Source organism: Saccharopolyspora sp. NPDC045839 (assembly GCF_056431645.1).
In genome coordinates this window covers 210,984-266,443 of the sequence record NZ_JBWKKH010000006.1, presented here as the reverse complement: position 1 = coordinate 266,443, position 55,460 = coordinate 210,984, and the positions used below count along the sequence as shown (strand labels likewise).

At 70.8% G+C, this 55,460-nt stretch carries 59 protein-coding genes (1 of these 59 only partly in view); 21 read left to right on the top strand and 38 right to left on the bottom strand.

Annotated elements, in window-relative coordinates; genetic code table 11:
• Positions 1-145: 145 nt before the first annotated feature.
• The 5 genes from AC07EQ_RS11760 to AC07EQ_RS11740 form a co-directional block, all read right to left on the bottom strand.
• Entirely contained in the window at positions 146-2,083 is a 1,938-nt protein-coding gene (locus tag AC07EQ_RS11760) for a DUF2339 domain-containing protein (RefSeq protein ID WP_478387964.1), read from the bottom strand.
• Positions 2,084-2,170: 87 nt separating this feature from the next.
• Positions 2,171-2,476: a hypothetical protein gene (locus AC07EQ_RS11755; protein ID WP_452617910.1), complete on the bottom strand. Its 306-nt coding sequence runs from the start codon at positions 2,474-2,476 to the stop codon at positions 2,171-2,173.
• On the bottom strand, positions 2,473-4,773 hold the full coding sequence (locus AC07EQ_RS11750) for a TNT domain-containing protein (RefSeq protein WP_478387963.1): 2,301 nt from the start codon (positions 4,771-4,773) through the stop codon (positions 2,473-2,475). The genes AC07EQ_RS11755 and AC07EQ_RS11750 overlap by 4 nt, the downstream gene beginning before the upstream one ends.
• A 7-nt stretch (positions 4,774-4,780) precedes the next feature.
• On the bottom strand, positions 4,781-5,101 hold the full coding sequence (locus AC07EQ_RS11745; RefSeq protein WP_478387962.1) for a WXG100 family type VII secretion target: 321 nt from the start codon (positions 5,099-5,101) through the stop codon (positions 4,781-4,783).
• 2 nt (positions 5,102-5,103) lie between these two features.
• A complete protein-coding gene (locus tag AC07EQ_RS11740; protein ID WP_478387961.1) occupies positions 5,104-5,565 on the bottom strand; it encodes a YbaB/EbfC family nucleoid-associated protein in 462 nt (153 codons plus the stop codon).
• 277 nt (positions 5,566-5,842) lie between these two features.
• On the opposite strand from AC07EQ_RS11740, the gene AC07EQ_RS11735 reads away from it, so the two are divergent.
• Entirely contained in the window at positions 5,843-6,292 is a 450-nt protein-coding gene (locus AC07EQ_RS11735; protein ID WP_478387960.1) for a MaoC family dehydratase, read from the top strand.
• Positions 6,293-6,421: 129 nt separating this feature from the next.
• Here the strand turns inward: AC07EQ_RS11735 and AC07EQ_RS11730 are convergent, their stop codons facing one another.
• From AC07EQ_RS11730 to AC07EQ_RS11715, 4 genes are all read right to left on the bottom strand, one after another.
• On the bottom strand, positions 6,422-7,078 hold the full coding sequence (locus tag AC07EQ_RS11730) for an adenosylcobinamide amidohydrolase (protein ID WP_478387959.1): 657 nt from the start codon (positions 7,076-7,078) through the stop codon (positions 6,422-6,424).
• A complete protein-coding gene (locus AC07EQ_RS11725; protein WP_478387958.1) occupies positions 7,075-8,043 on the bottom strand; it encodes a hydroxymethylglutaryl-CoA lyase in 969 nt (322 codons plus the stop codon). Before AC07EQ_RS11725 ends, AC07EQ_RS11730 begins: the two co-directional genes overlap by 4 nt.
• Positions 8,043-8,564, bottom strand: a complete 522-nt coding sequence (locus AC07EQ_RS11720; RefSeq protein ID WP_132485325.1) for a PH domain-containing protein — start codon at positions 8,562-8,564, stop codon at positions 8,043-8,045. The genes AC07EQ_RS11725 and AC07EQ_RS11720 overlap by 1 nt, the downstream gene beginning before the upstream one ends.
• 75 nt (positions 8,565-8,639) lie before the next feature.
• Entirely contained in the window at positions 8,640-9,470 is an 831-nt protein-coding gene (locus tag AC07EQ_RS11715; protein ID WP_478387957.1) for a biotin--[acetyl-CoA-carboxylase] ligase, read from the bottom strand.
• A 93-nt stretch (positions 9,471-9,563) separates the two neighbouring features.
• On the opposite strand from AC07EQ_RS11715, the gene AC07EQ_RS11710 reads away from it, so the two are divergent.
• From AC07EQ_RS11710 to AC07EQ_RS11660, 11 genes are all read left to right on the top strand, one after another.
• Complete coding sequence (locus tag AC07EQ_RS11710) at positions 9,564-9,884, top strand: nucleotidyltransferase family protein (RefSeq protein ID WP_478387956.1); 321 nt, start codon at positions 9,564-9,566, stop codon at positions 9,882-9,884.
• A gap of 29 nt (positions 9,885-9,913) precedes the next feature.
• Positions 9,914-10,225: a HepT-like ribonuclease domain-containing protein gene (locus AC07EQ_RS11705; protein WP_478387955.1), complete on the top strand. Its 312-nt coding sequence runs from the start codon at positions 9,914-9,916 to the stop codon at positions 10,223-10,225.
• 82 nt (positions 10,226-10,307) lie between these two features.
• Positions 10,308-12,206, top strand: a complete 1,899-nt coding sequence (locus tag AC07EQ_RS11700) for a Xaa-Pro dipeptidyl-peptidase (protein WP_478387954.1) — start codon at positions 10,308-10,310, stop codon at positions 12,204-12,206.
• Positions 12,207-12,410: 204 nt separating this feature from the next.
• Positions 12,411-13,046, top strand: a complete 636-nt coding sequence (locus AC07EQ_RS11695) for a Maf family protein (protein ID WP_478387953.1) — start codon at positions 12,411-12,413, stop codon at positions 13,044-13,046.
• Positions 13,047-13,125: 79 nt separating this feature from the next.
• Positions 13,126-13,215: a putative leader peptide gene (locus AC07EQ_RS11690; RefSeq protein ID WP_351134134.1), complete on the top strand. Its 90-nt coding sequence runs from the start codon at positions 13,126-13,128 to the stop codon at positions 13,213-13,215.
• 151 nt (positions 13,216-13,366) lie between these two features.
• Positions 13,367-14,698, top strand: a complete 1,332-nt coding sequence (locus AC07EQ_RS11685) for a dicarboxylate/amino acid:cation symporter (RefSeq protein WP_478387952.1) — start codon at positions 13,367-13,369, stop codon at positions 14,696-14,698.
• 133 nt (positions 14,699-14,831) lie between these two features.
• Positions 14,832-15,215, top strand: a complete 384-nt coding sequence (locus AC07EQ_RS11680) for a DUF1707 SHOCT-like domain-containing protein (protein ID WP_478387951.1) — start codon at positions 14,832-14,834, stop codon at positions 15,213-15,215.
• Positions 15,216-15,261: 46 nt separating this feature from the next.
• Positions 15,262-15,924 (top strand): DUF3558 domain-containing protein, encoded by a 663-nt coding sequence (locus AC07EQ_RS11675; RefSeq protein WP_478387950.1) that lies wholly within the window; start codon positions 15,262-15,264, stop codon positions 15,922-15,924.
• Positions 15,925-16,242: 318 nt separating this feature from the next.
• Positions 16,243-16,617, top strand: a complete 375-nt coding sequence (locus tag AC07EQ_RS11670; protein WP_093267047.1) for a hypothetical protein — start codon at positions 16,243-16,245, stop codon at positions 16,615-16,617.
• 5 nt (positions 16,618-16,622) lie between these two features.
• Entirely contained in the window at positions 16,623-17,483 is an 861-nt protein-coding gene (locus AC07EQ_RS11665) for a PPE domain-containing protein (RefSeq protein WP_478387949.1), read from the top strand.
• Positions 17,480-18,277, top strand: coding sequence for an ESX secretion-associated protein EspG (locus AC07EQ_RS11660; protein ID WP_478387948.1), 798 nt, complete (start codon positions 17,480-17,482; stop codon positions 18,275-18,277). Before AC07EQ_RS11665 ends, AC07EQ_RS11660 begins: the two co-directional genes overlap by 4 nt.
• A gap of 51 nt (positions 18,278-18,328) precedes the next feature.
• On the opposite strand, the gene glpD is transcribed toward AC07EQ_RS11660, so the two are convergent.
• Together glpD and AC07EQ_RS11650 are read right to left on the bottom strand one after the other, a co-directional pair.
• On the bottom strand, positions 18,329-20,071 hold the full coding sequence (gene glpD / locus AC07EQ_RS11655; protein WP_478387947.1) for a glycerol-3-phosphate dehydrogenase: 1,743 nt from the start codon (positions 20,069-20,071) through the stop codon (positions 18,329-18,331).
• 91 nt (positions 20,072-20,162) lie between these two features.
• Positions 20,163-20,990 carry a DeoR/GlpR family DNA-binding transcription regulator gene (locus tag AC07EQ_RS11650; RefSeq protein ID WP_478387946.1) on the bottom strand — a complete coding sequence of 276 codons (828 nt, stop codon included), beginning with the start codon at positions 20,988-20,990 and terminating at the stop codon, positions 20,163-20,165.
• 433 nt (positions 20,991-21,423) lie between these two features.
• Between AC07EQ_RS11650 and AC07EQ_RS11645 the strand changes: the two genes are divergently transcribed.
• From AC07EQ_RS11645 to AC07EQ_RS11635, 3 genes are all read left to right on the top strand, one after another.
• A complete protein-coding gene (locus tag AC07EQ_RS11645; protein WP_358579448.1) occupies positions 21,424-22,170 on the top strand; it encodes an MIP/aquaporin family protein in 747 nt (248 codons plus the stop codon).
• A gap of 31 nt (positions 22,171-22,201) precedes the next feature.
• Complete coding sequence (glpK, locus tag AC07EQ_RS11640; protein WP_478387945.1) at positions 22,202-23,707, top strand: glycerol kinase GlpK; 1,506 nt, start codon at positions 22,202-22,204, stop codon at positions 23,705-23,707.
• Between the two features lie 212 nt (positions 23,708-23,919).
• The gene (locus AC07EQ_RS11635; RefSeq protein WP_478387944.1) at positions 23,920-24,369 is read left to right on the top strand and encodes a WapI family immunity protein; all 450 of its coding nucleotides are present in this window, start codon (positions 23,920-23,922) and stop codon (positions 24,367-24,369) included.
• 55 nt (positions 24,370-24,424) lie between these two features.
• Here the strand turns inward: AC07EQ_RS11635 and AC07EQ_RS11630 are convergent, their stop codons facing one another.
• The 10 genes from AC07EQ_RS11630 to AC07EQ_RS11585 all read right to left on the bottom strand — a co-directional run bounded on the left by AC07EQ_RS11630 (position 24,425) and on the right by AC07EQ_RS11585 (position 34,388).
• Positions 24,425-25,162 (bottom strand): AAA family ATPase, encoded by a 738-nt coding sequence (locus AC07EQ_RS11630; RefSeq protein WP_478387943.1) that lies wholly within the window; start codon positions 25,160-25,162, stop codon positions 24,425-24,427.
• A 122-nt stretch (positions 25,163-25,284) separates the two neighbouring features.
• Positions 25,285-26,085: a GNAT family N-acetyltransferase gene (locus AC07EQ_RS11625; protein ID WP_478387942.1), complete on the bottom strand. Its 801-nt coding sequence runs from the start codon at positions 26,083-26,085 to the stop codon at positions 25,285-25,287.
• 691 nt (positions 26,086-26,776) lie between these two features.
• Complete coding sequence (locus AC07EQ_RS11620; protein ID WP_478387941.1) at positions 26,777-27,229, bottom strand: L,D-transpeptidase; 453 nt, start codon at positions 27,227-27,229, stop codon at positions 26,777-26,779.
• 475 nt (positions 27,230-27,704) lie between these two features.
• Positions 27,705-28,469, bottom strand: coding sequence for an arginase family protein (locus AC07EQ_RS11615; RefSeq protein WP_478387940.1), 765 nt, complete (start codon positions 28,467-28,469; stop codon positions 27,705-27,707).
• A gap of 54 nt (positions 28,470-28,523) precedes the next feature.
• On the bottom strand, positions 28,524-29,357 hold the full coding sequence (locus tag AC07EQ_RS11610; RefSeq protein ID WP_478387939.1) for an NAD(P)H-binding protein: 834 nt from the start codon (positions 29,355-29,357) through the stop codon (positions 28,524-28,526).
• An 89-nt stretch (positions 29,358-29,446) separates the two neighbouring features.
• Positions 29,447-30,436, bottom strand: a complete 990-nt coding sequence (locus AC07EQ_RS11605; RefSeq protein ID WP_478387938.1) for an aldo/keto reductase — start codon at positions 30,434-30,436, stop codon at positions 29,447-29,449.
• Positions 30,433-30,759: an L-rhamnose mutarotase gene (locus tag AC07EQ_RS11600; RefSeq protein ID WP_478387937.1), complete on the bottom strand. Its 327-nt coding sequence runs from the start codon at positions 30,757-30,759 to the stop codon at positions 30,433-30,435. Before AC07EQ_RS11600 ends, AC07EQ_RS11605 begins: the two co-directional genes overlap by 4 nt.
• 13 nt (positions 30,760-30,772) lie before the next feature.
• Entirely contained in the window at positions 30,773-31,522 is a 750-nt protein-coding gene (locus AC07EQ_RS11595) for an SDR family NAD(P)-dependent oxidoreductase (protein ID WP_478387936.1), read from the bottom strand.
• On the bottom strand, positions 31,515-32,840 hold the full coding sequence (locus AC07EQ_RS11590) for an L-fuconate dehydratase (RefSeq protein ID WP_478387935.1): 1,326 nt from the start codon (positions 32,838-32,840) through the stop codon (positions 31,515-31,517). The genes AC07EQ_RS11595 and AC07EQ_RS11590 overlap by 8 nt, the downstream gene beginning before the upstream one ends.
• Positions 32,841-33,203: 363 nt before the next feature.
• Complete coding sequence (locus AC07EQ_RS11585) at positions 33,204-34,388, bottom strand: macrolide family glycosyltransferase (protein WP_478387934.1); 1,185 nt, start codon at positions 34,386-34,388, stop codon at positions 33,204-33,206.
• Positions 34,389-34,794: 406 nt separating this feature from the next.
• Between AC07EQ_RS11585 and AC07EQ_RS11580 the strand changes: the two genes are divergently transcribed.
• Positions 34,795-35,481 carry an MBL fold metallo-hydrolase gene (locus AC07EQ_RS11580; RefSeq protein ID WP_478387933.1) on the top strand — a complete coding sequence of 229 codons (687 nt, stop codon included), beginning with the start codon at positions 34,795-34,797 and terminating at the stop codon, positions 35,479-35,481.
• Between the two features lie 51 nt (positions 35,482-35,532).
• Positions 35,533-36,210: a flavin reductase family protein gene (locus AC07EQ_RS11575; RefSeq protein ID WP_478387932.1), complete on the top strand. Its 678-nt coding sequence runs from the start codon at positions 35,533-35,535 to the stop codon at positions 36,208-36,210.
• Positions 36,211-36,257: 47 nt separating this feature from the next.
• Here AC07EQ_RS11575 and AC07EQ_RS11570 read toward each other — a convergent pair whose 3' ends face one another.
• The 3 genes from AC07EQ_RS11570 to AC07EQ_RS11560 form a co-directional block, all read right to left on the bottom strand.
• Positions 36,258-37,286 carry a tetratricopeptide repeat protein gene (locus tag AC07EQ_RS11570; RefSeq protein WP_478387931.1) on the bottom strand — a complete coding sequence of 343 codons (1,029 nt, stop codon included), beginning with the start codon at positions 37,284-37,286 and terminating at the stop codon, positions 36,258-36,260.
• 235 nt (positions 37,287-37,521) lie between these two features.
• Positions 37,522-37,920: a thiol-disulfide oxidoreductase DCC family protein gene (locus AC07EQ_RS11565; RefSeq protein WP_478387930.1), complete on the bottom strand. Its 399-nt coding sequence runs from the start codon at positions 37,918-37,920 to the stop codon at positions 37,522-37,524.
• A gap of 134 nt (positions 37,921-38,054) precedes the next feature.
• Positions 38,055-39,458: an NAD(P)H-quinone dehydrogenase gene (locus AC07EQ_RS11560; RefSeq protein WP_132485275.1), complete on the bottom strand. Its 1,404-nt coding sequence runs from the start codon at positions 39,456-39,458 to the stop codon at positions 38,055-38,057.
• A 224-nt stretch (positions 39,459-39,682) separates the two neighbouring features.
• Here AC07EQ_RS11560 and AC07EQ_RS11555 point away from each other — a divergent pair, with 224 nt between their 5' ends.
• Together AC07EQ_RS11555 and AC07EQ_RS11550 are read left to right on the top strand one after the other, a co-directional pair.
• A complete protein-coding gene (locus AC07EQ_RS11555; RefSeq protein WP_132485273.1) occupies positions 39,683-40,135 on the top strand; it encodes a gamma-glutamylcyclotransferase family protein in 453 nt (150 codons plus the stop codon).
• Positions 40,136-40,215: 80 nt separating this feature from the next.
• On the top strand, positions 40,216-41,001 hold the full coding sequence (locus AC07EQ_RS11550) for a DeoR/GlpR family DNA-binding transcription regulator (RefSeq protein WP_478387929.1): 786 nt from the start codon (positions 40,216-40,218) through the stop codon (positions 40,999-41,001).
• A 10-nt stretch (positions 41,002-41,011) separates the two neighbouring features.
• Here AC07EQ_RS11550 and AC07EQ_RS11545 read toward each other — a convergent pair whose 3' ends face one another.
• Positions 41,012-41,989 carry a helix-turn-helix transcriptional regulator gene (locus AC07EQ_RS11545; RefSeq protein ID WP_478387928.1) on the bottom strand — a complete coding sequence of 326 codons (978 nt, stop codon included), beginning with the start codon at positions 41,987-41,989 and terminating at the stop codon, positions 41,012-41,014.
• A 63-nt stretch (positions 41,990-42,052) separates the two neighbouring features.
• On the opposite strand from AC07EQ_RS11545, the gene AC07EQ_RS11540 reads away from it, so the two are divergent.
• The gene (locus tag AC07EQ_RS11540; RefSeq protein WP_478387927.1) at positions 42,053-42,835 is read left to right on the top strand and encodes a nuclear transport factor 2 family protein; all 783 of its coding nucleotides are present in this window, start codon (positions 42,053-42,055) and stop codon (positions 42,833-42,835) included.
• Here AC07EQ_RS11540 and AC07EQ_RS11535 read toward each other — a convergent pair whose 3' ends face one another.
• Both AC07EQ_RS11535 and AC07EQ_RS11530 read right to left on the bottom strand, forming a co-directional pair.
• On the bottom strand, positions 42,836-44,278 hold the full coding sequence (locus AC07EQ_RS11535) for an FGGY-family carbohydrate kinase (RefSeq protein ID WP_478387926.1): 1,443 nt from the start codon (positions 44,276-44,278) through the stop codon (positions 42,836-42,838). It lies immediately after the preceding gene.
• Positions 44,279-44,312: 34 nt separating this feature from the next.
• Positions 44,313-45,026: an HAD family hydrolase gene (locus AC07EQ_RS11530; protein WP_478387925.1), complete on the bottom strand. Its 714-nt coding sequence runs from the start codon at positions 45,024-45,026 to the stop codon at positions 44,313-44,315.
• A gap of 158 nt (positions 45,027-45,184) precedes the next feature.
• On the opposite strand from AC07EQ_RS11530, the gene AC07EQ_RS11525 reads away from it, so the two are divergent.
• Positions 45,185-46,660, top strand: coding sequence for an FGGY family carbohydrate kinase (locus tag AC07EQ_RS11525; protein WP_478387924.1), 1,476 nt, complete (start codon positions 45,185-45,187; stop codon positions 46,658-46,660).
• An 11-nt stretch (positions 46,661-46,671) separates the two neighbouring features.
• Here AC07EQ_RS11525 and AC07EQ_RS11520 read toward each other — a convergent pair whose 3' ends face one another.
• The 11 genes from AC07EQ_RS11520 to mbhE all read right to left on the bottom strand — a co-directional run.
• Positions 46,672-47,340, bottom strand: coding sequence for a hypothetical protein (locus AC07EQ_RS11520; protein ID WP_478387923.1), 669 nt, complete (start codon positions 47,338-47,340; stop codon positions 46,672-46,674).
• A gap of 141 nt (positions 47,341-47,481) precedes the next feature.
• On the bottom strand, positions 47,482-48,873 hold the full coding sequence (locus AC07EQ_RS11515; RefSeq protein WP_478387922.1) for an amidohydrolase: 1,392 nt from the start codon (positions 48,871-48,873) through the stop codon (positions 47,482-47,484).
• A complete protein-coding gene (locus tag AC07EQ_RS11510; RefSeq protein ID WP_478387921.1) occupies positions 48,870-50,120 on the bottom strand; it encodes an amidohydrolase in 1,251 nt (416 codons plus the stop codon). The genes AC07EQ_RS11515 and AC07EQ_RS11510 overlap by 4 nt, the downstream gene beginning before the upstream one ends.
• Before the next feature lie 486 nt (positions 50,121-50,606).
• Positions 50,607-50,888: a hypothetical protein gene (locus AC07EQ_RS11505; RefSeq protein ID WP_478387920.1), complete on the bottom strand. Its 282-nt coding sequence runs from the start codon at positions 50,886-50,888 to the stop codon at positions 50,607-50,609.
• A 152-nt stretch (positions 50,889-51,040) separates the two neighbouring features.
• Positions 51,041-51,388: a monovalent cation/H(+) antiporter subunit G gene (gene mnhG / locus AC07EQ_RS11500; RefSeq protein WP_358579390.1), complete on the bottom strand. Its 348-nt coding sequence runs from the start codon at positions 51,386-51,388 to the stop codon at positions 51,041-51,043.
• Positions 51,385-51,651, bottom strand: coding sequence for an MrpF/PhaF family protein (locus AC07EQ_RS11495; protein ID WP_132485253.1), 267 nt, complete (start codon positions 51,649-51,651; stop codon positions 51,385-51,387). Before AC07EQ_RS11495 ends, mnhG begins: the two co-directional genes overlap by 4 nt.
• Before the next feature lie 2 nt (positions 51,652-51,653).
• Complete coding sequence (locus AC07EQ_RS11490; protein ID WP_478387919.1) at positions 51,654-52,205, bottom strand: Na+/H+ antiporter subunit E; 552 nt, start codon at positions 52,203-52,205, stop codon at positions 51,654-51,656.
• Positions 52,198-53,733: a Na+/H+ antiporter subunit D gene (locus tag AC07EQ_RS11485; RefSeq protein WP_478387918.1), complete on the bottom strand. Its 1,536-nt coding sequence runs from the start codon at positions 53,731-53,733 to the stop codon at positions 52,198-52,200. The genes AC07EQ_RS11490 and AC07EQ_RS11485 overlap by 8 nt, the downstream gene beginning before the upstream one ends.
• A gap of 121 nt (positions 53,734-53,854) precedes the next feature.
• A complete protein-coding gene (locus AC07EQ_RS11480) occupies positions 53,855-54,286 on the bottom strand; it encodes a Na(+)/H(+) antiporter subunit C (protein WP_478387917.1) in 432 nt (143 codons plus the stop codon).
• The gene (locus AC07EQ_RS11475; protein ID WP_478387916.1) at positions 54,283-54,828 is read right to left on the bottom strand and encodes an MnhB domain-containing protein; all 546 of its coding nucleotides are present in this window, start codon (positions 54,826-54,828) and stop codon (positions 54,283-54,285) included. The genes AC07EQ_RS11480 and AC07EQ_RS11475 overlap by 4 nt, the downstream gene beginning before the upstream one ends.
• A protein-coding gene (gene mbhE, locus AC07EQ_RS11470; protein WP_478387915.1) for a hydrogen gas-evolving membrane-bound hydrogenase subunit E crosses the window boundary here: on the bottom strand, positions 54,825-55,460 show its 3' portion. It continues 1,743 nt past the right edge of the window; the window shows 636 of its 2,379 coding nt (coding positions 1,744-2,379); the start codon falls outside the window, past its right edge — the gene reads right to left on this strand; the stop codon is at positions 54,825-54,827. The genes AC07EQ_RS11475 and mbhE overlap by 4 nt, the downstream gene beginning before the upstream one ends.

Genomic DNA, 55,460 nt, shown 5'->3' with positions numbered 1-55,460 from the left:
GGTAAAGCCGCGCGCCTCGACGACTTCAATACACTGTGGACACTGCTGCGATTCGCGGCGTTCGGCCTGGTCAGGACCCGTGAGCACTTTGTGCTGCTATGGCGACACAAAGTGCTCACGGGCCTTACCTGCGGAGACGGGCCGTTCAGTCCGCTGGCTTGGCCTTGGCCAGGAGGCGGGCGTAGGCCGAACCCGCCGCCAGGAGGATCAGGCCCGCGCAGAGGAAGGCGATCACCCGGGCCACGCCGTCCAAGGTCGCCAGGTCGAACAGCAGCAGCTTCGCCAGCGACACCGCGATCAGCACCATGCCCGCGATTCGCAGGTGCTTCACCCGGACTCCGCGCAGCAGCAGCGCGATCGCCGCCACCACCCAGCTCAGCGTGATCAGGATGTGCGCGGTCAGGAATCCCGCCCGCGCGTCGTGCACCAGCAGGCACGCCGCCATCGTCGCGCTCGCCGTTCCGTACAGCAGCGCCAGTCCCGAGGCCGCCCACGGCAGCAGCGATTCCGGCAGGCCCGCCAGCTTTCCGATGCGCACCGCCGCAACCGGCAGGGCCACCGCCACCAGCGCGATCAGCAGCCCGGCCAGCATGCCGCGGACTCCGGTTCCGCCGTGGTACCAGAGCAGCACGGTGATCGGCAGCTCGTAGATGAACGTCAGCAGGAAGCCGAAGGCCGCGTAGCACGTCGCGCCGAGCAGCACTCCCCCGCTGCGCAGCACGAACGCGCCGACGCTCAGCAACAGCGCCTCGCACAGCAAGGCCGTTCCCCAACTCGACGAATCCAGGAAGACCAGCGTCGTCTGCACCGCCGCGACGGCGGCCATCCCGCCGACCGCGGCGACGAACCTCGTCGACAACCGGCTCCGGAACGCCGGTGTGAACCGCCCGACGGCCCAGATCGCCAGCAGCAGCGCGGTCATTCCGCCGCCGATCGTGCCCGCTGCGGGGCGCTCCAGCATCAGCGGCCCGGCCAGGAACGTCGGCGTCGGCGCGGCGATGAGCAGGCCGATCGCCGTCCAGTCCGCTGCCGGGCGAGCGGCGGCGGTGATCGCCGCGACAGCCACGCCCAGCACCGCGGCGACGAAGATCGCGGCCACGAGCGTGGTGTCGTTGACCCACATTCCGCGCACGCTCGCCGCCAGGGTGGCCAGCACGGTGGGAATTCCGGCCGCCAGCGCGAGGCCCGCCCAGCCCCGTCGCACCTGCACCGGAGTCGCCGCGACCTGCAGCAACACCAGGAAGCTCACCAGCAGCGAATCCACCGTCCACGTGATCAGCGGCGCGCAGATCGCCGAGCTGAGCACGACGCCGAGGGCCAGTGGCTGCGCGCGCCAGCGATCCGCGAGCGCCAGGCCCGCGACGCTGACCGCGAGGCCGACGCCGAGCCCGGCGGGCACCGACAGATAGGCGTAAAGCGCGGTGGCCGCGACCACGTCCAGGAACAACGCGCCGAAACCCGTTGTGGCCAGGGCGAATCCGGCGATCCGCCCCGCTGCGCCCGGCTGCTCGGGCGCGGACCGGCGGTGCATCCACCACCCGGCCGCGACGAGCAGCGCGGCGAGCACCGCGCCACCGGCGACCCTCGCGCCCGGCCCCAGCCAGTCCTGCTGCACCGCGAGGATCAGCAGGAAGACCACGCCGAGCAAGGTCACCCCGGCACCGACCCAGGCCAGGACGCGGCTCGGTTCCAGGCCCGTGCCGGCCGGCCGGGCGCTCGGTGCCGGAACGTGCGCCAGGCCCGGATACGGCTGCGGATACGGCGCACCCGCCTGCTGCGCGGGATCCTGCTGCTGCGCGGCGGCGAATCCCGCTTCGGGACCGGTCGGCTGCTGGTCCGGCTCGGTCTGCTGCACGGCAGCGGCTTGCTGATCAGGCGCGACTTGCTGCGGCGCGACGGCCGGTTGCTGCGACGGCACAGGTTGGTATTCCTGCTGCGCAGGGCTGGCCTGGTGGTGCGGGAACTGCTGCGGCGCTTGCAGCTGCGCCTGCACCAGGTTGCCCAAGTACGTCAGTCGCCGGCCGATGGCTTGCAACTCGCCTGCGACCAACTGGAGCGCTTCGCCGGGCTGTGGTTGCGACATGATCCCCAGTCTGGGGGCGCGTCACCCATTCGGCATCGGTAGCACTACTCACCAGGGATCACAGCTCGGTACGGATGCGCTCGGCGCTCAAACCCGCTGCGCCGGGGTGCCCTTCGGCGGCGTGCTCGTCACGTCGAGCGGCCCGACGACCCCGCGCAACGCCTGGGTCCAGGTCAGCCGCCCGAACAGGTAGAAGCACGCCACCTGCTCGTTGCTGAACCGGGCCCAGTCGTAGCGGTTGCCCTGCTCCCGCCAGAAGACCTCCCAGGCGGGCGCACCGTCGACCTCGTCGCGGATCAGGCACCAGGCGTCGTCGGCCTCGGCCCCGAGGGACACCAGCTCCTCCGGGACGCCCATCGCCACCAACCAGCCGAGCACGGACTCGGTGTTCACTTCGCGGCCTCCTGAGTCGTCCCGCCGTCAATCGTTCCCCCGTCGCGCACGATCCGCACCGTCTGCGCCACCTTCGCCTCGGACTCGTCCCGGGTCGGGGCGGCTTCCTCGGCTTCCGGGTCGTCGGGCTCGCGGGTGGTCTGGAGGGGCGACAGCACGACTTCGCCATCCTCCTCCGTCTCCTCGCGCGCGATCCGCAGCGTCGCCGCCTCGGCGATCTCCCGCGCCTTGGTCAACTCCACCAGGTAGCCGAGCCCGACCAGGTCGGCGAGCGAGTAGGTCGCGCGGAAGCGCATCCCACCGCCGGGCTGCGCGAACCACGGTGCCGCAACCGCCTGCCACACCGGCAACGGGCGCATGACCCGATACCGCCGGTAGTCGCGCTCGTCGTAGGCGGCGGGCAGCGAACGCTGCGCGAAAGGCGTTGCCACGGCGAACAGAATCCGCCCATCGCCGCTGCCCAGGCAGTCGAGCACCGTGTCGGGCTCCAGCACCACCGGCTCCGCCGGTTCCACGCCGCCCGCCGGGAACCGCTCCGCGGGCGGCCACGCGAACTCGCCGTCGCGCCGCAGGAACTCGCGCTGCCACTCCTGCTCGCTGAGCTCGCCGAACGGCTCGTGATCCACCGCGAGCTCCGCGGGCAGCTGCTCGGACTCGCGGCGCTCGTCCCGATAGCGCTGCGCTGCCGCATACGCCTCGGCCGATCGCACCCGCCCCAGCGCATCGCTGTCGTCGACCAGGCGGGACCGTGGATGGTCCTGCGGCGGGAAGTTCAGGCCCGGCCTGCCCTCCTCGGCCACCTCCGGAACGGGCAACTGCCTGCTCGCCTTGCTCGCCGCGACCGGCATGTAACCGATCGGGAACTGGTGCAGCACGAACGCCACCACGTCCGCGTTCCGGCTGGCCTGCCGCAACGGCCGCTGCGGAGCCTCCTGCGGCACCGGAACCGGCGGCTGCGCCGGAGCCGGCAGCGGGCGCAGCGGAGCGCGCTGCATCGGCTGGCTCACCGGCGCAGGCGGGGCTTGCGGAGCAGGCCCGCCGAAGGCCACCGGGCCACGCGGAGCGGCCGGCGGCATCGGCGGACGCGCTGCGGCCGCCGGAGGCGGAGCAGCCGACGGCGGCGGAGCGCCGGGCACACCGGGCTGGGCCACGAAGTGGCCGCCCGGCGCCGCCGGAGGCGGCGGTGCGAAGCCCTGCGGCGGCGCAGCCGCGCCGGGCAGCGGCGGCGGAGCCTGTGGAGCCTGCGGCGAAGCCCAGGCGGAGTGCACGGCGTGCGGCGCGGTGCTGGAGGCGGGGTCGCCGCCGTCGGGCGTCCAGCCCGGGCGGGCGGAGTCGCCGATCACCGGGATCGGGCCGGTGCCGGCGTCGGCGAGGCCGGGCGCCCAGCCGCCGGGATCGACCTTGACGGGGCCGGTGTGCTCGGCATCGCCCTGCCAAGGGTTCGCGGTTCGTGCCACTTCTCCGACAGCGCCGTGCGCACCTGCTGCCACTCCCCCAACGGTCTCCTGCGCGGGCCGACCGAGGTCTCCGCCCACGCCCCCGACATCACCGGCGACCTCGCGGGCCGCCCGACCGAGGCCACCAACGGCCTCATGCGCTCCTCGGTCAACAGTCTCGTGCGCCGCTCGGCCAACGCCACCGACGGTCTCGTGCGCGGTCTTACCGAGATCGTCGACGGCACCGGTCACCCCGCCGGACGCAACGCTGTCCACAGTGGATGATGCGAGGTCGGTGCCGGATCGCACGGCGCCGCCGACCGTCGACAGCAGGCCGGGCGAGCCGCCCGATTCCACCAGCACGCCGCTGTCGAGGTCGACGGCAGAGGTCAGCGTGTTGTGCACCTGCGCCACGCTCGCCGCCGCGCCGTTCACCGCCGAATCCAGCGCCGCCAGCGCCTGCGGATGCCCTGCGGCGGCCGCCTGCTCCGCTGCATCGGTCTGCTTCGCCAGCGTCACCAGTTCCCGCACCAGCTGCACTTTCGCCGCGCCGACCTGCTCGGCCGCGTGGTCCAGGCGGTCCGCAGCGGCCAGGCACTGCTGCGCCGACTCGGGCAGAACCCCGTCTCCCGCGGCGAGCTTGTCCCAGTCACGGCGAGCCGCCTGGGCCGCCTCGCCGTCGATCGCGCCGAGCGCACCCTGCGCGGTGCCGTCGGCGGCCCCGGTGAGCGCGTCGATCGACTTCGCCGCGTCACGCCAAGCCGACGCCGACTCGCGCATCTTGTCCTCGTCGGCCTCCGGCCACTTCGCGCCCGCGCGCGCCGCGACATCCCGGAGTTCCGCGGGAAGTTCGATGCCCATCCGCAGGTCACCCCCGCCCGGCTAGCCGGCCGAACTCCTCGGCGCCGCCGATGTCGGCCCGCTCCGTCGTCGCGGCGGTCGCGGCGAACTTCGCGCCCATCTCGCTCAGCCGCCCGGACAACGTGTCGAGGCCGTCCAGCGCCTGGTCCGCCCGGCCGCAGTGGGTGCGGGCGAAGTTCTCGCCGATGTCGTCGCCGCCCCAGCAGTCACCGGCCGCATCCAGCGCCTGGCGCAGGGTGTCGGCGATGCGCCGGGCCTCCCCGGCGAGACCGTCGAACTCGCCGGCGTGCTTGGTCAGCTGCCCGATGTCACTCCGGAAGCCGCTCATCGTCACCACTTCCGTTCCGCCGGGCCCTGCCGCAACCAGCTCGCATCCGAGAGGTCCTCGTCTTCATCGACATTGTCGTCGATGCGCCGCGGTTCGTTGCGCGGTGCCGGATCCGCCGGGATCTCGGCGTGTCCGCCCAGCAGCAGCTCCGGATCGGCACCTGCGGGCAGCACCTCGGCGAGCACGTCGGCGGCCCGGCGGGATGCGGCCTGCGCCGCCGCGGCGGCCAGCTGCACGATGAGCGCCGCGAGCTGGGCCGGGCGCTGCCGCTCGTAGACGTCGTCGGCGAGCACCACTTCACGCAGCACGCCCTGGGGGCCGACCATGACCTGCACGCTGCCGTCCCTGGAGCGGGCGGTTTCCGCGATCGCGGACAGGTCCCGGTGCGTCTCGGCGAGCCGGTCCCGACTTCGCCGGTAGTCCGCCATCAGCTCTTCTACCTGGGCACGGTGGTCGATCGACACGGCCGCTCCCCTCCTGTTCGCTGGCGGATCCGTCGCAAGCGCGCGGCGCTCGCATCCGGTCGGCAACGGCAAAGCGGTCGTCCGCGGGCCGGCGACCCGCAGACTGCACGTCGCGACTTGGACGATTCCGCTGCGCTGATGGTTCCATGTCGGCCCCGGGAATTTCCGCCCGGCCGACCAGCGGCACCGGAATGTCCGATCCGCCCCGGAAAGGCCGATCGCGATCCGCGAGCACCCCTCGGCGCGGATTCCCGGGGCCCGCTGCGACGATGGGTCGATGGGCACGATCGCTTACGAAGACCTCACGCCGGGCCGGGTTTTCGACCTCGGCGAGGTGAAGGTCGACCGAGCCGAGATGCTGGCCTTCGCCGAGCGGTTCGACCCGCAGCCGTTCCACCTCGACGAGGAAGCGGGCCGCAACTCCGTGCTCGGCGGGCTGTGCGCGTCGGGCTGGTTCACGGCATCGCTGTGGATGCGCGGCTACGTCGACAACGTGGTGGCGGACTCGACGTCGCAGGGCTCCCCCGGCGGCAACGAGCTGGCCTGGCTCGCGCCGGTGTTCCCCGACGACGTCCTGCGGCTGAAGATGGAGGTCAACAGCCAGCGCCGGTCGCTGAGCAAGCCGAACCTGGGCCTGGTGGAGATCACCGGAACGGCGAACCGGGGCGACGGGCGCGTCCTGCGCTTCACCTTCGTGGCGATGTTCGGCACCCGCGACCAGACCTGATCACGACCGCGCAATTTTAGGCAAAATCGGGAACCCACCGCACGATGCGGCACCAGGGAAATTTCCAATTTTAGGCAAAATCGGAAGGTCACCCACCCGCACGGCGCGGTGCCAGGGAGGATCCCGATTTTAGGCAAAATTGGGGTCTTCGCCGTGGCGCGGGTTCTGGACGCGCAGGCCCGCCGTGACCGCCGCGTGCACCGCCCGCGCCAGCCCCGCCCCGATGCGGGAGCGCGGGCCGCCGTAACTCTCGGCTTCGCCGTCCAGCGGGCAGAGCACCACCGTCGCGTCGGTGACCGTCCCGGTTCCCGCGACACCCGATTCGATCAGGGCTTGCGCCTTGGCTTCGGCGACCGTCGCGACCGCGTTCACCAGCGCCGCCTCGCTGAGCCGCACGGGCGACCAGCACACCGCGTTGATCGTGCCCGGCTTCCAGGACGTCACCGCTTCTTCGCGGGCCGCCGCCCAGATCGGGCAGCCGACGCCGGTGGTCACGCTCGCGCGCACCCCGCCGTCGACCGCCGTCACCTCGTGCCGCACATCGACCGCGGTGAGCAACCCGACGCCATCACCGCAGAGCCCGAGCTCGGCGGCCATCTCGTCGACGTGCGCGGCCGGATCCGGGTTGTCGTAGTCGGTCATCACCGTCGCGTTCAGCACCCACGACCGCGGGCCGATCCCGCCGCCGCGAGCAGCGGACGAGATCGCCAGCCACGGCCGAGCGCAGCGCCAGGCCAGCACCGGACGACCGCGCAACACGTGCAGCGCCGCGGAGGGCGCGCTCACGAACCCGATGCCTCGGCGGCACCCAGCGCCTTGACCACCCGCGACGGGCTCGGCCGGCCGAGCCGCTCGGCCATCCACACGCTGGTCTCCACCAGTTTGCCGAGGTCGACGCCGTGCTTGAGGCCCAGGCCGTCGAGCATCCACACCAGGTCCTCGGTGGCGAGGTTGCCGGTGGCCGACTTGGCGTACGGGCAGCCGCCCAGCCCACCGGCCGAAGAATCCACTGTGGACACTCCGTGCCGGAGCGCCGCGTAGGTGTTGGCGAGCGCCTGGCCGTAGGTGTCGTGGAAGTGCACCGCGAGCCGGTCCACGCCGATCCCGGCCGCGACGAACGCGCGCAGCAGCGACTCGACGTGCCCGGGGGTCGCCACGCCGATGGTGTCGCCGAGCGACAGCTGCCAGCAGCCCATCTCCAGCAACCGCTTGCCCACCGCGACGACCTGCTCGACCGGCACGGCGCCCTCCCACGGGTCGCCGAAGCACATCGACACGTAGCCGCGCACCGCCAGCCCCTCGACGACCGCGCGCTGCACCACCGGGTCGAACATCGCGAACTGCTCGTCCAGGCCGCGGTTGAGGTTGCGCCGGGTGAACGTCTCGGTCGCCGCCGCGAAGATCGCGATGTCCCGCACGCCCGACTCCAGCGCCCGGTCCAGGCCCCGCGCGTTCGGCACCAGCACGGGGTACCGCACGCCCGGCACCTGCTGCAGGCCGGCCAGCAGCTCGGCGGCGTCGGCCAGCTGCGGCACCCACTCCGGGCGGACGAAGCTGGTGGCCTCCAGCACGCCCAGCCCCGCGTCGGCCATCCGCTGCAGGAACTCCAGCTTGACGTCGAGCGGGACGACTTCCTTCTCGTTCTGCAGCCCGTCGCGGGCGCCGACCTCCCAGATCGTCACCTCGGCCGGCAGCTCGCCCGGCTCCGGCGAGGCCACCTGCATCGGCAGTCCCAGTTCACGCGGCCCCATCAGTAGTCCTCCCTGGCGCGGTTGTCCCAGTCGTCCCGCGGGTCGTCGTTGACCTCGCGGTACAGCAAGGTGTGCACCCGCTCCACCTGCGGGATGTCGTCGAACTCCAGCGGCTCGTCCGAGGCGGATTCGACGACCAGGGTGCCGCAGCCGAGTATCCGGTCCAGCAGGCCGTGCCGGAACCGCACCGAGTTGATCCGGGACATCGGGATGTCGACGCCGCTGCGGGTGAACACGCCCTCGCGCACCATCAGCCGGTGCGTGGTGACCACGAAGTGCGTGGTCCGCCAGCGCACCAGCGGGGCGAGCGTGAACCAGACGACGAGGACCGCGCCGACGACGGCGAGCCCGATCCAGACCGGCACGTGCCAGCCGGTGGGGGCGGCCAGCGCCGCCAGGTAGGAACCGCCGCCGACCACCACGAACAGGACCAGCACCGGGACGATCAGCATCTTCCAGTGCGGGTGCTTGTGCACGACCACGTGCTCGTCCGCGCCGAGCAGGCCGTCTGGGTAGGCCACCGGATCCCTCCTCAGCCTCTTCGCAGGTCGCCGGTCACGTTACCGGCTGGGTCCGTCCGGTCACGCCACCGCCGGTCAAGCGCGGCGCAGGTGGACCACGTCACCCGCGGACACCGCGGTGGTCCGGCCGTCGGGGGTGCGTACGACGATCCGCCCGGTCTCGTCGATGTCGGTCGCGACGCCGAGCAGCTGGTCATCGCCGCCGAGCTCGACCCGCACCTGCTGCCCGAGGGTGCCGCACAACCGCCGGTACCGGTCCAGCAGGCCGGACGCCGCCATGTCGCCACCCGCGGCCCGCCACCGGTCGTCGACCTCGGCGAACGCCGTGAGCAACGCCACTGCGAACTCCTCGCGGTCGACCTCCGCGCCCTCGGCCGCCAACGACGTCGCGGGCAGGCCGCCGGCGCCTCGCGGCAGGTCCTCGCGCTTCTGGAACACGTTGATGCCCATGCCGAGCACGATCGCCACGCCATCGGGCCCGGTCACCGCCTCGCCCAGGATCCCGGCGCCCTTCGACCACTCGTCGCCGTCGCCGAGCAGCAGGTCGTTCGGCCACTTCAGCGTGGCGCGCACGCCGGTCGTGCGCTCGACGGTCTCGGCCAGGGCGACCCCCGCGATCAGCGGCAGCCAGCTGATCGCGACCGGCGGCACCTCGGGGCGCAGCAGCACGCTGACGAACAGCCCGTGCCCGCGCGGCGAGGCCCACTGCCGCTGCATCCGCCCGCGCCCGGACAGCTGCTCCTCGGCGATGAGCACGGTCCGATCGGCGGCACCGCGCCCGGCGGCGGCCACCAGATCGGTGTTGGTCGACCCGGTGCTCACCACCACATCCAGCGCGGCGTAAGGCCCGTCGTCGACCAACCTGGCCCGCAACCGCGGACCGTCCAACAAAACCGGAACACCCACGACCTCAGCCTAAGCCGCAACTGGACCGCTCCGACGCAGAGCTGGGATGATGGCGGACAGTGAGCTGGGACTGGAACGCCGGAAGGAGCCGCCATGACCTCGGTCGTCGACGCCCCGCACCGCCGCGTCACCCTCGACGAAGTCCGGGCCCACCGCGACCAGATCTACGAGATCGCGGAGCGCTACGGCATCGACAACGTGCGCGTCTTCGGCTCGGTAGCCCGTGGTGAGGCTGATGACGACAGCGACCTGGACCTGCTGATCGACGTCGCCCCCGACACCAGCTTGTGGGACATGTCCGGCTTCGCACTGGACGTCGAGGACTTGCTCGACGTCTTCACCCAGGTCGTGACGCCGAACGGCCTGAAGCCGCGGATCCGTGACGAGGTGCTTGCCGAGGCGGTGCCGATTTGAAGCGGCAGACGCCCGAACGCCTGCGAGACATGATCGAGTACGCCGAGAAGATCCTGCACCGTGCGCCGAAGGATCGGCGCGCATTCGACGACGACGAAGTTCTCCAAACGGCATTGCCGCACTGGATCGAGAACCTCGGCGAGGCCGCGAACGGCGTGGACCGGGATGTCCAGCGCGCGCACCCGCAAGTTCCATGGCGCCAGATGATCGCCATGCGCAATCGAATCACCCACGGGTACTTCGAGCTCGACATGGGTACCGTTTGGAACGTCGTCGACCGCGAGATTCCGCGGTTGTTGCCGCAGGTTCGGGCGATCTTGGGATCCGTCGAGAGCCGGTGAGGCGCTCCCCACTTTCGGCTGTGCCCAGGATTGATCTTGGACCCTAGGCTTCGCCTTCGAGATCTTCTCGGAGGTGGACGCTGTGGGGAGAAGCCGCTGGTGGGCGTTGCCGTGCGCGGCGTTGGTGCTGGCCGGTGCCGCACCGGTCGCCGCCGCTGAGCAGGTGCGGGACGGGCGGAGCCAGCCCGTCTTCGCGGCCGAGCCGGTGCGGGAGACCGTTTGGGTCGAGACCGGGCTGGACGGCGACGGTGACGGCGTGATCGACCGGGTCGCCGCCGACATCGCACGGCCGGCCGGAACCGACCGGCCGGTGCCGGTGATCATGGACGCCAGCCCGTACTACTCGTGCTGCGGCCGGGGCAACGAGAACGAGTTCAAGACCTACGACGACCAGGGGCGGCCGCTCGGCTTCCCGCTGTTCTACGACAACTACTTCGTGCCGCGCGGCTACGCGACCGTGCTCGTCGACCTCTCGGGCACCAACCGCTCCGAGGGCTGCGTGGACGTCGGCGGGCCGTCGGACATCACCTCCGCGAAGGCCGTGATCGACTGGCTGAACGGCCGCGCGAGCGGCTTCGACGCGGCGACCGGCGGGAACCCGGTCGGCGCCGGCTGGTCCACCGGCGACGTCGGCATGATCGGCAAGTCCTACGACGGCACGATCGCCAACGGCGTCGCCGCCACCGGGGTCGAGGGCCTGCGCACCATCGTCCCGATCGGCGCGATCAGCTCCTGGTACGACTACTACCGCTCCGACGGCGTGTCCTTCGGGTTCGACCCGGTCGGCCTCGCCCAGAACGTCGAGGAGGGCGGCCGCCCCGACTGCCGCCAGGTCAAGCAGGAACTGGTCGCCGGCGCCCCGGCCAACGGCGACGTGACTCCACTGTGGACAGAGCGGGACCACGTGCCCCACGCGGACCGGGTCACCGCGAGCGTCTTCGCCGTGCACGGCCTGGGCGACCTGAACGTCAAGACCATTCACTTCGGGCAGTGGTGGGACGCGCTGGCCGCCAAGGACGTGCCGCGCAAGCTGTGGCTGAGCCAGACCGGGCACGTCGACCCGTTCGACTTCCGCCGCGCCGAGTGGGTCGACACCCTGCACCGCTGGTTCGACCACTTCCTGCTCGGCATCGACAACGGGATCACCGAGGAACCGGCCGCCAGCATCGAACGCGCCCCCGACACCTGGGCCGACGAGCCGGGCTGGTCCGGCGAGCAGGCGCAGGCCACGACGCTGCACCCGCGCGAAGACGGGCTCGGCACGGAACCGGCGCCCGGCGGGACGGCCTCGTTCACCGACGATCCCTCGCTGGACGAGTACGACTGGGCCGCCCGGCCCGACCAGCAGTCCCCCGCCCGCACGCTGTTCAGCACCGCCCCGCTGGGCGGTGACCTGCGCCTGGCCGGGACCGGGTCGGTCACCGTGACGGCCGTGCCGAGCACGCCGACGGCGCACCTGTCCGCGATGCTCGTCGACTACGGCCCCGCGACCACCCGCGACTACCTGGGCCAGGGCGAGGGAATCCGCACGCTGCAGACGGAATCGTGCTGGGGCGAAAGCCGTCCCGGCGACGATGCCTGCTACAAGGACACCGAAGCCACCACCACCGACGTGGACTTCGAGATCATCGCGCGCGGCTGGGCCGACCTGGCCAACCACGAGTCGCTTTCGGCGGAGCGGCCGCTGGAGCCGGGCAAGCCGTACACCATGACGTTCCGCCTGGCCACCACCGATCACGTGGTCCCCGCCGGCCACCAGCTGGCGCTGATCATCGGCGGCACGGACAGCGCGTTCATCGTCGCGCCCCGGCAGCCCGGCCAGATCGGGCTGGACCTGGCGCAGACCTCGGTGACCCTGCCGGTCGTCGGCGGGCCGCCGGCCGTGACGTCCGCCGGCGTCGACGCCGCGGAGAACAGGTCGCCGCAGGTTCGCCCGGACCGCGTCCCGGCGCGGCCGGACGTCCAGCTCAACCGCGACTGACCCGACGGGGCCGTGAGTCTTTTGGGTTGCCATAGCCGCCCAAAAGACTCACGGCGCCGCGACCACCTCAGCACACCACGAACAGTCCTATGTAGACACCATGATCGCCTGCAGCCGGCGCTGGCCGGGGGCGATTTCGCGCGAAATCGCCGTCCCCCCGGGCCGCAGGCCCGGCGCCTCCCGGCGCGGCACTAGCATCGGGGCGTGCGCTTCGTGCTTGCTTCCGCATCGCCCGCCCGCCTGTCCGTGCTCCGCTCCGCCGGGATCGAGCCGCTGGTGCAGGTCTCCGGCGTCGACGAGGACGCGGTCGCCGCCGCCCTGCCCGACCCCAGCCCGGCCGAGCTGGTCACCGCGCTGGCGCAGGCGAAGGCCGAGGCCGTGGTCGCCGACATCGCCGCGACCGAACCGGACGCCGTGATCGTCGGGTGCGACTCGATGCTGCTGATGGCGGACGGCGAGATCGTCGGCAAGCCCGGCACTCGCGAGGCCGCCGCGAAGCGGTGGGCGCACAACGCCGGGAACGACGGGCAGCTGCTGACCGGGCACGCCGTCGTCCGGCTGCGGGACGGCAAGATCAGCGCGCGCACGAAGGGGCATCTCAGCACCACCGTGCGGTTCGGCACGCCCACCGAGGCCGAGCTCGACGCCTACCTGGCGACCGACGAGCCGCTGCACGTGGCGGGCGGGTTCACGCTCGAAGGCTTCGGCGGCTGGTTCATCGAAGGCGTCGACGGCGACCCGTCGAGCGTGCTCGGCATCAGCCTGCCGCTGACCCGCAAGCTGCTGGCCGAGATCGGCGTCAGCGTCGTGACGTTGTGGAACACGCCGATCACCAAGTGACACCAGATCTCCGCATCTGAGTGAATACGAACACAATTCGGTTACCCACGGATGGGTTTCGCCGCGCGCCTGGTTACAAATGTTCGCGATGGGAACCCTCCGACGGCTGTACCTGACTTCGCGCCTGCACGTCGATCTGCGACGGCAGGCCAGCTCCGTCTGTCTTTGATCGGACGCTCGGCACCGCGATAGCGGCTGCCCCGGCAAGCGAAACCGCCTCCTCCGACCACGCGCACAGCGCGAGTCCTGCGCCGCTGCGCGAACGAGCCCGGAACCGCCGCCACCTCCGAATCCATCCTTCGACACCTCGGGAGATCCCTGTGTCCACCTCCGCCGGCCGATCACGCCTGCGCTTCAACCCCAAGGTCTTCGCCGTGGCGGTGATCGCCTCCCTCGTGCTGGGCGCACTGCTCGGCTGGGTCGCCAAGCAGACCGACGCGGAATGGCTCGTCACCACGCTGAAGACCATCGGCAGCACCTTCACCAAGCTGCTCACCTTCACCGTGCTGCCGCTGATCTTCACGGCGATCGTGGTGGGCATCAACAGCCTGCGCGGCGTCGGCGGCGGCCGGACCGCGGCCCGGCTCGGCGGCAAGACGGCCCTGTGGTTCGGCATCACCTCGCTGATCGCCGTGGTGATCGGCCTGCTGATCGGCGGGCTGTTCCAGCCCGGCAAGGGCCTGGTCATCGAGCCCGACCCGGAGAAGCTGGCCTCCATCGGCGAGAAGACGCAAGGCTCCTGGCTGGACCTGATCACCGGGCTGGTGCCGAGCAACCTGATCAGCGCGTTCGCCGAGGGCGAGACGCTGCAGGTGGTGTTCGTCGCGCTGATCATCGGCGCCGCGACCTACAGCCTGGGCGAGAAGGCCGCGCCGTTCGTCGACTTCAACAAGGCCGCCTTCGAGGTCATCCAGCGAGTGCTCGGCTGGATCATCCGGCTCGCCCCGCTGGGCACCCTCGGCCTGATCGGCAACGCGGTCGCCACCTACGGCAACGAGTTCTTCGTGCCGCTGCTGAAGCTGATCGGCTCGACCTACGTGGCCTGCGCGCTGGTGCTGTTCGCGGTGTACCCGCTGCTGCTGGCGTTCGTGGCCAAGGTCAGCCCGGTCAAGTTCTTCGCCAAGTCCTGGAACGTGCTGCAGTTCGCGTTCGTCTCCCGGTCCTCCGGGGCGAGCCTGCCGCTGACCCGGCAGACCGCCCAGGACCTCGGCGTGCCGGCGTCCTACGCGAACTTCGCGGTGCCGCTGGCCACCACCACCAAGATGGACGGCTGCGCCGCGATCTACCCGGCCGTCGGCTCGATGTTCATCGCGAACCTCTTCGGCATCCAGCTCGGCCCGGTGCAGTACCTGACGATCATCGCGGTCGCGGTGTTCGGCTCGATCGCCACGGCCGGCGTCACCGGCTGGTTCACCATGCTGACGCTGACCGTCGGCGCGCTGGGCTTCCCGCCCGAGGTCGTCGCCACCGGCATCGCCATCGCCTACGCGGTCGACCCGATCATGGACATGGCGCGCACCGCGACCAACGTCGCTGGCCAGATCGTGGTCCCGGTCGTGGTCGCCCGCAGCGAGGGCCTGCTCGACGACGAGGTCCTCGCCAAGCCGAGCACCCCGCTGGTCGGCGACGACAGCAATCTGGTCAAGGCCTGACGCAGCACCACCGGAATCCGGCGTTCACCCCGCCCGAACGCCGGATTTCCGCATTGTTGGCGGAGTTTTCACGCGGCCCGGAATCCGGTGCCGACCGCCCCGACCGGAGGTCCGCCGAACGTAGGATGGGGGCGTGGACAACGGTCGACGGGGCAAGGACCTCCGGATCGGCGACCCCGAGCGGGAGAACGCCATGCGGTTGCTCGGCGAGCACTTCTCCGCCGGGCGCCTCGACGTCTCCGAGTACGACGAGCGCTGTCGCCTGGTCGCGGCCGCCCGGTTCCGCTCCGAACTGACCCCGCTGTTCGACGACCTGCCCGAGCCGCGGCCCAGCGAACCGCCGCGCCCGGTCGTCCCGGCGATCCGCGCCGCGGCGCCGCCGGCAGCGGCCGGGAAGATCGTGCTGGCCGTCTGCGCCGTCGTCCTGGTCGTCTTCCTGCTGGTGGTCGCGCGGCAGTTGGCCCTGGTCCTGCTGCTCCCGCTGATCGCCGTCCTCTGGTTCTCCTGGCGGCGCTGATCGCCGCCCACCGTCACGACCGGCCACGTTTCGTTACGGTGAGGCCATGCACAGCTCGCGGATCCCCGGGGCGTGGCGGCTGAGCGCGTTGCTCGCCGCCGGCTCGCTCACCCTCGCCGGGTGCGGCCTGTGGCAGTCGGAGCCGGCGTCGGAGACCAGGGCCCCGCTGCCGCCGCCGATGCCCACGACGAGCGCTCCCCCGCCGCTACCACCGCGCCCGTTCGAGCTCGCCCTCGACGGCGTCGACCCGTGCGAGCTGCTCACCGACGACCAGCGCAGCCAGCTCGGCTTCGACCGGGAGCCGCTGCCGGGCTCTGAGGCGGGCTTCGGCGACGCGGCGACCTGCAGCTACCGCAACACCACGGCGAAGGTCGGCGCCCGGCTGGCGCTGATCACCACCGAGAGCATGGGGGTGTGGACCGACGACACCGCGCAGGTGGAGGCCTCGCCGGTGGTGATCGGCGGCTTCCCGGCGCTGGTGATCAAGACCCCGGGCCTGGACCTGTCCTGCAACGTCGCGGTGGACGTCGCCGAGTTCCAGCACCTCGACGTCCTCTACCGCGACGACGGCGGCCAACCGCCGCCGCCGGTCGACCAGCTCTGCGCCGGTGCCCAGCGGGTCGCCGAAGACGCCCTCGCGAGCCTGGCCGCACCGGAAACGTCCGCGCCGCCCCAGACGACCAAGCCCCGGCAGACAGCGCCTCAGTAGCCGCCGGTTCCTCCGCTCGGGTCGGCAACATCACGTCTTCGACCGCCACGAGGCCCGCAAAACCGGGCCACGTCCTGCGATGTTCACGCTCTGCAACCGGATGAGCGATACTCACCGCGTTTGGAGCACTCCCCAGCGTGATGTTCACTGACTACAGTGTTCGGCGGACGTTTAGTAGCTTGAGCGCTCGGGCCCCCGCAACCGCCGGGTGCCCGCGAACACCCGGCCAGGGCCCCGCCGCCCTGCATCCGCCCGGGCGTTCAGGCACAAGGGCCCTGCACCCGCTAACCCGGGCCCTTACCTGCGGGAGGGGAAAACGTGCCGCTCACTGCTCCGTGGGGCGACAGCTCGACCAGCGCCCTGCCCGGGATGTCGGGTGGCTCGGTACAAGTCGAGCCAGCCTCCATCCCGAGGCTGGTGAACGCGCTGCAGGAATCGCTCGACGCGGTCGGCTTGCAGATCGAGCACGCCATCACCGAACTGCGCATCCGGCCCTGGGCCGGCGATCCGATCAGCGCCGACGCCGCCGAGGAGTTCAACCGGCGCTCCGTCGGCGGCGGCGAGGACGCGCTGACCGCGCTGTGCGGCTACCGCGACCAGCTGCAGGCGGCCGCCGAGTCGCTAAGGCTCGCCAACCGCCAGTACGAGCGGATCGACGGCGACAGCGCGTACGGGATCGGCGGAGGTTGCTGATCCCGATGAGCGACCACCGTTGGCAGGGATACCGCCACCCCGAGCTGTTCGCGCAGATCCACGAGGGTCCCGGCGCGAACGGCTCCATCGACAGCGTGCGCCGCTGGAGCGAACTCGCCCGCGCCCTCGGCGACATCGACGCGGGGCTGGCGTCCGCCCTGTCGTCGGCGATGGCCGGCTGGCAGGGCATCGCCGCGGACAGCGCGCACGGCGGCGTGCGTCCGCTGGGCAACTGGGCGGCCCAAGCCCAGCAGGCCACCACCGTGATGCGGGAGCGGGCCGAGCAGCAGGCGGAGTTCATCAGCAAGGCCCGCCAGGACATGCCGCCGCCGGTGCAGGTGACCACCGAGGAGCCGAGCACCGCGGAAACGGTGCTGACGCACCTCTTCGGCGGGCAGACCGACTACGAGCTGCAGGAGGCCAAGCAGAACGCCGCCGAGCAGCGGGCCTTCGACGTGATGCGCACGTACGAGGCGTCGACGCAGGCCAACACCACGTCGCTGGCGTCGTTCACCCAGCCGCCGCAGGTGGTGGTCGACGCCCCGGTCACCGGTGGTTCCGGGACACCGGGCGGGCAGCAGAACGTGACCATCAGCTGGGGCAGCACCTCCGCGCCCGCGACGCGGTTCGCGACGACGCAGCCGACGCTTTCCAGCCGGCTCCCCGAGCAGCGGTCGGGACGGCCGGGTGGCGGCGGTGGGCCGGTGCGAGGCGGTGACGGCCGGGCGGCCGGCAAGCGCGGCCGCAAGGACCGCGACGAGGTGGTGGACCGGAAGGTGACCGAGCAGGTCGGCCGCCCGGGCGGGTTCTTCGACGAACCGCAGACCCTGTCCCGCCCGGTGATCGGCGGCGAGCCCGGACAATGACGGTCACCGACACCGGCCGGCAGCTGACCCTGTCCGCGCTGGAGTTCGACGTGCTCACCGAGCACCTCGGGTTGGACACCATGCCGCTGGTGTTGAAGGTTCCGTCGCCCGGACGCACCCACACCGAGCGCGCGAAGCTGGTGGAATCGGCATGGCGATCGCTGGGCGCCCGCGACCTCGGCCGCCCGACCGAACTCGATCCCGAGCTCGAATGGATGTTGCGGCTGCTGGCGCGCCCTGGCCGCGAGGTCGACGGGCGGATCTGGATGGGCCGCAGCGTGCGGGTGCTCGCGGCGTCCGACGCCGAAACCGAAGGAGCGGCGCTGGTCGTCAAGGACCAGGACACCCTGATCCTGCGGGCCGCGGCGGCGACCGGGCTGCCGCGCGAAGCGGTTTCGGTGCTGCCGACGCTGCCGCCCGGCCCGGGCCGTTCGGTGTCCGTGCCCAGCAGCGATCTCGACGGCGCCGCCGAGGAGGCCGGCGACAACATCGAGCGGCTGCAGAACGCGTTGCAGCGCCGCGGAATCCGCCCGGACGACGCCGAAACGCTGATGAGCATGGTGGCCGGGGTCGAGGCGCGCGGGCAGTTCGGCACCGCGGCCCGGGACCGGTACGGCCGCCGCATCCGCGCCGATCACGTCATCGGATTCTTCGACACCGCGCACGGCCGTTATGCCCAGCTGCGGCGGGAATCGCCGTCCGGCGACGTGTGGAGCACCGTCGCGCCGGTCGACACCCGGCGCCTGATCGGCCACGTCGAGGAACTGCTCGCCGAGGTGTCCGAAAACCAGTGAGTCCCTCGGGATGACAAGCACCCCAAGGGACTCACCGAGCCGAATACGTCCTCACACCACCGGTTCGATGATGCGCTCGCGCGCTTCCGGTGCCGCCGAACGCTTCGCGTCGGCCGCCTGGTCATCGGGCTGCGTCTGCGAATCCCGCTCCGCCTCGACCCGCTTCGCGTACACCTCGATCTCGCGGGCGACGCGCGCGTCGTCCCAGCCGAGGACCTCCGCCATCAGCCGCGCGACCGGTTCCGCGCAGTCCACGCCGCGGTGCGCGTACTCGATGGAGATCCGGGTGCGCCGGGTCAGCACGTCCTCCAGGTGCAGCGCACCTTCGTGGCTGCACGCGTAAACCACCTCGGCCTGCAGGTAGTTCGGCGCCGCCGGGATCGGCTTGAGCAGCTCGGGCCGGTCGTCGCCGAGGGCGAGCACGTCGTGGATCTCCGAGCCGAAGCGGTCCAGCAGGTGCCGGATGCGGTACGGGTGCAAGCCGTGCGCGGCGGCCAGCTGATCGGCCTGGTTGATCAGCGCGTGGTACCCGTCGGCGCCGAGCAGCGGGACCCGGTCGGTGATCGACGACGCCATCCGCCCGGTGATGTCCGGCGCGATGGCGTCGACGGCGTCGGCCGCCATGACCCGGTACGTCGTGTACTTGCCGCCGGCGATCGCCACCAGCCCGGGCGCGACGCGCGCGACCGCGTGTTCCCGGGACAGCTTCGAGCTTTCCTCGCTCTCCCCGGCCAGCAGCGGCCGCAGCCCCGCGTACACGCCTTCGATGTCGTCGTGGGTCAGCGGCGTCGCCAGCACCGAGTTGACGTGTTCCAGCAGGTAGTCGATGTCGGCCTTGGTGGCCGCCGGGTGCGCCAGGTCGAGGTGCCAGTCGGTGTCGGTGGTGCCGACGATCCAGTGGTTGCCCCACGGGATAACGAACAGCACCGACTTCTCGGTGCGCAGGATCATCCCGGCCTCGGCGACGATCCGGTCACGGGGCACCACGATGTGCACGCCCTTGCTGGAGCGGACCCGGAAGCGACCGCGCCCGCCGGAGAGCTTCTGCAGCTCGTCGGTCCAGACGCCGGTCGCGTTGATCACGGCCTGCGCGCGGACCTCGACCTCGTCACCGGACTCCACGTCGCGCACCCGGACGCCGGCGACCCGGTCGGCCTCCCGCAGGAAACCGGTGACCTGGGTGGACGTCGTGATCACGGCGCCGTAGCGGGCGGCGGTGCGGGCCACCATCATGGTGTGCCGGGCGTCGTCGGCCTGGGCGTCGTAGTAGCGGATCCCGCCGATCATCGCGTTGCGCTTCAGCGCCGGCACCATCCGCAGCGCGCCCGCGCGGGAAAGGTGCTTCTGCCCCGGCACGGAGCGGGCGCCGCCCATGGTGTCGTAGAGGAAAAGGCCCGCGGCGGTGTAGGGGCGCTCCCAGATCCGGTGGGTCAGCGGGTACAGGAAGGGGACCGGCTTCACCAGGTGCGGCGCGATCCGGGTGAGCATCAGCTCGCGCTCCCGAAGTGCCTCGCGGACCAGCGAGAACTCCAGCTGCTCCAGGTAGCGGAGTCCACCGTGGAACAGCTTGCTGGAACGGCTGGAGGTGCCGGCCGCCAGGTCCCGCGCCTCCACCAGCGCCACCCGCAACCCGCGGGTCGCCGCGTCCAGCGCCGCGCCCGCGCCGACCACGCCACCGCCGATCACCACCACGTCGAACTCGTCGGAACCGAGCCGACGCCAGTTCTCCGCCCGGTCCGCCGGGCCCAGCGTGCCCTTCAACCGGTTGTCGATTTCGATTTTGTCCTTGGACACCAGGCGTCCTCCTCGCTCGAATCGCGTCCCACCGCTGACCACCCCGCCGACGCGGAACCGGACTCGGCGCCAGTCCGTCCTGCGGTGGTCATCATGCCCGACCTGCACCCTTCGTGCTCGGCACGGCACTCCGCGCATTTCCCGCCTGCTCGACCCGCGCGCCGCGGTCGCGCAGCACCTCGATATCGGCGCTCGCCGTCTGCGAATCCACGATCACGACGTCGAAGTCCTCGACCGGAGCGACCGCGTGCAGCGCCCGCCGCCGGAACTTGGTGTGGTCGACGTAGAGCACGCGACGCCGCGCCGAGGCCAGCATGGCTTTCTTGATCTGCACCATTTCTTGTTGCGGATAGCAGCAAATCCCGTCGGTCACGGCGGAGACCGACATGATCGCCAGATCGACGCGCAGGTTCCGCAGCGCGTCCAACGCCATCCCGCCGACGAACGCGTCGGCCCACGGCAGGTAGTCGCCGCCCACGCAGATCAGGCTGATGCCCGACGCGCCGGCCAGTTCGCCGAACACCCCGCGGTGGTTGGTGACGACGGTCAGCGGCGCGCGCTCCGGCAGCAGCCGGGCCAGGTACACGCCGGTCGTCGAGTCGTCGAGCACCAGTGCCTGCCCCGGCTCGATCAGTTCCGCCGCGGCCTGCGCGATCTCCTCCTTCTCCGAGGTGTTCTGCTGCAGCCGGTATTCCGACGCGGCCTCGTAGAGCAGTGACGAGGCCGCCGAGACGTAGCCGCGGTTGCGGTGCACCAAGCCCTGGGACTCGAGGTCGGCGAGATCGCGGTACACCGTCATCGCGCTGGCGCCGACGGTCTCGACGAGGTCGTCGATCCGCATGGTGCCCTCCGCCATGACCAGCTCGGTGATCTTGCGCCGCCGGTCCTGCTGCTTCCCGGACGGGCGTCGAGCGGACATCGTCGTCCTCCAAAATCCCTGGTCATCGCGCTCCGGCCGACCGGTGCGCGGTCACCACCAGCCTGGCTCGACCGCCGAGCCGGCGCGGTGTCATCATCCAGTTCGATAAAAACACCATCGAAAGCGTCTTGCAACGTTTGTTTTCACAAGTCTAATGTGACTTGCCATGCGCAACGATGCCCGGGGTACGCCCCCGTCGCGGGCCGTCCACCGGGCCCGCGCAACCGGTCGATCGAGATCACCGATCGACGGTTCGGGCATCCGCTCTACCAGCCGAGACGCGGAACTAGGCGGTTCAGACCAACCTGTTGCCACGAGTGGCGGCAGGCATGGACACGTGTTGCTATGCGGCAGTACCGTCCCGACTCATTCCATCTCGGACAGTCAGCGAACCCGCCTTTGCCAACGGCGGCATTAAGAGGGGAACGGCAGCATGAGCTTTGGTGAGATCTTCCTCTGGGAGATGATGGGGACGGCGATTCTCACCCTGCTAGGTTGCGGTGTCGTCGCAAACACCGTGCTGCGCAAGAACCGCGGCTACGAAGGCGGATTCCTGCTCGTCAACTTCGGTTGGGGCTTCGCGGTTTTCGCGGGCGCGAGCGTCGCCGCACCGTCCAACGCGCACATCAACCCGGCAGTGACCCTCGGGCTCGCGGTGAACGGCCAGACGCCGTGGTCCGAGGTCCCGGTCTACATCGCAGCGCAACTAGTCGGCGGCACGCTGGGCGCGATCCTGTGCTGGGCCGCCTACAAGCTGCAGTTCGACACCCACGACGACCCGGCCAACACGCTGGGCATCTTCTCCACCAGCCCGACCGTGCCGAACGCTCCGTGGAACCTCGTCACCGAGATCATCGGCACGTTCGTGCTGGTCTTCTGGATCATCCTCAGCCCGCAGGCGGGTGTCGGTGAAACGCCCGGCGTGCCGTCGTTCGGCAACTCCGCGCTCGGCTACGCCGCGGTCGCCTTCATCGTGATCGGCATCGGCAACTCGCTCGGCGGCCCGACCGGTTACGCCATCAACCCGGCTCGCGACCTCGGGCCGCGCATCGCCTACGCGATCCTGCCGATCCGCGGCAAGGGCTCGGCCGACTGGGGCTACTCCTGGATTCCGATCGCGGGCCCGATCATCGGCGGTGTGCTGGCCGGCCTGCTGGCCCTGGCCCTCCCCATCAGCTGACCGAACGATCCACTTAGGAAGGTAGAACGAGATGTCCTCGTACGTCGCCGCCATCGACCAGGGAACCACCTCGACGCGGTGCATGATCTTCGACCACTCCGGTCGGGTCGTTTCGGTCGACCAGATGGAACACCGGCAGATCTTCCCGAAGGCGGGCTGGGTCGAGCACGATCCGAACGAGATCTGGGCCAACACCCGGCAGGTCTGCGCGGGCGCGCTGGCCAGGGTCGACCTGGTGTCCTCGGACATCGCGGCCTGCGGCATCACCAACCAGCGGGAAACCACCGTGGTGTGGGAGAAGGCCACCGGCAAGCCGGTCTACAACGCGATCGTCTGGCAGGACACGCGCACCGACGAGATCGTCGGCGAGCTGTCCTCCGGCGAGGGCGGCCAGAACCGGTACCAGAGCAAGACCGGCCTGCCGCTGGCCACCTACTTCTCCGGCCCCAAGGTGAAGTGGATCCTGGACAATGTGGACGGTGCCCGCGAGCGCGCCGAGAAGGGCGAGCTGCTGTTCGGCAACATGGACACCTGGGTGCTGTGGAACTGCACCGGTGGCCCGGACGGCGGCCTGCACATCACCGACCCGACCAACGCGTCCCGCACGCTGCTGATGGACCTGGAACGGCTCGAGTGGGACGCCGACATCTGCGCCGAGATCGGCGTGCCGATGGCGATGCTGCCCGAGATCCGCTCCTCGTCGGAGGTGTACGGCAAGTTCCGGGAGCGCGGCGTGTTCGCGGGAATCCCGATCTCCGGCATCCTCGGCGACCAGCAGGCCGCCACCTTCGGACAGGCGTGCCTGTCGCCCGGCGAGGCCAAGAACACCTACGGCACCGGCAACTTCGTCCTGCTCAACACCGGCACGGAGCGCGTGATCAGCGAGAACGGCCTGCTGACCACGGTCGGCTACAAGATCGGCAGCCGGGAAACGGTCTACTGCCTGGAAGGTTCCATCGCCGTCACCGGCTCCTTGGTGCAGTGGCTGCGGGACAACCTGGGCATCATCGGCACGGCCCCGGAGATCGAGCAGCTCGCGCGCTCCGTCGACGACAACGGCGGCGCGTACTTCGTGCCCGCGTTCTCCGGGCTGTTCGCCCCGCACTGGCGCTCCGACGCGCGCGGCGCGATCGTCGGCCTCACCCGCTACGTCAACCGCGGCCACCTGGCCCGCGCGGTGCTGGAAGCGACGGCGTTCCAGACCCGCGAGGTGATCGAGGCGATGAACGCCGACTCCGGCGTCCCGCTGAAGTCGCTGAAGGTCGACGGCGGCATGGTGCAGAACGAACTGCTGATGCAGTTCCAGGCCGACATCCTCGGCGTCCCGGTGATCCGGCCGGTGGTCGCCGAGACCACGGCGCTCGGCGCGGCCTACGCGGCGGGCCTCGCGGTCGGCTTCTGGTCCAGCGAGGAGGACATCCGCTCGAACTGGGCCAAGGACAAGCAGTGGGACCCGGCGATGCCGACGGAACTCCGCGAAAAGCAGTACCACCAGTGGCAGAAGGCGGTCACCAAGACCTTCGACTGGGTCGAGTGAGTCCTTCTCCGCCGTAGACAGGCGCTTTCGGGCGAGCAGCACCGCGGCGGCGTGACCGGCACCTTGCGGATCAGCTTGGTGGCAGGTCACGCCGCCGCAGTGCGAGCGGCGCGTCCCATTCCTCCGGCGGGCCGTGGGGACGACTTCGTCCTCGAAAGTGCGCGTCTGGAAGGCTTTCCCGTCTGCGGCGCGGCGATGGCAGGATCTTCGGTGTGACCGAACGTCCCGAACTGGTCGTCGGACGAGCCGAAGGTGATCACCTGGCCGTCCGAGTGCTGGGCAGGATGCACCCCGAGTGCGACGACTACTGGGACGGCAACTGGCTGGTCAGTCCCGTTTCGGCCCGGCTGGGCGGATATGCGGTCCAGATCGGCGCCGCGCTGCGAGTTGATGAGCTCCGGGAGTTCCGGCTCGGGCTGGAGCTGCTGGACCGACGGTTGCGCGGCGAGGCGGTGCTCGCTTCGATGGAGAACTGGATCGCGCTGACGGTGCGGTGCCTGCCGAACGGCTCGTTGTCCGTGGCAGGAGAGCTCGACGATGACATGGGGTCGGGCAACAGCCTGTCGTTCACCATCGCCGGGCTGGACCAGACGGAGATCCCAGGCATGGTCACTGCGCTCGCGGCGATCGAGCACGCCTACCCGGTCCTCGGACGGCCATGATTCCGGGCGGATGCTCTCCGGCAGCGACGCCGCCCGCATTCGCCGGGGTGTCGGGTCATTCGGTGATGTGCCGCAGGTAGAGACCGGGGTCGGCCAGGTAGCGGCGCCAGTGGTCCACCAGGTCGAGCTCGTTCCACTTCACGCGGCGGGTTCCGTGCTCACCCACCTCGATGATGTCCGCGCCGGGCGTGGCGGCCAGGATCGGCGAGTGCGTCGCGCAGACGATCTGCGCGCCGGAGTTGCCGAGCCCGTGCATCAACCCGACCAGCTTCAGGCAGGACTCGAAGGACAACGCGGCCTCGGGCTCGTCCATGACGTAGAACCCGCGGTCCTGGAACATCGCCCCGAACACCGTCAGGAACCCCTCGCCGTGGGACATGGTCGAGGTGTCCTCATCCCAATAGCCGTACACGCCGCTCACGGTGTTCAGCAGCCCGAACGCGGTCTCGGCGCGCAGGAAGAAACCCTTGCGCCGCGACCTCGGCCCGGTCAGCATCCGGCTCCCGATCGGGGTGGTCTCCAGCTTGAGCACGTCCCCGAGCGAAGTCCTGGGCCGGTCGTTGACGTACTTGCGGCCGGCCCGTCCGCCGTGCGAATCGAGATTGAAGCCCTCCGCGATCGCCTCGACCAACGTCGACTTCCCGGACCCGTTCTCGCCGACGAGCATGGTCACCGGCGCGGTGAAGGTCAGGCCTCGCTCGGCGAGTTCTGCGACGCACGGCACCGTGTACGGCCAGGTGTCGAACGACTCCGGGCGTTGCGCTTCGGGTATGCAGGCGCGGCGGACGAGCATCAGACTTTCCTATCGACCGTCGTGAACAGGTACACAGCCCCGAGCCTGCCGGGCGCGCTTGGACTGCGCCGAGGATCGCACACGTCCGGAACGCAAGGCGAGGCGTCGCACCGCGGCTGGGATCAGTTCTTCAGGCTGTAGAAGTGCATCGGCGAGTTCGGGCTGAAGCCGATCCGCGGGTACACAGGTGCCCCGGCGACGGTCGCGTGCAGCGTGGCACGGGTCAGTCCGGTGGCCCGGCCGCCCTCGTACAGCGCCTTCCGCGTCACCGCCTCGCCGTATCCCCTGCGCTCCCACTCCGGGGCGGTGGCGACGAGCACGACGAAGAGGCGGCCTGCTGCTTCCACGGTCGCAGCGCACGTCACCGGCACACCGTCTCGCAGGCCCAGGTAGGCGTGCACCTGGTTCTTCCACAGCGTCGAGCCGACGAGCCCGTCGCGGCCGTCTTCCAAGGGGAATCCGTAGGCGCGCGAGTTGAGGTCTGCGTAGGTTCGCAGCTGTTCGTCGGTGGCCACGCGCACGAATGTCAGGTCGGGGTGGCCGGGCTCGGGGACGGGGAGCAGGTCTCCGGCCATGCCGGTTCCGGGGAAGGCGTGCTCCAGGCCCGCTCGCTCGGCTGCTTCGCTCAGTGCCGCGCGTGCATCATCGGCGAGGAGGTCCTCGAAGATCCACAGGAATCCCGGATGCCGCTTCGAGCGCATGATGTCCGCTGCCTGGCCCAGTCGTTGCCCGGCGAGTTCCGCGTCCGCGCCGACTTCGGTCAACGTGATGCAGTTCCAGAAGAGGAACCGGCAGTCGGCCCAGCGAACGGCGATGCCTGGAAGGTCTCGCACATCGGCACCAAGATCCCGGTCCAGCACCATGTCGCGCCAGACCACCGCGAGCTGTTCCATCGATTCGATCGAGTCCGCGAGGTCCGTCACCGAGACTCCTCAAGTTCGTCGAGCGCGCAGGGAGCAAGCCGGTTGGGTACGCGACTTCTGGCGGCGCCGTGGATCATAGAACGCGCCCGCGATCGCACGCGTGCACCCGAACTCGGCGAAGGCGCTCCGGCCGGGGCCGTTGATGGCGGTCGAGCGGTCGCGACCTCTGCGAAGACCGGGACAGTCTTCCCTGGTAGCAGGGGTCTTCGCGATCAGATCCGTTGGAAGCCCAGTTGTTCGGCTGGGCGGCCTGTTCCAGGGCGGTCGTGCGCTTCGGCAGTCGGCGATCATGCGAAAGGGCGAAGGGAAGTTCGGCGGGCGCCGTAGCAGCGCAAGCCAAGCCGCGGCGGGCAGCGACCGCCGCAGTGCGGATCTTCAGGAACACCCGCGTCCCGGCGCATTCAGCTGACTCTTGCTGGAGAGTCGCACCGGGAAGCGGGCTTCGGAGACGTAAGCACGATCGACTCCGAGCGGCAGGACGAGTTGGTTGAGCCGCCCACCACAGCGTGGACCGTGACCGGTGCACCGCCGCGGTTCCGGCCGCTGCCCGAACCTGCGCATCCTTCGGATCGATGGTGGGAGCCCTGCCCCGGAACCTTCGCGCTCCTCCGCAGGGGCCGTCCGGCACTTCTAGTCCATAATGGACCTGCAGAGGCGTCCGCCCGGCAGGATGCCGCGGATGCGGACCGGGTCAGGGGACGACCTGGACCTCGTCGCCCGGGCTCAGGTAGTCGAAGAACCGCTTCGCCGCGGTTGTCGACAGGTGCACGCAGCCGTTGGACTTGGCCCGGAGGCTGCCCTCGTGGAACGCGACGCCGGTCTTGGTGAAGAACACCGAGTTCGGCATCGGCGCGTTGTTGAACTCCCGGCTGCGGTGGTCGGCGTCCTTCCACTGCACCCGGTGGATGCCCGTCGGGGTTTCCGAACCCGGCTTGCCGCTGGTGATCGGCACCGGGCCGTAGCTGGTGCTTCCGTCCTTCTGGAGCCAGGCCTGGTTGGTCGACAGACTCACGCACGCCTTGGCGCTCGCCCGGCAAGGGCTTGGACTGCCGCCCGCGGCCTGCGCGGTGGCCACGCCACCGGTCAGCACGCCGCCCGCGACCAGAGCCGCCACGGCCAGCGCGGACGCTTTCCTGCTGTTCATCTTCCTCCTCACGTCTGCGTGCGCATCGCTGTGCTCGCATCGACGGTGCCACATTCTTGTGCGGCGTCCGGAATCGCTGAGTGGTCGCGCCACGCCTGACAGCAAATCCGAGAAAGGCGCGCGCGACGTCCGATTGCCCTTCTCCGCTGGGAAAACAGCGTATCGGGGCCGAGTGACGAATCCCACCCCGGGGCCAAATGGCCGATAAGCAGGGAGTACGCGACCGAACACCTGGAGTGAGAAGTCAACGGCCCGCGGGCCGTGCCCGGGCCGACGGCGACCGCACCGAGGCCCCGGTTCGCGGCTGCCCTGCCGGATGGGTTTGCGGCCGGGTGGTGCGTGCCGAACGCACCACCCGGCTCATGGCACCGCCGCGCGCCGGTCGAGGGGCGACGCGTCGCGACGTGGCGGTGTGGCTCTCCCGGGTACGGCTGGCCGCGCCCGGGCGAGGATCGTCACCGGTCCGGCGGAAGACCTAGTGCGGCGCTTCGCTCGCCGCCAACAGGTCTGCCAGGACTCGTGCCCTGGCTTCGCCGTGCTGTTCGTCGGGCCGCCAGGTGCAGGCGACGTCGAATGCCCGGACCCTTCCGGTGGACAGGATCCGCCGGATCGCGGTGAGCACCGCCGAACGCGACGGCCCACCGCCGACCGGGAAGCTCATGCCGGGCAACTCCGCGGTGTCGATCACGTCCAGGTCGATGTGCAGGAGCAGCGGCCCGTCCGGCAGGACGTCCTCGGTGATCTCATCGACCTCGCATCGCGCGATGTCCGAGGTCGCCAGGTACTCGACCTCCGCCTCGTCCAGGTCCCGGGCGTCCACCAGCAGCGCACGGTCTTCCGGCAGCGGGCGGAGCCCGAGCCGGTCCGCGATCAGCTCGGGGCGGTAGCCGACCGCTATCCGCAGCGGCATCCCGCCGACATAACCGGATTCCGTGGTCTCGACGGTCTGCACGTCGCCGTGCGCGTCGAACCAGACGATCGCCGCGTCGGTTCCAGCCCGCTGCAGTCCGGCGAGCACGGCGAGCGACACCATGCAGTCCCCGGAGACCACGGTCGGCACCTCGCCTCGGCCGGCGACCCGGGCAACCTCGTCGGCGGCAACGGAGTACAGCGCGCCGAGGCGCTGCCACACGTCGCCGTCCGGCAGCGGTACCTCCACCGCCGTGGCAGAGGAAGGCAGCGGGAGGCCGGGCTCGGGCAACCGCTCGTCGAGGTGGTAAGGAACCGAAACAATCGACATATCAAGAGATTAGGCGTTCCGGAACACAATCGGCGACCGGTTTTCCGGGCCGCATCAACGGAAGTCGTCCGCGTGGTCGACTGCCCACTGGGCGAACGTGCGCGCCGGGCGCCCGGTCACCTGCTCAACCGTCCGCACCGGCGGCTCCGCGTTCTCGACGTTGCGCGCCCCGTAGGAGAGGAGCGCGTCGACGATGGCTTCCGGCATGCCTTCGGTGACCATGTGTGCGCGGGCCTGCTCCAGCGTCTGCTCCTCAAGCCCGATCTCGCGGCCGATCGCGGCGCTGATCGCCTGCACCTGCTCGCGCACCGTGAGCGCCTCCGGCCCGCTCAGCGCGTAGGCCGCTCCGGCGTGCCCGTCCTCCAGCAAGGCGGTCGCCGCCACCGCCGCGATGTCGTCCTCGTGGATCGGCGTCTGCTGGGCATCCACGAACGGCTCGCGGACGACTCCTTCGGTTCGGATCGAGCCGGCCCAGGCCAGGGTGTTGGTCGCGAACGCGCCGGGTCGCAGGAACGTCCACTCGAAGCCGCCTGCTTCCACGGCTTCCTCGATCACCTGGTGCCGCTCGCCGATCGCGTTGCCGTCGGCGAACTCCACCGCCTTCGACGACAACACGACGACACGACGAACACCGGCCGTCTTCGCCCGCTCGACGAACGCCTCGATCCCTTCGGGCACCGGGAACAGGAACACGCTGTCGACCCCGGCCAGCGCCTTCCCCAGCGCATCCGAATCGGCGAGGTCGCCCCGCAGCACCTCGACATCACCCGGCAGCCCGGCCGCTTCCGGGCGCCTGGTCAACGCCCGCACCTGAGTCCTGGCGGCCAGCAGGCGATCCACCACGCGCCGCCCGACATTCCCCGTCGCACCGGTAACCAACACGGTCATGAAGAAACCCCCTCAGAGCGTTCGGTGATCACTTCCCAAGTTAGAACCTCCACCGCGCTCGAGGTCAAATGAATAGCCCGGAATCAGCATCAGACCGGAAGCACCGAGTCAGGGCGCAGCAGGTCCTCCACGATCAGATCGCCCCAGAGGTCGGCCGGGACCGCACGGCCGAACAGTTCGGCGTTGCCACGGACCTCCGACGCGGTTCGAGCGCCCACCACGACGCTCGCGACCGCCGGATGCGAAGCGACGAAGGCCATCGCGACCTGCGGCACGCTCGCGCCGTGCCGGTGGATCACCTCGGCCATCCGCGCCACGCGCTCCCGCACCTCCGGCGCGGCCGGGGCGTAGTCGTACATCGCTTCCGGGCCGGGCTCGTCGGTGGCCAGCACCCCGCCGTTGAAGACGCCGGCCGCGAGCACCGATACGTTGCGCCGGAGGCACGTCGGCAGCATGGTGTCCACTGCGGACTGTTCGAGCAAGGTGTACCGGCCCGCCAGCATCACCGCATCGACGTCGGTCTCGACGGCGAACCGCTCCAGCATCCGCCACTGGTTCATGCCGACGCCGACCGCACCGATCACGCCCTGCGACCGGAGCTCGTGCAGGGCCGGGTACGCCTCGCCGACGGCCTGTTCCCAGTGGTCGTCCGGGTCGTGGATCAGCACGACGTCGATCCGGTCCAGACCGAGCCGGTCCAGGCTGGCATCCAGCGAACGCCGCACCCCATCCGCGCTGAAGTCCCACACCCTCCGGTGGTCGGCGGGGACGTCGAAGCCCGCGTCGTCCCGCCGCGCCGAGCCGCGTGGATCGGGCACGAGCAGCCTGCCGACCTTGGTCGACACGACCAACTCGTCCCGCGGCCGCCCGGCGAGGGCCCGGCCGAGTCGGCGCTCGGCCAGCCCTAGCCCGTAGTGCGGGGCGGTGTCGAAGAAGCGGATGCCCGCGTGCCACGCCGCATCCACCGCTGCGAACGCGGTGTCCTCATCCACCGCACGGTAGAGGTTGCCGATCACCGCGCCGCCGAATCCGAGCGCCGAGACCGAAACCGCCGAGCCGCCCAGCCGAACGGACTTCATGCGCCCCCGCTCCCGGGTAGCTCCCACACCTGCGTCAGGCCGGTGTCGGTGCCTGAGTAGTCGTCCTCGACCGCCAGCAGCTCGGACATCGTGGCCTGCCAGGCGACATTCGCGGGGTGATCGCGCAGCGCGTGCCGCATCGCCTGGTAGTCCTCGACCTCCACGACGTGGAACAGGTCCTGGCCGTCGCGCCAGATCCGCCAGCTCTGCACGCCCGCGGCGCGGAGAGCCGCATCCAGGTCCGCCGGGATCACCGCGTGCACCTGCTCGTACTCCGCTTCCTTGCCGGGTTTCAGCTTGGTGTGCAAGGCGATTCGCTGCATCTCCGGCTCCCCCTCAGCTCTTCCGCAGGCGCAGGCCCTGCATCCCGCCGTCCACGGCGAGCGCCGTGCCGGTGGTCGCCCCGGCCGCCGGACCGGCGAGGTAGGCGACGGCCCCCGCGACCTCGGCCGCCGACACGAGCCGCCCGGTGGGCTGGCGGGCCTGCAGCGCGCGCAGCTCCGCCTCCGGATCGTCGGCCGCGTCGAGCAGCCGGCGCACCCACGGGGTGTCGACGGTGCCCGGGTTGATGCAGTTGACGCGGATTCCCTCCGCCACGTGGTCGGCGGCCATCGCCATGGTCAGCGACAGCACCGCCCCCTTGCTCGCGCTGTAGAGCGCCCGGTTGGGCAGTCCTGCGGTGGCCGCGATCGAGCAGGTGTTCACGATCGCCGCGGCCGGGGACCGGCGCAGGTGCGGCAGGCACGCCCGGGTCGTGCGCACGATGCCCAGGACGTTGACGTCGAAGACCCTGTTCCACTCGTCGTAGGCGTTGGCCTCGACGGTGCCCTGGGCACCGATTCCGGCGTTGTTGACCAGGACGTCCACGCCGCCGAGCCGCTGCGCGACCTGCTCGACGGCGGCGGACACCGACTCCTCGTCCGTCACGTCGCAGCGCAACCCCAGCACATCCGCCGGCGCGCCGGAGGGATCGAGGTCCAGGGCGGCGACGGCGGCCCCGCGCGCGGCCAGCTCGGTGGCAACCGCCAGCCCGATGCCCGAACCGGCCCCGGTGACGACGGCGGTCCGTCCGGCGAATTCACTCATGCATCCGTCCCCTCCCGTTCGACGTCCACACCGGGCCGTCGGGGTACACGTACTCGACCAGCGTTTCCGATCGCAGCTGTGCGGAGAACCCGGGGCGGTCGGGTGCCAGGTAGTTGCCGCCGCGGATCGTCACCGGATCGACGAAGTGCTCGTGCAGGTGATCGACGTACTCGATGACCCGGTCCTTCATCGACCCCGACACCGCGACGAAGTCGAACATGGCCAGGTGCTGCACCAGCTCGCACAGGCCCACCCCACCCGCGTGCGGGCACACCGGCACCCCGAACTTCGCCGCGAGCAACAAGATCGCCACGTTCTCGTTGACGCCGGCCACCCGCGCGGCGTCCAGTTGCAGGTAGGACAGCGCGTTCGCCTGCAAGAGCTGCTTGAACACCACCCGGTTCGCCACGTGCTCGCCGGTGGCGACCCGGACCGGGGCGATCGCCTGCGCGATGGCCGCGTGGCCGAGCACGTCGTCCGGGCTGGTCGGCTCCTCCACCCACCATGGGTCGAACGGCGCGAGTTCCCGGATCCAGTCGATCGCGGTCCCCACGTCCCAGCGCTGGTTGGCGTCGACGGCGATGCGGATGTCCGGACCGACCTCCTCGCGGGCGATCCGCATCCGGCGGACGTCGTCCGCGAGGTCCGCACCGACCTTGAGCTTCAGCTGCCGGAACCCCAGGTCGACCGCCTCCCGGCAGAGCCTGCGCAGCTTCTCGTCGGAGTACCCGAGCCACCCCGGCGTCGTGGTGTACGCCGGGTAACCGCCTTCGCGGAGCTCCGCCGCCCGGGCGGCGCGCCCCGGCTCGGCCCGGCGCAGGATGTCCAGCGCTTCGTCCGGGGTCAGGGCATCGCTGAGATACCGGAAGTCGACGAGGTCGACCAGCTGTTCCGGCGTCAGCTCGGCGAGCAGCTGCCACAGCGGCTTGCCGGCCCTCTTGGCCTTCAGATCCCACAGCGCGTTGATCACTGCGGCGATCGCCATGTGGACCACGCCCTTCTCCGGGCCCAGCCAGCGCAGCTGGGAATCGTGCACCAGCTCTCGCCACATGCCGCCGAGGTCGTCCAGGGTGTGCTGGACTTCCCGGCCGGCCAGGGCCGGTTCGAGGGCCTTGATCGCGGCGGTCTGCACGTCGTTGCCGCGGCCGATGGTGAAGGCGAAGCCGTGCCCCTCGACCTCGTCGGGCACATCGGTGTCGATCACGACGTAGGACGCCGAGTAGTCCGGGTCCGGGTTCATCGCGTCCGAACCGTCCAGCTCACGGGAGGTGGGGAACCGGATGTCGTAGGTCCGGATCCCCCTGATCGCCCCAGCCATCACGTCCACCTCGTTTCGGGCACGTCCGCGCTCCTCCCGGCAACGCGTGCCCTCAGGTATAGCTACCGGAACAGCGAATTCCAAGATTCACTTCGCACCCGGTGTGCGGTACCGGATCGGCGAGGAGGACCGGCCGCCGGTTTCACCCGCAGGTGGACCACTCACAGGAGGACTGGGCCGCCGGGAGCCCGTCGTGAACGTGCTGCGGCATTGCGGGCGTGCATTGCCCGGCCGCGACCGAGCAGCGGCTCGACACCGAGAGCGAGCCTCGGCGCTCGCGGAACGCGACACGCCCCTGACTCGTCGCCCGGCGGCGGATGGTGGGCTGCCTGATTGCCCGGCAGCCCACCTCGACCGCTCTCGTCAGAGCAGGGACTCGGCGATTTCAGCGGCCCGCCGCAGGCCGCCGGATTCCAGGATCTCCCGCCGCATCTCCTTCAACCGCAGCCGGATCACCTCACTCGAGGTGACCTGCTCCAAAGCGGCCCGCAGCTGCTCCGGGGTCACCGACTCGCAGTCGACCTGCGTGCCCAGCTGGAGCTCTTCGATCCGGGCCGCGTTCAAGAACTGCTCGGCCGCCTGCGGGACCGCGATCAGCGGCACCTCGTGGTACAGGCCCTCCATGGTGCCGCCCATGCCCGCGTGCGTGATGAACGCGCTCGCCTGCGACAACACCCGCAACTGCGGAATCCATTGGCGCACATCGAAATTCGGCGGAATCTCACCGAGTTCCGCCGGATCGGTCGACCGCCCCACCGACATCACCACGTGCCAGTCGAGATCGGCGAACGCGCGCACGCACTTGCGGTAGAACTCCATCCGGTCGTTGTAGGCCGAGCCCAAGGAGATCACGAGCACCGGACGGGAGTCCGGCGCCTGCCAATCGTCCTGGAACGCGCGCTCGGTCAGCATCGGCCCCACGAAGGTGTAGGAGTCCGCGACCCGTTCCCCGGAGTACTGGAAGGAGCGGGGAATGGTCACGACGCAGCGGTTCGACACCTCCACGTCGTGGAAGACCAGTCCGGTGCCCTGCTGGGCGAAGTACTCGTCGTACCGCGCCCGCACCGCGAGGGCCTCCGGCGACAACTCGATGCCGAAGGTCTCCTCGACGCCCTCGAAGTACACGTGGGTCGGAGACAACTGGAGGCGGGGCACCTGCCACTTCTCCGACAGCACGAGCGCCTGGAAGGCCGCGATGTCGTACACGATGAGGTCCGGCCGGTCGCCCGCGTACGCCTGTTCGAGCTGCGGCACCACGGCCATCAGCTCTTCGAGGAACATCTCCTGGGCCGCGACCTGTTCCTCCGGCCATTCCTGCGTCTCCGCCGATGGGCCCGGCAGCATCGACGTGTAGCGGACCGGCGTCGCGCCGGCGTCCGCCACCTGCGTCGCGAAGTCATCGGTCGTCGCGTACGTGACGCGGTGCCCGCGAGCCACCAGTTCGGCGACCAGCCCGAGTCCCGGGTTCACGTGCCCGTGCGCCGGAATCGACATGAACGCGATGTGCGCGGGCCTGGTGCGGTAGCTGTTCTGAGCCGTGTCGGCCATCTTGTTCTACTCCTGATCAGGAACGCCCTCGCCGCAGCGAGCAGCGCGAAAGGTAATCGGATCGCCGCACCGGTCGCATGCAACCGCCTCGCACCGAACACCTGAGCGCGGACGGCCGGACACCGGCGGTCAGCGCTCGGAGGTTGCGAGCGGTGAATTCCCGGACTGGGAACGACGCGCACCGAAGTGCGGTGGGATCAGGCGGTGTAGCCGCCTGGGGACCGCCGCCGTCGCGGCGTCCTGATCAGAGGTAGTACTGCACGTGGGCCATGCGCCGAGCATAACGGATCGCCCCGACTGATGTCGCACCGATTTCCGCAGCACGGGTGCTGCGCCACCGATTCAAACCTGTTCGCCCGCAACGAAAACAGCGGTAGCCGACCGAGAAGTGACCTAGGTTGACGGCATGGACGTGACCGAAGTGGCGCCGAACCTGTACTTCCTGCAGCTCGAGTTCGGGCAGGCGTACCTGTTGCGCGAGGGCCGCTCAGCAACCCTCATCGACACCGGGATCGCCGGGTCCGGCCAGGCCATCACCGGGCTGCTGGCCGAACTGGACGCCGAGCTCGACCGGATCGTCATCACCCACGGGCACGAGGACCACACCGGTTCCGCGGCCGAACTCCGTGCCGCGACCGGCGCACCCGTGCTGGCCCACGGCGCGGACGCGCCCGTCGTGCGCGGCGAGCGGAAGCGGGCCGATCCGGTGCTGCTCGACTGGGAACGTCCCCTCTTCGAGAGCATCACCCCGACTCTCCCGTCTCCGCCGCCCTGCCCGGTCGACCAGGAGCTCGCCGACGGCGACGTGCTGGACTTCGGCGGTGGCGCACGGGTGCTCTCCATCCCGGGGCACACCGCTGGAAGCATCGCTGTTTACTTGTCAAAGAGCCGAATTCTCTTCACCGGAGACACCATCGCCAACGTCGGCCAGTTGATGCTCGGCACGTTCAACGTTGATCGCGCGCGAACCATCGAGTCGTTCCACCGCCTCGCGGAACTCGACACCGAGGTCGCCTGCTTCGGCCACGGGGAGCCGATCACCGGCAACGCCGGCGCCGGACTTCGCGCGGCGGCGAAGCAACTCACGACGTAGTCCACAACACTTCGCTCCTCACCGAAGCAACACCTCCTTACCGTTCCACCCATGGAAACCACGTCGCCCAGCAACGACATCCGAACCAGCAGCGGTGCCGATGTCGACCACGTGACCATCGAGCCGAGCGTCCTGTACTTCGGAACGCCGGTGGCGTTGCTGTCGACCGAGAACTCCGACGGCACCGCGAACCTCGCGCCGATGTCGTCCGCCTGGGCCCTCGGCGACGTGATGGTCCTCGGGATGGGCGGCAGCTCCCACACCGCATCCAACCTCGAAGCTCGACCCGACCTCGTGATCAACTTCCCGGCGCCCGAGCAGTGGCCCGCGGTTGAACGCCTCGCACCCCTGACCGGCCGGAACCCGGTCCCGGAGCAGAAGAGCGGCGTGTTCCGCTTCGAACCGGACAAGTTCGGTGCCGCCGGGCTGCGCCCGGAGCCTTCGGGCCTGGTGCGCCCGCCCCGTGTCGCCGAGTGCCCGGTTCAGCTGGAGGCCCGCGCGACACGGGTTCGAGCCGATGCCACCGGAAGCTTCCGCATCATCGAGGCGCGGGTCCTTCGGGTGCACTGCGATCCGCGCATCGTCGTTGCCGGCACGCACCACATCGACCCGACGGCGTGGAGTCCCCTGATCTACAACTTCCGCCACTACTTCGGGCTCGGCCCGGAACTGGGGCACAGCTTTCGTTCCCAGACCCCGCATCCGAAGGACGCGACAGCGTCGGTGTAGGCCGGTGTTCGGCCGGACGCGAGCAGATGCGCGCTGAAGGCGCTTGTTCAGGCTGCGATCTCTGCCATTTCGCTGATCGCCTCCTCCACCATTCGCCTGGTGTGCCGCAGTTCCCGGCTGTCCAACCGGTCCCGCAAGGCGCACAGGTCGTGCTCGGTGGCAGGACGCGGCCGCCCCAGCTTGTCGAGGCTCTTCAGCAAGCCCAGCTCGGCCAGCGCGGCGCCGCGCGGTTCGTTGATGGACTGGAACATCTGCTTCGCGTCCCGGTACGTGCGTGCTGCCTCCCCGTACCAGCACGCGCGGAAGAGGACGTTGCCACGCATCTTGCGGTTGTAGGCCAGCGCACTGGCCAGGTCCATCCGGCGGCAGATCCGCTCGGCTCGCGACAACAGCTGCAGCGCCTCGTCGTGCTCCCCGCGCAACGACATGACGTCCGCCATCCCCCTCAGGGCCCAGGCCAGACCGCGCTCGTCCCCGCCTTCCTCCGCGATCTCGGCGGCCTCCGCGAACCGCTCCCACGCGGAGGCCAGGTCGCCCGCGTTGCGGTCGAGCTGGGCCAGGCCCTCCAGCGCCCACACCGTGTGCCGGCACTCGCCCCGCTTGCGGGCTTCGGCCAGCAGCTGCACGTGCAGCTCGCGTGCTTCCTCGTAGTCCCCGCGGATCCGCAGTGTTTCGGCGATCCCGGCGACAGAGTAGCCGTACGCGATCAGTTCGCCGGACTGCTTCGCGAGGTCCCGTGCGTGGCTGAGCCAACGCACCGCGGCCGCCATCTGCCCGCGCTGCCGGGCCAGGGTGCCGCCGCTCCACAGCGCCCACGCCATCGCGCCCCGCTCCCCCGCGCTGCGGGCCGTCCGATAGCTCGCCCGCCACGCCGCATCCGCCTCGTCGAGCCGGCCGAGGCGCCGGTACGCCTCCGCGACCGCCAGCCGCGCCTGGGCGAGCGCCAGGCCGACGCCCTCCTCCGCTGCCTGGGACTCGCGCTCCAACGCTGCCGCCAGCACATCCCCGAGGGCCGTGTTCACCGACATGTCCCGGAGCTTCCCCTGGTACTCCGGAGCGAATGCCTTGCCGTACATCTCGAGCCACCTGACCTTTCCACCGCGTTGGTGCTCAAGACGCACCAAATTGATTTGCGGCCACGCCCTCCGCCGATCCCCTGAAGCGGAGGGCGGGCCACTCCGAACCCCCGAACGACTTCAAAGCTATTGCGTCGCGAGGGGTCGGCGGCTCGGCCGAATTGGCAGCCCGGGTCAACCGATCGGCCAGGAAGAAGGCAGCGCTTCTAGTACTTTCGGCCGAGGCCGGCGGCGGTCAAGAACGAGCCGAATGGCCCGGACGCTCCGCAGGCGGCAGCTGGCAGGCCGGGGTGGCGCCCGGCAGCCGGTATCGGTTCGCCGCGACCCATCGGTAAGCCCACTCCGCCAGCACCCGCAGCACCGGGGCGGACATGAGCAGACCGAGCACCGGCCACGGCGTGCGGCAGTTCTTGAGCAGCTCCGCGACCGCGGCCGCGCCGCCGAACACGCGGCCCGACCTGGCCACCCACAGCACCTCGTGCCGGGCCCGGTCCGATGTGGTCCGCAGTGCGGCAAGATCCGCCTCCTGCCACGGCAGGATGCGCATGCGCACCGGCAGCCGCTCCGCGAGCCGCACGCTGCGCGTGCAGAACCCGCAGTCCCCGTCGTAGATCAGCACCGGCAGGTCTGACATGCCCGCACGCCCCTTTCCGCTGATCCGCCGACCGCCTCCAACAGCGGACGCGGCCAGGCGGTTGGCACCACGGTGAACCGCCTCGCGAGGCTTGCGCCGGCGTTCGGGCCGACGGATCGGCCGATCGGCGCGGGTCAGTCCAGGTCGTCGTGGCGCATCAGCAGGCGGCCGGCTTCGGTCAGCGAACCCGACAGCGACGGGTACACCGAGAAGGTATTCGCCAGGTTGTCGACGGTCACCTGGTTCTGCACCGCGAGTGCGATCGGCAGGATCAGCTCGCTGGCGTTCGGCGCCACCACGACACCGCCCACCACCACACCGGTCTGCGGCCGGCAGAAGACCTTGAGGAAGCCGCGCCGCAGGCCCTCCATCTTCGCCCGCGGGTTGGTCGCCAGCGGCATCGTCACGGTCCGCGCGGGCACCTCCCCGGAATCGATCGCCTGCTGGCTGATGCCGACCGTGGCGATCTCCGGGTGCGTGAAGACGTTCGCCGCGACGGTCTTGAGCTTGATCGGCGTGACGCCCTCACCGAGCGCGTGCCACATCGCGATGCGGCCCTGCATGCCCGCCACCGAGGCCAGCAGCAGCAGACCGGTGCAGTCGCCGGCCGCGTAGACGCCGGGCACGCAGGTCCGCGACACCCGGTCGACCGGGATGTAGCCGCCGCGGTCGGGCTCGATCCCCACCCGCTCCAGGCCGATGTCGGTGGTGTTGGGCACCGAGCCGACGGTCATCAGCGCATGGCTGGCCTCGACCTGCCGCCCGTCGGCGAGGTGGATCAGCACCCCGGAGTCGGTGCGCTCCACCTTCTCGGCCCGGGCGTGCTTGACGACCTCGGTGCCGCGCTCGGCGAACACCTCTTCCAGCACCGCCGCGGCGTCCGCGTCCTCGTGCGGCAGCACCCGGTCGCGACTGGAGATCATGGTGACCTTGACACCCATCTCGGTGTAGGCGGAGGCGAACTCCACACCGGTCACACCGGAGCCGATCACGGCCAGGTGCTCGGGCAGTTCGGGCAGGTCGTAGAGCTGCCGCCAGGTCAGGATCCGCTCCCCGTCGGGCTCGGCGCCCTTGAGGATCCGGGGCGTGGCGCCGGTGGCGATCAGCACGACGTCGGCAGGCAGCTCCTCGAAGCTGCCGTCGGCGAGATCGACCCCGATGTGGTGGACGGCCATGCCCTTGGTCGGGTTGGTGAACCGCGCGCGGCCCGGCAGGATCTTCACACCTTCGCGGCGGACCCTGGAGCGGATGTCGGCGGACTGCGCGAGCGCCAGGCCCTTGACCCGGCCGTGCACCACCGCGACGTCGACGTCGGAGTCCTCGGTCTTGGTGCGGATGCCCAGCTCACGGGCGTCCCGGAACGCGGAGCGCGCGCCGGCGGACGCGATGAAGGTCTTCGACGGGACGCAGTCGTAGAGCACGCACGCACCGCCGAGGCCCTCCGGCTCGACCAGCGTGACATCCGCCCCGTTCGAAGCCGCGACCAGCGCCGCCTCGTAGCCCGCGGGGCCGCCTCCCATGATCACGATGCGGGTCACTTCGCGCTCCTCCTCGGTCCGCCTGCCTTGTGGGCGCCGAACTCACCGTACGCTGCGACGAGTCCCGGCATTTCGGGTGGTACCGCGCGAGTTGACCATCGTGGCGCAGACCACTCGCAGGCGTTCCGGACGGGGCCGCGCGGAACGCCGGGCCGGGACCCCCACCCACATTCGTGACGTAGTCCGCTCCGCCACCCGGGCTGTCGATCGCTACCCTGTTGGGCGTGCCTCTGTACGCCGCGTACGGGTCCAACATGGACCCGGCCCAGATGATGAAGCGCGCCCCGCATTCCCCGATGGCGGGAACGGGCTGGCTGGTGGACTGGCGGCTGACCTTCGGCGGCGAGGACTACGGCTGGGAAGGGGCCCTCGCCACGATCGTCGAGCAGCCGGGCTCCCAGGTTTTCACGGTGCTCTACGACGTCAGCCCGGAGGACGAGCAGCAGCTCGACAACTGGGAAGGCGCCGAGCTCGGCATGCACAAGAAGCTGCGGCTGCGGGTGCAGACGCTGGACGGATCAGCGCTCGCCTGGCTGTACGTGCTGGACGCCTACGAAGGCGGGCTGCCGTCGGCGCGCTATCTCGGCGTGATGGCCGATGCGGCCGAAGCGGCCGGGGCGCCCGAGGACTACGTCGAGAAGCTGCGCAAACGCCCGTGCCACAACGTCGGCCCGTGAACCCCGCGTGACATCCGGACCGAATATCACGTCTCTCGTGTGATAATCACTCCGGTTGCACGCGCGAGGTGAGGGGGTCCATGGCCGACGCAGGCACGCCGGTCAACCAGCAGGACCGGCGCGAGCAGATCCGCCAAGAGGTGCTGGCGAGCGGGTTCGTCCGCATCGAGGCGCTGGCAGCCGAGCACGGGGTCAGCGGCATGACCATCCACCGCGACCTGGACGTCCTCGAACAGCAGGGCTGGCTCCGCAAGGTTCGCGGCGGTGCGACGTCGACGCCGACCGCGCTGCTGGAGACCTCGGTGCGGGCCCGGATCGCCGACGCGGCCGACGAGAAGGCGCGCATCGCGAAGCACGCCATCCGGCACGTTTCCCCCGGTCAGGTCGTCGCGCTCGATGACAGCACCAGCGCGCTCGCGGTCGCGGAGCAGTTGGCGCCGCTGGGTCCGCTGACCGTCGTGACGAACTTCCTGTCCGTGATCAACCTGCTCAGCGGCGAGCCGGGGCTGCACCTGATCGGGCTCGGCGGCGACTACCAGCCGTCCTACGACGCGTTCCTCGGCCTGCACACCGCGGGCATGGCCCGCACGATGCGCTCCGACGTGCTGTTCATGTCGACCACCGCGGTCGTCGACGGGCACTGCCTGCACCGCTCGCAGGAGACGATCCAGGTCAAGCGCGCGCTCATGGAGACCACCGGCAAGCGCGTGCTGCTGCTGGACCACTCCAAGTTCGACCGGCGCGCCGTGCACGAGCTCGCGCCGCTGACCGAGTTCGACGTCGTCGTGGTCGACGCGGGAACCCCGGCGCCGCTGCGCGACGAGCTGCGGGCGGCGGGCGTGGCGCTGGAGATCGCCGAAGGCTGATCACCGGCGTTCATGCCGTGCCGTAGATGCGGTTCAGGCCGTCGAGCGTCGTGGTGAGCCGTTCCCGGAGCTCGACCGGGGCGAGGACTTCGGCGTCGGCACCGAGTTTGAGCAGCTCCGGGAGGGCTTGGTCGACGGACTCGATCGGGATCGTCACCTTGGTCCAGCCGTCGGCGTCGGGGGCTTCCGCGGTTCGCCGTGCCGCCCGCGCCACGGCCGGCTCCACCAGGTGCGGCAGCCGGTCGAGGGCGTGCGGGGAAACCCTGATCGTCGCTTCACCCCGGTGGCGTCGCGCATCGAACTGCTCCAGGTACGCCTGCCAGTGGGTGGCCAGGTCGAAGCCGGCCGGCCGGGAGAAGCGCTCGTCGAGGACGTGCAGGTCGACGATCCGGGAGATGCGGTAGGTGCGGATCCGCCCGGCCGCCCCGGCCACGAGGTACCACCGGCCCGCCTTCAGGACCAGCCCGTACGGGTGCGCGGTCCGGGTCGTCTCGTGCGGTTCGGCCCAGCGCAGGTAGCGCATCCGCACCGCTCGGTTGTTCCAGACCGCGTCGGCGACCTCGGTCAGGTGCGGCGTGCGGTCCGCGCCTCGGTACCACGCCGGGGCGTCCAGGTGGAACCGTTCGGTGATCCGCTCGGCGCGATCGCGCAGCTCAGCGGGCAGGGCGGCCTTGAGCTTGAGCTGGGCCGCGGTCACGACGGCACCCAGTCCGAGCTCGGCGGCGGCCGCGGGCAGCCCGGTCAGGAACAGCGACTCGGCCTCGCCGGCGGTCAGGCCGGTCAGCTTGGTGCGGAAGCCTTCGAGCAGCCGGTACCCGCCCTCGTGGCCAGGCTCGCCGTAGAGCGGCACGCCCGCCGCGCTGAGCGATTCCACGTCGCGGTAGATGGTTCGCGCCGACACCTCCAGCTCGTCGGCCAGCTCCTGCGCCGTCATCCGCTGCCTGGTCTGCAGCAGCAACAGGATCGATACCAGCCGGCTCGCGCGCATGAGCGGAAGTCTGCCGAGATCCACTGACAGGAGATGTCAGGGAAGCCCGAATAGCGTCCGCGCATGAACATCGACATCGACCCGTTCGTCGAGCGCTACGTCGCAGTGTGGAACGAGCCCGACCCGGTCGCCCGGCGCAGCGCCATCGCCGCGCTCTGGGCCGAGGACGGCGTCGAGGTGATCGAGTCGGCGCGGTTCCGGGGCCACGACGAGCTCGAAGCCCGGATCGCCGCGGCCCACGAGGAGTTCGTGCGGGGCGCCGGTTTCACGTTCCGGGCCGCAGGCGACGCCGCCGGTCACCACGACGTCATCACCTTCACCACGCACATGGTGCCCGCCGGAGGCGGTGACATCGCCTGGACCGGCCGGGCAGTCGTCGTCCTCGGTCCGGACGGCCTGATCCGCTCCGACCACCAGTTCACCGTGCCGACCGGAGACACCCGGTCCACTGTGGATGATTTCCTCCGCAGGCTCGCCAGCGGCGACCCGGACCGGATCGCCGGCCTGTTCGCCGAGCGCGTCGACTGGGTGCTGGACTGGCCGGCCGGCGGCCATCCGGCGGTGCCCTGGATCCGGCCCCGCTCGACCAGGGCGGACGTCGCCGAGCACTTCCGCATGATCGCCGAATTCCACGTGCCCGGAGAGGCTGCCGGACCCACACCGCGGGTCCTCGTGGACGGCAACGAGGCGGTCGTGCTCGGCGACATCCGCCAGACGGTCAAGGCCACCGGCGAGCCGTACACCGCGCTCTGCGCGCTGCACCTGGTCGTCGAGGACGGCCTGATCACGCGCTACGCCGTCTACGAGGACAGCCTCACGGTCGCGGAAGCCCTCTCCGGCTCCTGATCAGGCCGCGGGGACCCAGCCCCGGTCGCGGAGCTCGTCGAGGAAGCGCCGGTAGCTGTCGTCCAGCTGCCGCACTTCAGCCCGCACCGGCTCGACGAGTTCGCCACCGGGCACCATCGCCGCCGCCGCAGTGCTCAGATTCGGGTAGGTCGAACCGCTGGCCGCCAGCAGCGCCGCGCCCAACGCCGTACCCGCGCCTTGGACGCGCAGCACCGGCTTGTCCAGCACCGACGCCCTGATCTGGCACCAGGCGATACTGCGGGCGCCGCCGCCTGCGGTGCGCACAGCGCCCTCTGCCGGCGCGCCGAGCTCGGCCAGCCGCTCCAGCGCGAGCCGCTCGCAGAAGGCGACGCCTTCGAGGCGGGAGCGGTACTCGTCGACCCGGTCCGCGGGCGTGCCGAGCGTGAACCGCGTGGCATTCGCCGCGAGGAACGGGAACCGCTCCCCCTCGCCGCGCAGCGGGTAGCCGACCACGCTCGCCGGTCCGCGCTCGGTCGCCGCCGCGTCCAGGCTCGACAGCTCGGACGGTTCCACATCGGAGAGCGCCGAGCCGCCGATGTTCGCCGCGCCGCCGGGCAGCCACATCCCGTCCGGGTGCAGGTGGCTGTACACCGCGCCGGCCGGATCGTGCACGAGCTCCTTGGAGACTCCCTTGAGCACCAGGGTGGTGCCGAGGACCGTCACGAACTGCCCGACGTCGACCGCTCCGCAGGCCAGCTGCCCGGCGCAGCCGTCGGTCATCCCGGCACGCACCTCGCAGCCGACCGGGAGTCCGGTCCGCGCCGCGGCGTTCGCATCGACGGTGCCCAGCACCGCCGTCGGGCGCACGACCTCCGGAAGCAGCCCGCCCGGCACGCCCAAGGCATCGAACGCCTCGATGGCCCATTCGCCGTCGACCGCGTCGTAGCCGCTCTTCAGCGCGTGGCTGGAATCGGTCGCGACCGGATGCCCGACGAGCTTCCAGGCGATGACGTCGGGCGTGTGGCACACCCGCGCCGTGCCGTCCGGGAGGTGTCGCGCCAGCCAACCGATCCGGGCCAGGCCGGAGCCCGCCGACGGCGTGATGCCGGTGCGCCGCCAACGGCTCGCACCCACCTCGGTGGCGATCAGGGCTTCCGCGTCGGCACGCCGGTCGTCGTACATCAGCGCCGCCGTGAGCGGCTCGCCGTCACCGTCGACCGGAACGACTGTGCCCGACGTCGCCGAGATCGCCAGCGAGCGGATTTCGCTGCTGCGCGAACCCAAAGCGGCCGTGCACTCGGCAAGGCTGTCGCGCACCGCGGGCCACCAGGTGGTCGCGTCCTGCTCGGAGCGTCCACCCGGGGATCGCACCGGCTGCGGCAACCGCCGGGACGCCGCGGCGATCACCGAGCCCGCCGGATCGTGGATCTGCACCCGGACGTTGGCGGTCGCGACGTCGACGCCCGCGACGAGCTCGGTCATCGGCAAGCCTCCAGCGGTTTCGAGAGTTGTTCGCTCATTCGGCCCCCTGCAGGCGTTCCAGCGCGGTGGGCAGCTCTGCCAGCGAGAACACCGCCACATCGGGCTCGGCGAGCTGCTCCGGCGTGGGCTCCGGCGGCGCTTCGCCGCGCACCACCCAAACCGTGCGCAGCCCGACCCGGTGCGCGCCGCGCACGTCGGTGTCGAGCCGGTTGCCGACGTGCACCGCGTTCTTCGGCTCGACGCCGGCCTCCCGCAGGGCGTGCTGGAAGATCCGCGGGTCCGGCTTCTCCGCGCCGACGACCTCCGAAACCGCCCAGATGTCGATGAAGTCGGCCACGCCGTCCCGGCGGAGCGCGTCCACGACGACCGCTCGCTGGTTCGCCACGACCGCGAGTTTGTAGCGACCGGCGAGCTCGCGCAGCGTCGGGAGCACGTCGGCGTGCAGCGCCGACGGCGGGTACTCCCAGTAGCGCTCGGCGCGGTCGGACAGCCGCTGCCGGTCCTGCGCGGTCAGGAACCGCTCGGCGACCGCGGTGCGCAGGGACCCGCCCTGGGCTTGGCGGCGTTCGTCGTAGACCTGCTGGAACTCGGCTTCGTCGACGCTCCGGCCATCTTCGGCCGCCAGCTCTCGTGCGGCGCGCAGCAACGCGTCGCGGTAGGCCTTGTCGTCGTAGATGGGGCCGCCGACGTCGAGCAGCACGAGGTCGATGCGGTCGTTCTCCGAGCCGGGGCCGGGTTGAGGCGGCACGTGGCGTCCTTCCGGTCGTGGTCCGCAACCGGGACCTTGGTGTCACATCCCATCGCAAACATAACATCTATCTTGAAATTTTTAACACCAAATGTTGTGATGTTCTCTGGTCGAGCCGACCGGATCGACCAGGCAGGCGGGATCAGGAGGACACGCCCGTGATCACCATCGGCATCGACGCCGGCACCTCGGTGGTGAAGAGCGTCGCCTACGCCTCGGACGGCACCGAGCTCGCGGTCGTCCGCCGCCCGACCCGGGTCGAGCGGCCCCGGCCCGGCTGGGCCGAACAGGACATGCCCGAGGTCTGGTCGGCCGTCGCCGACACCGTCGCCGAACTCGTCCGCGAGCTCCGCGCCGAGGTCGCAGCGCTGGCGATCACCGCGCAGGGCGACGGCTGCTGGCTCGTCGACGAGGCAGGCCGGCCGACCGGTCCCGCGCTGCTCTGGAACGACGCGCGCGCCTCGGCGATCGCCGCGAACTGGGCCGACTCCGGGCTGCTCGCCGAACTGTTCAAGATCAACGGCTCGGTCGGCTTCGCCGGGCTGCCGCACGCGCAGCTCAGCTGGCTCGCCGAGCACCAGCGCGACCGGATCGCCACCGCCGCGAAGGTGCTGACCTGCGGCGGCTGGCTGTTCAACTGCCTGACCGGCCGCCTGGCCTGGGACGTCTCGGAGGCCTCCAACCCGTTCCTCGACGCGCGGACCGGGCTCTACTCCGACGCGGTGCTCAACGAACTCGGTCTGGACTGGGCGCAGCGGCTGCTGCCCGACGCCGTCGACGGCGCGCAGCGGATCGCGCCGTTGCAAACGTCCGCGGCCGAGCAGCTGGGCGTTCCGGAAGGCACGCCGGTCGTGCTGGGCGCCTACGACGTGATCTCCACCGCGATCGGCGCGGGCGTGACCGAGCCCGGGCAGGCCTGCACCATCCTCGGCACCACGATCTGCACCGAAGTGATCAGCGACGAGCCCCGGTTGGACCGCGCTCCCGTCGGCATGTCGCTGCGCACCCCGATGCCCGGTCGCTGGATGCTCGCCAGCGCCACGCTCGCCGGGACCGAGGTCGTCGAATGGGCCTGCCGGATGCTCGGCCTGCCCAACCCGGAGAACCTCACCGAGCTCGCCGAACAGGCCGAGCCGGGCAGCAAGGACCTGCTGATGCTGCCGTACCTCTCGCTCGGCGGTGAGCGCGCGCCCTTCTACGACCCGGCCGCGCGCGGCAGCCTGCAGGGCCTGAGCCTGGAGCACGGCCCCGCCGAGATCGCCCGGGCCTGCCTGGAGGGGCTGGCCATGGTGATCCGGGACTGCCTGGTCGCCAGCACCGCGCAGCCCACCGAGCTGCGGCTCACCGGCGGTGGCTCGGCGAACCCGCTGTGGCGCCAGGTGATCGCGGACGTCACCGGGCTGCCGGTCGTGCGCACCACCGACGAACAGGCCGGGGCGCGGGGCGCGGCGGTGACCGCGCACGCATTGCTGACGGGCCGCGACATCACCGACGTCGCCCGCGAGCTGGTCGGCACGTCGGAACCGTTGCGGCCGACCGAGAGCAACCGCGCGCTGTACGACGACGCATACGCCCGGTTCGTCGAGGTGCGCGAATCCGCCCAGGCCGCCGGTTGGTTCCGGCGCGCGGACTGACGTTCGGCTGCTCATCGCGCACCTCCGACCAGCACGCCGCGAGGCCTGGACCACGCGAGTTCGAGCAGGGCCGTGGCTCGCCGGGTGCCCCGCCGATCCCTGCGCCGGACGAGCCGTTCGGCGACGAGCGCCCGGAAGCGCTCAGCGGCTTCACCGAGCTGGGCGAGCGCCTGCTCCAGGCAGTCCAGCGCCGACCGCTGCTCGCCGGTGCACAGCAGTTCGCAGATGGCGACGTCCAGCGCCTGGGTGCGCAGCCCGTCGAGCTCGACGACGTCGCACTCCCTGACCCAGGCCTGGTGGATGACGAGATCCGGCTGGGACCGGAGCTCGCGGTCGTAGGGAATGGTCACGTGGACCACGCCGTCGGCGGCGAGATCGCAGCCGTGCATCGCCACTGCGGTGGCGCCGGACAGCACGGCGTGCGACCCGGCGCGCAGCAGCGCGGCCGCCGCTCGGGTCAGCGGGTCGTGGACGCGAGTGGCCGGGACGACGACCCCGTACCAAGGCTCCACCCAGTCGCCTGCGGCCAGTCCGGCCGCAACCTCCGCACGACCGAGCGCCTGCTCCGCGTCGCGGCGGCTCATGGCACCGTGCAGCGAGGACTGCGGCCAGCCGCCCGGCATGTCGGGCTCGACGGCCACCGGCGGCCGCATTTCGGGAGAGATGATGTTCGCGGTCATGCCATTAAAGAGGCGGGAACCCCGCGAACAGATACAGCAGCGAGCGGATACACCTCATTCGGGTGGACTCAGCCGCGAACCGCGTGCAGGAGCCTGCCGATCCGGCCGTCCGGCGGAAAGTGCCGCCGGACGGCCGCGATCTCAGCGCTCCAGGCTGATCAGGGCGGTGCTCACCATCGCCCGGATGCCCACGAACAGGGCCCGCTCGTCCAGCGCGAACGTCGGCTGGTGCAGGTCCTTGACCCGGCCCACCCCGGAGTGGACGCCCAGCCTCGCGAACGAGCCCGGCACGTGCTCCAGGTACCAGCCGAAGTCCTCGCCGCCGGACGACTGCGGGGTGCTGGCCAGGGCGTCCTCACCGAGACCGGCGGCGATCCCGGCCCGCAGCAGCTCGGTGCTCTCCGCGTCGTTCACCACCGGTGGCACGCCGCGGCGGTGCTGCAGGTCGAACCCGACGCCCAGCGGCGACAGCAGGTTGTGCACGAGCTCGTGCACCAACGGCTCCAGCTTCGCCCAAGTGTCGCGGTCGCCCGTGCGCAACGTCCCGGTCAGCACGCCGTCCTGCGGAATGGCGTTCGGCGCCTCCCCCGCGTGCACCGCGCCCCAGGTCAGGACGGTTCCGGTGCGCGGATCGACGCGGCGCGACAGCAGCGTCGGCAGGCCCGTGATGACGGTGCCCAGTGCGTGCACCAGGTCCGCGGTCAGGTGCGGGCGCGAGGTGTGCCCGCCGGGCGAGGTCAGCCGGAGCTCCAGCAGGTCGGCCGCGGACGTGATCGCCCCGACCCGGGTTCCGACCTGCCCCACCAGCAGCCGCGGGTCGCAGTGCAGCCCGAAGATCCGGTCCACGTCGTCGAGGGCACCGGCGGCCAGCACGTCCAGGGCGCCGCCGGGCATCACCTCTTCGGCCGGCTGGAAGACCACCCGCACCCGGCCGCGCAGGCTCGGCGCGGCGGCCAGCGCCAGCGCGGCACCCAGCGCGACCGTGGTGTGCGCGTCATGCCCGCAGGCGTGCGCGACGCCGTCCACTGTGGAGGCGTAGGGCAATCCGGTGGTCTCGCTCAGCGGCAGCGCGTCGATGTCGGCCCGCAGCGCCACGGTGCGCTGGCCGGGCCGCGCCTCCCCGATGTCGCAGACCAGGCCGGTGCCCACCGGCAGCATCCGCGGGCGCAGGCCCGCCCGGGTGAGCCGTTCGGCGAGGAACGCGGTGGTCTCGTGCTCGGCGCGGGAGAGCTCCGGATGGGCGTGGATGTGCCGCCGCCAGGCCACCACTCGATGCGCGTTGGCGTCCAGCCAGGCATCCAGCCAGGATGGTCCACGACCAGCGCCGAGGTCGACCACGGCGGATTCCGCACCGGACCCCACGCTGGACATGGTGCTGCCGATGGGCGCACTCGGCCCGTCCGCACCTGCCGCCACGAGAGTGCCCTGGGCCACGGCGGAACGCTCCGCCGCTTCCCAATCCACGTCTTCCACCGCCGAACCGCCGTTCGGGGACTGACCCGGGTCCGGGCCACGAGAATCCACCACGGTCACGCCACGCCTCCCGACGTGCAGATCTGTTCCGAAGAACTCCGAGCCGACCGGTCGCGCGCGGCCGCCAGCAGGCGATCGCGTTGCGCGCCGTCCAAAGCGGCGGCAACCGCGGTCCAGGCCATCGCCAGCGCTGCGTCGAGCACCGCGCGATCCGCGGCCGGTGTCGCGCAGGCCGCGGCGAATTCCGCCTGGTGGTTGACCGCGTCGCCGCAGTCCACCGCGATCATCGGATGGATCGCGGGCAAGGCCTGGGACACGTTGCCCATGTCGGTGCTGCCGATTACCGGGCCCTGCTCTTCGCCCCGGTCGAGCGGTTCACGCCCGAGCTCGGTGATCGTGCGGCCGTACACCTCCGACAACCAGCCGTCGGGGTTCAGCTCCGCGTAAACCGGAGAGATCTGCACGACTTCGTGCTCACATCCGGTCGCCGTCGCGCCCGCCTCGAAACAGGCCCGAATACGGTTCTCCAGGCGCTGCAGGGAGCGTGCTTCGGCAGCACGCAGGTTGTAGACCGCCGCGGTGTGCGCGGGAACGATGTTCGGCGCCGCGCCACCTGCGGTAACGATACCGTGCACCATTTGCCGGGGCTCGAGGTGCTGGCGGAGCAGGCCGACGGCGACCTGCGCGACCGTCAACGCGTCGGCCGCGTTGACGCCGAGTTCCGGGGCCGCGGCGGCGTGCGCCGCGCGGCCGGTGTAGCGAACCTCGAGATCGGTGATGGCCAGCGAGGTCGGCCGGCAGATCTCTTCCGGGCCGGGGTGCACCATCATCGCCATCGCGACGCCGTCGAAGACGCCGCGCTCCAGCATCAGCACCTTGCCGCCGCCGGTCTCCTCGGCCGGGGTGCCGATCAGCCGGACCGTGATGCCGAGGTCGTCGGCGATCCCGGCCAGCGCGAGCGCGGCCCCGACGCCGGCCGCGGCGATGACGTTGTGCCCGCAGGCGTGGCCGACCTCCGGCAGCGCGTCGTACTCCGCGCAGATGCCGACCACCAGTTCGCCGCTGCCCGACTCGGCGACGAGCGCGGTGTCGAGGCCCGCGACCGGGGTTCGGACGGCGAAGCCGTGCCGGGCGAGCAGGTCCGCGACCTTGGCGGCGCTGCGGTGTTCGGCGAACGCGAGCTCCGGCTCGGCGTGGATGCTCCGGGAGAGCTCGACCAGCTCCGTTTCGTGGCGCTGCACCCGGTCGCGGCAGTGGGCGCGCGCTGCGGCAGAACGATCGGCGGCGGGGCGTGGAGCGGTACTCATTTGCGCCCATCCTGCATCATCCGGATCGCCGGTGCGGGCCTGGCGCGAGGCCGGGAGCCCACCGGTCGTCCCACTGCGACGAACGGGTGGTTCGGATTCGGCGGAACCGAAGAATTGGAGATCGACCGGAGCCGACTAACCTATTCCTCACACTTTCGATTGATAAAGCGGGCGACGAAGCCGACATCACCACACCGCAGCGTGACCGCATCCGTAAGTCGAGGAACACCTGCCGCGCAGGCCGTACCAGGAAAGGGTGTGGGCCGGCACCGGTCGGGGGGCTTCCCGGTGCCGGCCCACGTCAGTGGGGGGCTACTACCCCGTCGCAGGCGCGCTGGACCCATCGTTACCCAGGCGGGGGATGTGGTCCGCGCACTCAGTCAGTTGTGAAAATCCCACAGGTTCGGCGTCAGGTCTAGTCCATGGCGAGAATTAGCACCGAAATAATCTCGTAAAAACCGACCACCCTGCCGGTTTTATCGGCGACTACTTCTTCTTCCACGTGACGAACAAGACCGGCTTCTTGCGCGCCTTGCGGGATAACAGCACCAGCGCGATCAACACCACTCCGGCGGCGCCGATGGCGAGGCGCTGCTTGTCGTAGGCCGGCGGCTGAGCGGGCGGCGCCGGCTGCTGGCCCGGATCTTGGGCCAGCACGACGACCGAGGCACCGGGCGGTGCGGTCTCGCCCGCCGCAAGCGCAGGTGGCGCCGCCAAGAGGAACAACGCGATCGCAAGGCCAGCTAACACGCGGCCGGTCCGCCACATGATGGCTCCACACCCTCCTACGCCGCGTTCGTTGATCACACGTCAGCGGTAACTCTTGCGTGGTCACTCGTGCAGGTCCATTTGATCATATTAGCCGCCGAGAGTGACTAGCCATGCGCGACTTGTGCCGGATCGGCGCAGTGCCGAACGGATCAGCGAACCCGGCGCTCCCGCTCGATGCGATCGCCGAGCTCGTCCACCACCAGCGAATCCCGGTCCATGCTGTCCGCGCGGTACGCCGCCCGGCCCACGAGCTGCGCCAGCACCGGCGCGGTGAGCATCTGGAACAGGCCGACCAGGATCAGCCCCGAGGCGTAGACGAAGTCGAGCTGCACCGCGGTGCCGATCAGGATCAGGATCAGCCCGAGGGTCTGCGGTTTGGTGGCCGCCTGCAGCCGCGCCGTCACGTCCGGGAAGCTCAGCAGCCCGATCGCGCCGAGCAGGCAGGACAACGCGCCGCCGATCAGGCACACCGCGGAGAACACGTCCAACCAGCTCATCGGTACGGCTCCTTCTTCTCGATCAACCGTGCCGCGCTGATCGAACCGATGAACGCGAGCAGCGCGAACGCGGCCAGCAACGCGATGTTCGAGCCGTCGCCCAGCCAGCCCATGCCGACGCAGGTCCCGGCGACGATCAGGGTGACGAACACGTCGACCGCCACGATCCGGTCCAGGGTGGTGCGGCCGCGCAGCAACCGGACGACCACCAGCAGGCCGGCCACGCACAGCAGGCCGAAGGTGACCGCGAAAACCCAGGCCATGCTCACCCCTCCTGTCCGCTCACCAGCGCCACCTCGTTCGCCGAGCCGACCGCCTGCACCACCCGCCGCTCCAGGGCCAGCACCTCGCGCCGCACCGACTCGACGTCCTCGGCCCGCATGCCGAGCGCGTAGACGTAGCAGATCCGGTTGACCCGGTCGATCTGCAGGACGAACTTGCCGGGCGCCAGCGACACCGCGTTGGCGACCATCGCGGTGATGTGGTCGGAGTCGGTCTGCAGCGTGACCGCGACGATGCCCGCCTTCGCGTTCGGCCCGCGGGTCAACGCCTGCCAGGACACCCGCGCCGTGGAGCTCACCAGGTCCCACGCGAGGTAGGCGACGAGCTGCAGCAGCCGCAGCGGGCGCACCACGATGTTGGTGTTGATCGGCGGCAGCGGGAACATGGTGGACACCAGCAGCGCCACCACCAGACCGAAGAACAGCGTGCCCAGGTCGAAGGTGCCCCACAGCATCACCCAGACCAGGGTCAGCCACGCCACCAGCGGCAGCCGCCGCAGCAGCCGCCGCCGGCGGCCGATCGCCTGCTCACTCACCGGCAGCACCTCCCAGCACCGCGGTCCGATAGGTCTCGCCGTGCATCAGGTCCGTCGCCGCCCGGCCGCTGACGTCGGCCAGCGGCCCCGCGACCAGGGCGATCACCACGCTCGCCGCCACCAGCACGCCGGTCGCGACGACCATCGGGCGGTTCGACGTGGCCGTGCCGACGACCAGCTCGTCGGTGGGATCCGGGTCCGGCTCCGGCGCCTTGACCTGGCCCCAGAACGCCCGGGTCCACACCCTCGCCATCGCGTACAGGGTGAGCAGGCTGGTCAGCACCGCGCCGCCGGTGACCACGTAGGCCGTCCAGGTGCCCGCGCCGACACCGGCCTGCAGCAGCGCCAGCTTCGCGACGAAGCCGGAGAACGGCGGCACCCCGGCCAGGCTCAGCGCGGGCAGCGCGAACAGCACCGCGATCAGCGGCGCGGCCTTGGCCAGCCCGCCCATCCTGGTCAGCGCCACCGTGCCGGTGTGCCGCGTGATCAACCCGCTGACCAGGAACAACGTGGCCTGCACGGTGATGTGGTGCACCACGTAGAGGATCACCCCGGTCAGCCCGATCACGTCGTAGACGCCGAGGCCGAACAGCATGTACCCGATGTGGCTGACCAGCAGGAAGGACAGCAGCCGGTTCAGGTCGTTCTGGGCCAGCGCGCCCAGCGCGCCGACGATCATGGTGATCAGCGCGATGCCCAGCATCAGGTTCCAGCTCTCGGAATGGCTGAAGACCAGCGTCTGGGTGCGGATCAGCGCGTAGATGCCGACCTTGGTCAGCAGGCCGGCGAACACCGCGGTGACCGGCGCGGGCGCCGTCGGGTAGCTGTCCGGCAGCCAGAAGTGCAGCGGCACCATCGCCGCCTTCACGCCGAAGACGATCACCACCAGCAGCGCGAGGGCGATCTGCAGCCCGTCCGGCAGCTGGTGCACCTTCTCGCCGAGGTCGGCCAGGTTGACGGTGCCGGTGGAGGCGTACACCAGCGCGATCATCGTGATGAACAGCAGCGACGACGCCAGGCTGACGATCGTGTAGGTCATGCTCGCGCGGATGCGGGTGGCCGTCGTGCGCCGGGTGATCAGCACGTACGACGAGCTCAGCATGATCTCGAACGCGACGAACAGGTTGAACAGGTCGCCGGTGAGGTACGCCAGCGACACGCCCGCGCACAGCATCAGGTACATCGGGTGGAACGTGGTGCTGGAGCGCTGCCTGCCGTAGTCGGTGATGCGCTGGCCGATCGAGTAGATCAGCACCGCGAACGTCACCACCGACGAGACCACCAGCAGCAGCGCCGAGAGCCGGTCCGCGACCAGGGTGATGCCGAACGGCGCCGGCCAGGTGCCCATCTGCAGCACCACCGGGCCGTAGCGGTCCGCGACGTACAGCAGCACCGCGGCGTCGGCGATGATCCCGCCGAGGACGATGAGCCCGAGCGCGCGCTGGATGTCGGCGAACCGGCCCAGCGCCAACGACAATCCCGCAGCGGCCAGTGGAAGCAGAACGGGCAGGGCCACCAGGACCGTCACTGAATGGCCTCCTTGATGTTCGCTCGGGTCGGTTTGCTCGGCGGTGCAGGTGGCGGAACCTCAGGCGCCGCGGTGCAAGTCGCACAGGTGGTTGAAAGCGGCTGACGCCGCTTGCCTGACGTCACCGTTCCGCCCCCAACCCGCGAGCCTCCTTCGCCAGTTCCTCGGTGCTGTCGTCTTCGGATTCCGCCAGGCGGCGTTCCATCCGCTGGATGCGCCGGTCCTCCACGTCGTCGCGGACCTCGTCGTGGCCGAGCAGCGTCCACGACCGGTACGCCAGCGCCAGCAGGAAGGTGGTCAGCGCGAAGGTGATCACGATCGCGGTGAGCGCCATCGCCTGCGGCAGCGGATCGGCCATCTCGTCCAGCGGCGTGGTGCCGATCATCGCGGCGCCGGCGGGCGGGCCGCCGGCGGTCTGCAGCAGCAGGTTCGAGCCGTGGCCGAGGATCACGATGCCCAGCAGGATCCGCATCAGCGAGCGCTGCATCAGCAGGTAGAAGCCGACCGAGTACAGCACGGCGAGCACGACCGCCATGGTCAGGTTGATGGTCATCGCTGCCCCCTGGCCGCCGCCTCGGCGTCGGCTTCGATACCCGCGCCCAGGGTCCGCAGCAGGTCCAGCACCACGCCGACGATCAGGACGTACACCCCGGTGTCCAGCAGGACGCTGGTGACGAACTTGATCTCGCCGAGCAGCGGCACCGCGAACTTGTAGATCGCGGTCTCCAGGATCTGCCCGCCGAACAGCAGCGGCAGGAACGCGGAGGTGGTCGCGATGGTCAGGCCGATGCCGATGAGCACCGGCGGGCGCATCGAGACGATGGCGCTGTCGTCCATCCGGCCACCGGCCAGGTAGCGCAGCACGAACGCCTGCCCGGCGACCAGGCCGCCGCTGAACCCACCGCCGGCCCGGTCGTGCCCGGCGAACAGCAGGTAGATCGACAGCACCAGCACCGTCGGGAAGATGATCCGGGACGCCAGCTCCAGCAGCACGGCCCGCTGCATCCCCTCGCGGGGGAAACCGGAGAGCAGCCACCGCTCGCTCGGGGCGTCCCAGGCGGTCCAGGCCGGCTTCGGCTTCGTCGGCGAGGTCATTCGCGCACCTCCTCCTGCTGCTTGGCCAGGGTCGGGGTCTTGATCCGCGGCATGGTCGCCGCGCGGGTGCTGCGCTTCCGGCGTTCGTGCCGGGAGGCCAGGATCAGGCTGGCGACGCCGGTCGCGGCGACCGCGAGCACCGCGATCTCGCCAACGGTGTCGAAGGCGCGGAAGTCGACGATGATCGCGTTGACCACGTTGGTCGCGCCGGCGCCCTTCTCGGAGTTCGCGATGAACTCGGCGCTGGCCTCCGGGGGCGCCTGGCGGGCCGCGCTGAAGATGACCGCGGCCAGCGAGATGAACACGCCGGCCGCGCCCGCGATGATCGCCTTGGGCAGCCGCAGCGCCTTCGTGGTCGGGGTTTCGCTCTGCGTGAAGCGCACCGGCAGCCGGCGGAGCACGAACACGAACGCCACCAGCGTCAGCGTCTCGACGAGGAACTGCGCCAGCGCCAGGTCCGGGCCGCCGTCCACGATGAACAGCCCGCCGATGCCGTAGCCGACGACGCCGACCAGCAGCACCGCGGTCAACCGCCGCCGCGAGCGCAGCACGGCGACCGCCGCGACGATCACCACGATCGCCAGCGGCAGCTGCAGGAGGTTGTCGTAGGCGCGCAGGTCTTCCGGCATGCT

Excerpts from the sequence above, each read along its gene's own strand:
- AC07EQ_RS11610 (WP_478387939.1), bottom strand. The coding sequence starts at position 29,357 with ATGACCGTGTTGGTTACCGGTGCGACGGGGAATGTCGGGCGGCGCGTG.
- AC07EQ_RS11495 (WP_132485253.1), bottom strand. The coding sequence starts at position 51,651 with ATGGCCTGGGTTTTCGCGGTCACCTTCGGCCTGCTGTGCGTGGCCGGC.
- AC07EQ_RS11665 (WP_478387949.1), top strand. The coding sequence starts at position 16,623 with ATGAGCGACCACCGTTGGCAGGGATACCGCCACCCCGAGCTGTTCGCG.
- AC07EQ_RS11705 (WP_478387955.1), top strand. The coding sequence starts at position 9,914 with ATGATCGAGTACGCCGAGAAGATCCTGCACCGTGCGCCGAAGGATCGG.
- AC07EQ_RS11590 (WP_478387935.1), bottom strand. The coding sequence starts at position 32,840 with ATGGCTGGGGCGATCAGGGGGATCCGGACCTACGACATCCGGTTCCCC.
- glpK (WP_478387945.1), top strand. The coding sequence starts at position 22,202 with ATGTCCTCGTACGTCGCCGCCATCGACCAGGGAACCACCTCGACGCGG.
- AC07EQ_RS11750 (WP_478387963.1), bottom strand. The coding sequence starts at position 4,773 with ATGGGCATCGAACTTCCCGCGGAACTCCGGGATGTCGCGGCGCGCGCG.
- AC07EQ_RS11535 (WP_478387926.1), bottom strand. The coding sequence starts at position 44,278 with ATGACCGAGCTCGTCGCGGGCGTCGACGTCGCGACCGCCAACGTCCGG.
- AC07EQ_RS11565 (WP_478387930.1), bottom strand. The coding sequence starts at position 37,920 with ATGTCAGACCTGCCGGTGCTGATCTACGACGGGGACTGCGGGTTCTGC.
- AC07EQ_RS11595 (WP_478387936.1), bottom strand. The coding sequence starts at position 31,522 with ATGAGTGAATTCGCCGGACGGACCGCCGTCGTCACCGGGGCCGGTTCG.
- AC07EQ_RS11725 (WP_478387958.1), bottom strand. The coding sequence starts at position 8,043 with ATGGGGCCGCGTGAACTGGGACTGCCGATGCAGGTGGCCTCGCCGGAG.
- AC07EQ_RS11605 (WP_478387938.1), bottom strand. The coding sequence starts at position 30,436 with ATGAAGTCCGTTCGGCTGGGCGGCTCGGCGGTTTCGGTCTCGGCGCTC.
- AC07EQ_RS11660 (WP_478387948.1), top strand. The coding sequence starts at position 17,480 with ATGACGGTCACCGACACCGGCCGGCAGCTGACCCTGTCCGCGCTGGAG.
- AC07EQ_RS11710 (WP_478387956.1), top strand. The coding sequence starts at position 9,564 with ATGACCTCGGTCGTCGACGCCCCGCACCGCCGCGTCACCCTCGACGAA.
- AC07EQ_RS11620 (WP_478387941.1), bottom strand. The coding sequence starts at position 27,229 with ATGAACAGCAGGAAAGCGTCCGCGCTGGCCGTGGCGGCTCTGGTCGCG.
- AC07EQ_RS11630 (WP_478387943.1), bottom strand. The coding sequence starts at position 25,162 with ATGCTCGTCCGCCGCGCCTGCATACCCGAAGCGCAACGCCCGGAGTCG.
- AC07EQ_RS11480 (WP_478387917.1), bottom strand. The coding sequence starts at position 54,286 with ATGACCATCAACCTGACCATGGCGGTCGTGCTCGCCGTGCTGTACTCG.
- AC07EQ_RS11575 (WP_478387932.1), top strand. The coding sequence starts at position 35,533 with ATGGAAACCACGTCGCCCAGCAACGACATCCGAACCAGCAGCGGTGCC.
- AC07EQ_RS11505 (WP_478387920.1), bottom strand. The coding sequence starts at position 50,888 with ATGTGGCGGACCGGCCGCGTGTTAGCTGGCCTTGCGATCGCGTTGTTC.
- AC07EQ_RS11585 (WP_478387934.1), bottom strand. The coding sequence starts at position 34,388 with ATGGCCGACACGGCTCAGAACAGCTACCGCACCAGGCCCGCGCACATC.
- AC07EQ_RS11735 (WP_478387960.1), top strand. The coding sequence starts at position 5,843 with ATGGGCACGATCGCTTACGAAGACCTCACGCCGGGCCGGGTTTTCGAC.
- AC07EQ_RS11675 (WP_478387950.1), top strand. The coding sequence starts at position 15,262 with ATGCACAGCTCGCGGATCCCCGGGGCGTGGCGGCTGAGCGCGTTGCTC.
- mnhG (WP_358579390.1), bottom strand. The coding sequence starts at position 51,388 with ATGAGCTGGTTGGACGTGTTCTCCGCGGTGTGCCTGATCGGCGGCGCG.
- AC07EQ_RS11570 (WP_478387931.1), bottom strand. The coding sequence starts at position 37,286 with ATGTACGGCAAGGCATTCGCTCCGGAGTACCAGGGGAAGCTCCGGGAC.
- AC07EQ_RS11540 (WP_478387927.1), top strand. The coding sequence starts at position 42,053 with ATGAACATCGACATCGACCCGTTCGTCGAGCGCTACGTCGCAGTGTGG.
- AC07EQ_RS11615 (WP_478387940.1), bottom strand. The coding sequence starts at position 28,469 with ATGTCGATTGTTTCGGTTCCTTACCACCTCGACGAGCGGTTGCCCGAG.
- AC07EQ_RS11690 (WP_351134134.1), top strand. The coding sequence starts at position 13,126 with ATGTTCGCGATGGGAACCCTCCGACGGCTGTACCTGACTTCGCGCCTG.
- AC07EQ_RS11645 (WP_358579448.1), top strand. The coding sequence starts at position 21,424 with ATGAGCTTTGGTGAGATCTTCCTCTGGGAGATGATGGGGACGGCGATT.
- AC07EQ_RS11760 (WP_478387964.1), bottom strand. The coding sequence starts at position 2,083 with ATGTCGCAACCACAGCCCGGCGAAGCGCTCCAGTTGGTCGCAGGCGAG.
- AC07EQ_RS11510 (WP_478387921.1), bottom strand. The coding sequence starts at position 50,120 with ATGAGTACCGCTCCACGCCCCGCCGCCGATCGTTCTGCCGCAGCGCGC.
- AC07EQ_RS11520 (WP_478387923.1), bottom strand. The coding sequence starts at position 47,340 with ATGACCGCGAACATCATCTCTCCCGAAATGCGGCCGCCGGTGGCCGTC.
- AC07EQ_RS11650 (WP_478387946.1), bottom strand. The coding sequence starts at position 20,990 with ATGTCCGCTCGACGCCCGTCCGGGAAGCAGCAGGACCGGCGGCGCAAG.
- AC07EQ_RS11600 (WP_478387937.1), bottom strand. The coding sequence starts at position 30,759 with ATGCAGCGAATCGCCTTGCACACCAAGCTGAAACCCGGCAAGGAAGCG.
- AC07EQ_RS11550 (WP_478387929.1), top strand. The coding sequence starts at position 40,216 with ATGGCCGACGCAGGCACGCCGGTCAACCAGCAGGACCGGCGCGAGCAG.
- AC07EQ_RS11745 (WP_478387962.1), bottom strand. The coding sequence starts at position 5,101 with ATGAGCGGCTTCCGGAGTGACATCGGGCAGCTGACCAAGCACGCCGGC.
- AC07EQ_RS11475 (WP_478387916.1), bottom strand. The coding sequence starts at position 54,828 with ATGACCTCGCCGACGAAGCCGAAGCCGGCCTGGACCGCCTGGGACGCC.
- AC07EQ_RS11545 (WP_478387928.1), bottom strand. The coding sequence starts at position 41,989 with ATGCGCGCGAGCCGGCTGGTATCGATCCTGTTGCTGCTGCAGACCAGG.
- AC07EQ_RS11580 (WP_478387933.1), top strand. The coding sequence starts at position 34,795 with ATGGACGTGACCGAAGTGGCGCCGAACCTGTACTTCCTGCAGCTCGAG.